Raw genomic sequence first — 51,365 nt, forward strand, 5'->3', positions numbered from 1 at the left:
GCCGTCTTCTCGGCCCCCGGTCCCTTGCGCGGGCATGTGACGGTGCCGGGCGACAAGTCGATCTCGCACCGCTCGCTGATGCTGGGCGCGCTGGCGGTGGGCGAGACGGTGGTGGAAGGCATGCTGGAAGGCGAGGACGTGATCGCCACCGCGCAGGCGATGCGGGCGATGGGCGCCACGGTGGAACGCGACGGCGACGGCCGCTGGCACATCCACGGCGTGGGCGTGGGCGGGCTGCTGCAACCGGCCACCGCGCTGGACATGGGCAATTCCGGCACCTCCACCCGGCTGCTGATGGGGCTGGTCGCCAGCCACCCGATCACCGCCACCTTCATCGGCGACGCCTCGCTGTCCAGGCGGCCGATGGGCCGGGTGATCGAGCCGCTGTCGCGCATGGGCGCCGCCTTCACCGCCTCGCCGGGGGACCGGCTGCCGCTGATGCTGCGCGGCCTCTGCCCGGCGGTGCCGATCGAGTATCGCCTGCCCGTCGCCTCGGCGCAGGTGAAGTCGGCGATCCTGCTCGCCGGCCTCAACACCCCCGGCATCACCCGCGTGATTGAGCCGGTGCCCACGCGCGACCACAGCGAGCGGATGCTGCGCGGCTTCGGCGCGGATCTGACGGTGGAGGTGCAGGCGGACGGCACACGCGTCATTTCCCTGCGCGGCGAGGCGGAGTTGCGGCCGCAGCATATCGTCGTGCCGGGCGATCCTTCGTCCGCCGCCTTCCCGGTGGTGGCGGCGCTGCTGGTGCCCGGATCGGACGTGACGGTCGCCAACGTCGGCCTCAACCCCACCCGCGCCGGCCTGTTCGGCATCCTGCGCGCGATGGGGGCCGACATCGAGTATCTGAACCGGCGCGAGGTGGGCGGCGAGCCGGTGGCCGATCTGCGCGTCCGCCATTCCACCCTCCATGGCATCGAGGTGCCGCCCGATGTGGTGCCGAGCATGGTGGACGAGTTCCCGATCCTGTTCGTCGCCGCCGCGATGGCGCGCGGGCGCACGGTGATGCACGGGCTGGAGGAACTGCGCGTCAAGGAATCGGATCGCATCGCGGTGATGGCGCGCGGCCTCGCCCATTGCGGTGCGCGCGTGACCGAGCATGAGGATGGCATGACGATCGACGGCAGCGACGGCGCGCCCCTTGCAGGCCCCTCTTCCATCGGCGACGAGCGTGTCCCCACCGTCGCCGCCGAACTGGATCACCGCATCGCGATGAGCTTCGCCGTGGCGGGCCTCGCCTCGCAGGGTGGCATCCGCATCGACGACATGGCGCCCGTCGCCACGAGCTTTCCCACCTTCACGTCCATCCTCGCCGACCTCGGAGCCGCACAGGCATGATAATCGCCGTCGATGGCCCGGCCGCCTCGGGCAAGGGCACGATCGCGCGCGCGCTGGCGAAGCACTATGGCCTGCCGCACCTAGACACCGGGCTGCTGTACCGGGCGGTGGGGTTGCACGTGCTGCGCGAGGGGGCCGATCCCTCGATCGCCGCGGATGCGCTGGCCGGCTGCCGGTTCAGCGATGCGATGCTGGCCGATCCGCAACTGCGCAGCGAGGCGGCCGGCGCCGCCGCTTCCGTCGTCTCGGCGCACCCGGCGGTGCGCGCCGCGCTGATCGAGCGGCAGCGCGCGTTTGCCGCCCGGCCCGGTGGCGCGGTGCTGGACGGGCGCGACATCGGCACGGTGATCGCCCCCCACGCCGATGCCAAGCTGTTCGTGAAGGCGGCGCCCGCCGTGCGCGCGCGACGGCGGCACGAGGAACTGCGCGGGCGCGGACTGGAAACGAGCTTCGACCGGGTTCTGCTCGACATCCGCGAGCGCGACCGGCGCGACACCTTGCGCGATCATGCGCCGATGGTGCAGGCGGACGACGCCGACTTGCTCGATACGACGTTCATGGATATAGAGGCAGCTATCGATCGGGCGCTCGCGCTCGTGGAGGCCCGGATCCGGATGGCCGCGAACGACTGAGATCCGCCCGTCGGGTTTCGCGTCGCGATCCTCCTTGGACGAGGCGCGCGGGGTTTTCGGCGAGGCCGACGCCCGGCGCGCCCTTTTCGCATTCCCCGCTTTCGCGAACCTGAACCGCGCGTATCGGTGCCGCGACCGGCATGGTGCCGCCGCGGCGTCAACGGCCAAAAGACCTCCGCATACCACCGGATGGCCGGACCCAGACTCACAGGAACCCCTCACACATGGCAACTGCGCCGAACCCCACCCGCGACGATTTCGCGGCGATGCTCAATGAATCCCTCGGCGAGGGCGATGGCTTTGAAGGCCGCGTCGTCAAGGGCACCGTCACCGCGATCGAGAACGACATGGCCGTCATCGACGTCGGCCTGAAGTCGGAAGGCCGCGTGGCGCTTCGCGAGTTCGCCGCCCCCGGCCAGAAGGCCGATCTGAAGGTGGGTGACGAGGTCGAGGTCTATGTCGATCGCGTCGAGAACGTCCACGGCGAAGCGATGCTGTCGCGCGACCGCGCGCGCCGCGAAGCCGCATGGGACAAGCTGGAGGCCGAGTTCGGCCAGTCCACCCGCGTCGAGGGCGTGATCTTCGGCCGCGTGAAGGGCGGCTTCACCGTCGATCTCTCCGGCGCCGTGGCGTTCCTGCCCGGCTCGCAGGTTGATATCCGCCCGGTCCGCGACGTGACCCCGCTGATGGACATCCCGCAGCCGTTCCAGATCCTCAAGATGGATCGCCGCCGCGGTAACATCGTCGTGTCGCGCCGCGCCGTGCTGGAGGAGACCCGCGCCGAGCAGCGCACCGGCCTGATCCAGTCGCTCGCCGAGGGCCAGGTGATCGAGGGTGTCGTCAAGAACATCACCGATTACGGCGCCTTCGTCGACCTCGGCGGCATCGACGGCCTGCTGCACGTCACCGACCTCAGCTACAAGCGCGTCGGCCACCCGTCCGAGATGATCAACATCGGCGACGTGGTGAAGGTGCAGATCATCCGCATCAACAAGGACACGCAGCGCATCTCGCTCGGCATGAAGCAGCTCGAGAGCGATCCGTGGGAAGGCGCGTCGGCCAAGTATCCGATCGAGGGCAAGTTCACCGGCCGCGTCACGAACATCACCGAATATGGTGCGTTCGTGGAACTGGAGCCGGGCATCGAAGGCCTCGTCCACGTCTCCGAAATGTCCTGGACCAAGAAGAACGTCCATCCGGGCAAGATCGTCTCCACCTCGCAGGAAGTGGACGTGGTCATCCTCGAGGTCGATCAGGACAAGCGCCGCATCTCGCTGGGCCTCAAGCAGGCGCAGAACAACCCGTGGGATTCGTTCCTCGAACAGCATCCGGTCGGCTCGGTCGTCGAGGGCGAAGTCAAGAACGCCACCGAATTCGGCCTGTTCATCGGGCTGGACGGCGACGTAGACGGCATGGTCCACATGTCCGATATCGCCTGGGGCGTGTCGGGTGAGGAGGCGCTCGCGCTTCATCACAAGGGCGAGACGGTCAAGGCCGTGGTGCTCGACATCGACACCGACAAGGAGCGTATCTCGCTCGGCATGAAGCAGCTGGAGCGCGGTGGCGTCTCGGCCGGTTCCTCGGCCCCGGCCGGTGGTGGCGATGCCGGTCCGGCGATCGGTGGCGGCAGCCGCCTGAACAAGAACGCGATCGTCACCGTCACGGTGATGAACGTGGGCGACGGCGGCCTCGACGTGCAGCAGGGCGACGATGGCGTCACCGGCTTCATCCGTCGCGGCGACCTTGGTCGCGATCGCGACGAGCAGCGGCCGGAGCGTTTCCAGGTCGGGCAGAAGCTCGATGCGATGGTGATCGGTTTCGATCGCTCCAAGAAGCCGAACTTCTCGATCAAGGCGATGCAGATGGCCGAAGAGAAGCAGGCCGTGGCGCAGTATGGCTCGTCCGACTCGGGCGCGTCGCTGGGCGACATCCTGGGTGCCGCTCTGAAGGCTCGTCGCGACGACAACTGATCGTTCGACGAATAAGCCGAAATCGGGGGTGCGGACCGCAAGGTTCGCACCCCTTTTTCATTCGTGGCACCCGGAAGCGACCGGAAGGCGGCGCATGGCGACCTAAAATGCCGGTTCGCCGCACTGCGGGGCGAGAATGGTTGCAAAAGCCGGCGGCATATAAGAGTTAACTTAAATGAAGGCGGCCGCGTACAGCGTTCGTCAAGTCGATGTATTACCGCCGCCTGCCACCGCCATCTGTTTGCGGACGAAGGAAGAAACAGACATGATCCGTTCGGAACTGGTCCAGCTGCTCGGCACCGACAATCCCGACCTGTCGCCGCGTGAGGTAGAACGGATCGTGGCGATCTTCTTCGATTCGATCACCGCGCATCTTGCCGCCGGCAAACGTGTGGAGCTTCGCGGCTTCGGCGCCTTTTCCACCCGCGCGCGCGTGGCCCGCGTCGGCCGCAACCCACGCACCGGCGACCCGGTGGACGTGGAGGCCAAGAGCGTCCCCTATTTCAAGCCCGGCAAGGAGATGCGCGCCCGGCTCAACGTTTGACCGGCCGCGACGGCGCCGGGGCTGCACGGGCTTGGCGCGGCGCGCATCGCCGCTTATGACCGCCCACGCAGCGCCGTGCGGGCGTGGCGAAACTGGTAGACGCAACGGACTTGAACGATTGGGTGCTCGCGCGGGAAACCGGCGATGCAGAACTGCTCAAATTCGGGGAACCCTGTGAAATGGCGATCCCGAGCCAAGCCCGGCGGCCTGCCGCCGGGAAGGTGTAGAGACTAGACGGGCAGCACCTGCACCCCGACCCCGCTTCCGGCGGGCGGGGCATGGTGAAGGGATAGTCCAGACCCCGAACGCATCATGCACGATGCGGCGGCGAAAGCCGTGGCGGGTAAGAAAATCCGTCGGCCGCAAGGCCTTGGGGGTTCGATCCCCCCCGCCCGCACCAGCCGCTAGAAGGCGTTTTCCAGCCGCGCGATCAGACCCCGCGCCGGGCTGGCCGGGGCCGGCTGGTCCAGTTCCGCATCGAGCCGGCAGATGCGGCGGTAGAGGTCGTCGCTGGCGAGCACCAGCGCCTGCGCGGCATCTGGCAGGCTCGCCAGATCCCCCGCCCCGGCATCCGCGATCTGCCCGGGCCGGCGTGACGGATCACGCGCCTCGCACTCACTGATCTCGCCTGCGGCAACCGCGCGGCGGGTGAGCAGCCAGGCGATGATGTGCATCAGCCGCGTCGTCACCTTCAGCGATTCGCAGGTGAAGGTGACGCGGGCGATCGGTGCCAGCGCATCGCGTTCGGCCCGGCCCGGTCCATCGAAATAGCTTCGCGTCTCGTCGGCGAGCACCATCGCCTCGATGTAGAGCGCGTCCACCAGCCGCATTGTCATGCCATCGCCGCGCATCGCCAGGCTCCTTCGCCGGCGCCATGCCACGAACCGGTTCGGTCGAGAACGGACAAAGATGGTGAACGACGAAGCCGCAGCGCACGGGCTTGAAAGCCGGTGCGCGCTTTCCCAGTTTCTTCGTGCCGGCACCGTCGCTTCGGGGCGGAACCGGCAGGCCCGGCGGGATGCCCGCGGGCCGTATACTCATCGCCAGATGAAAGGGTTGAGACATGCGTACTGTCGATTTTGCCCCCCTCCTCCGGTCCTCGATCGGCTTCGAGAATTTGAACCGCCTCGTCGATTTCGCCACGCGTGGCGGGGACGAGGCCTATCCCCCCTATAATATCGAGAAGGTCGGCGATGGCGCCTACCGCATCTCGATGGCCGTAGCCGGTTTCGGTCAGGACGAGCTCGACCTGACCGTGCAGGAGAACGTGCTGATCGTCGTCGGCCGCGCGGGCGACCCCGCAGAGCAGAGCGACCGCCAGTTCATCCATCGCGGCATCGCCAAGCGCGCGTTCGAGCGCCGTTTCCAACTCGCCGACACCATCAAGGTGACGGGCGCCGGCTACGAGAACGGCCTGCTCAACATCTTGCTGGTGCGCGAGGTGCCGGAACACAAGAAGCCGCGCCGGATCGAGATCGACGGCGCCCCCGCCCCCGCCACGATCGAGGCGACCCGCGACGACCGGCGCGAAGCCGCCTGATCCCCGCACGGCGGCAAACGGGGGCCGGCCTGCGGAAGGCCGGCTCCTTCGTCGTATTTCAGGCGATGATGTCGGGAATCAGCTGATCCTCGAGGCTGGCGATCTCGTCGCGCAGCCGCAGCTTCCGCTTCTTCACGCGCGCCAGCACCATCTGGTCCGGCAGCGCCGCCTCGCCCATCGCGGCGATCGCCAGGTCGAGGTCGCGATGCTCCTGCCGCAGCTGGGCCACCCGCTTGGCGATCTCGTCATGGTCCAACGGCCGGCTCCTCGCGGCAACGGCAGGGTCGCGCGTCGGACCGGATCGATAGGGCCGATCGACCTGCCACTCAAGGCCGCGATCGGCCGACCGCACCGGACATGGTTACCGTCGCATTGACCATTTTATCCACGAGACAGGAAGGTCCGATAGTGATTTACTCGTTCTCCCAATCGGAGACGAAAGGAACTATCCTATGGAATCTGCTCATCTTTCCGCCCTGTCGGCCAAGCACGCCGGGCTGGATGCGCGAATCGCCGCGGAAAACAGTCGCCCCTCTCCCAACGATACGCTGCTCGCCCAGCTCAAAAAGCAGAAGCTCAAGCTCAAGGAAGCGCTCCAGCGACTCTAGTCGCTCGCGCCCCACGCTCCGGTCTGTCCGGGGCGTGGCAGGAGGCGGCAGTGTGCCCCTCCTTCCCGATCAACCAGCCGCCGAAGCCGCCGCCGTCCGCTCCCGCAGATCCGCCACGCACCGCGCCGCCGTGTGCCCGTCCCACAGGTCCGGCCGCCGCCGCGCCGCCTTCGGCTCCGCCAGCGCCGTCTCCAGCGCCCCCTCCAGCGTCGTCGCATTCACCAGCCGGCTCGTGCCCTCGCTGATCGTGATCGGCCGCTCGGTATTGTCGCGCAGTGTAAGGCACGGGATGCCGAGATACGTCGTCTCTTCCTGGATGCCGCCCGAGTCGGTGATGACCGCCGCCGCGCCCGTGACGAGGCTCATGAACCGCACGTAGGACGCCGGCGCCACCAGCCGCACGCCCGCCGCCTCCAGCCGTGCGGTCAGCCCGGCCGACTCCAGCCGCGCGGCGGTGCGCGGGTGGACCGGGAAGACGAGCGGCAGCCGTGCCTGCACCGCGACCAGCGCCTGCACCAGCCGCGCGAGCTGCGCCGGATCGTCCACATTGGACGGGCGATGCAGCGTCACCACGCCATAGCCGCCCGCCGCCAGCCCCAGCGCGCCGGCATGGTCGGCGGCGAGGATGGCGGGGCGACTCAGCTCGAACGCATCCATCATGATGTTGCCGACGCGCGTCACCCGTTCCGGCGGGATACCCTCGGCGGCGAGATTGGCGTCTGCATCGGGCGAGGGCGTCCACAGCACGTCGACCAGCACGTCGGTCATCAGCCGGTTGAGTTCCTCGGGCATCGCCCGGTCGCGGCTTCGCAGGCCCGCTTCCAGATGCACGGTCGGGATGCCCAGCTTCGTCCCCGTCAGCGCGCAGGCGGCGGTGGAGTTCACGTCCCCCACCACGATCAGCCAGTCCGGCCGATCGGCCAGCGCCACCGCCTCATAGGCGATCATCACGCGCCCGGTCTGCTCGGCATGGCTGCCCGAACCGATGCCGAGATGATGGTCCGGCGCGGGCAGCCGGAGGTCGGCGAAGATCGCGTCGGACATGTTGGCATCGTAATGCTGGCCGGTGTGGATCAGCACGGGCGTGAAATCGGGTGCGGCGGACAGCGCGTGCCACAGCGGCGCCACCTTCATGAAATTGGGCCGGGCGGCGGCGATCAGGTGGACGCGGGCGGTGTCGGTCATGCAGCTTGTCTCGCGAAGGGCGGTCGCGCGGGGGTAGCGGCCAGAGGTTGCGATGGCGTTGCCGTCACCCCGCCTCGCCGCAATCCCCGCAGTCGGCCTCGCCGCCGCGCTCCACCTGGAAGGTGGCGTGGCCGATGGCGAAGCGCTCCTCCAGATCATGCGCGATGCCGCGCAGGAAGGCATCGCCCGGCGGGCCGGCGGGCATCACCAGATGCGCGGTCAGCGCGGTGGCGGTGGTGCTGGTCGCCCAGATATGGACGTGGTGGACGCCGGTGACGCCAGGCACCCGCCCCAGCGCCGCCGTCACCTCGCCCGCGTCGATCCCCGGCGGCACCGCGTGCAGTGCCAGCGCCAGCGATTCACGCAGCAGCCCCCACGTACCGGCGACGATCACCACGACGATGACGACGCTGGTCGCCGGATCGATCCAGCGCAGGCCCGTCAGCAGCGTGAGCAGCCCGTCGCCAACGACGCCGGCAGACACCGCCGCATCCGCCGCCATGTGCATATACGCACCCCGGATGTTGATATCGCCCTGCCGCCCGCGCGCGAACAATAGCGCGGTGCCCAGGTTTACGACGATGCCGGCGGCGGCGATCGCCATCACCGGCAGGCCCGGTACCGGCGGCGGATCGGCGAAGCGGCGCACCGCCTCCAGCAGGATCGCCCCCGAGGCGACGAGCAGCAGCACCGCGTTGGCGAGCGCCGCGAGGATGGTCGAGCTGCCGAGGCCGTAGGTGAAGCGCGCGTTCGGCGGACGGCGGCCGAGGCGATAGGCCCCCCATGCCATCACCAGCCCCAGCACGTCCGACAGGTTGTGGCCGGCATCGGCGAGCAATGCCATCGAGTTGACCAGCAGCCCGGCCGCCGCCTCTATTGCGACGAAGCCGATGTTGAGCGTGATGCCGATGGCGAAGGCGCGACCGAAATCGGCCGGGGCGTGGCTGTGACCGGCGTGGCCGTGACCCGCGTGGGATCCGGACGACGCATGGCCGTGATCGTGGGCGTGATCCTTGCCTTCGCCGTGTCGATGCCCGCCGCTGATCGTCGCCTCCGCGCTTGTCCCGATGGGCTTAGGACGCCACGACGGGACAATGGTCAAGTCCGCGCTTCTCTATCCGCTCGCCGCCGTTGCCGAGATCGCAGGCTGCTACGCCTTCTGGGGCTGGCTGCGGCTCGGTCGTTCGGCGTGGTGGCTGGTGCCGGGGGTGGCGGCGCTGCTGTTCTTCGCCTGGGCGCTGACGTGGAGCCCGGCGGACGACGCCGGCCGCGCCTTTGCCGCCTATGGCGGGGTCTACATCGCCGCGTCGCTCGGCTGGCTGTGGCTGGTGGAAGGCGTGCGGCCCGATCGGTGGGACATGGCCGGCAGCGGCCTGTGCCTGGCGGGCGCCCTCGTCATCCTGTTCGCGCCGCGCGGGTAGCATGGTGGGCCCGGCACCAACCTACCTTAAGCCATTTTTCGGCGGATTTGCGCGGCTCTTTAAGTGAGATGCAATTTCTGCGACCCAAAAGTGCCCCCACATTACTTTGCTAGGGGCATCGCGGTCGCGTCAGACATCAGGGATGGTCGAGCGGGAACCGCACCACCATGTCAGGCACCGAATTCCGGACCCTCGGGATCGACCGCGTCCCAGTCGTCCCGCTCTACTTCTTCCGGCAAGATCGGCGGCAGCGTCGGTGCGCCCTCGCCGATCCTGACCCGGATCGCCGCCCCGCCCCGCGTCTCTTCCTGGAAGATCGCGGTCACCGGGTCGGTCCGCATCTTCGATCCGATCCAAGGCGCGCGGTCGGCGGGCACATAGCCCAGCTGCTCGCCGCGCTGGTCGACGACCGCGATCGCGTGCTCGTCGAGCGGATGCTTCGGCTCGGGCCGCAACTCGATCGGATCGCCCGGCCGGCAGGTCCGGACCGCGAACAGCCGATTGCTGCCGTCCGCGTTCAGGTAGGCCACGCCGACGACGTGGATCGAGAATTCGCGGTCAACCATCACTTGCCCTTTCCCGGTATCGGCGCCAGCTCCCATGCCGGCATCACCTGACTCGGTCGGCGCCGGCATCTCGAGCATCGGAGCATCCGCTCGATGGCGGGGAACTCGGTTTCCGCCGGCCAGCGCGAAAGGCTGACCTGCCCCTCGTGCCCGCACCCGCACCAGATGTTCGCGAACGCCACGCCCTGGTCGATCAGCCAGCGGAGGGTGGGCGGCGGGAGAGACATAGGGAGAACATAGCGCCGGAGATGGCGGCGCGCGACTGCTGACAATCAACCGGCCCCATGCAAAGCTCGCAACATCTCCTGCCCAGCCAATGAGGGTCCAATGAGCCAGCCTGTCGACCCCGTAGCCGTGATGGGCGCCGCGATCATGAACGCTATTCTCGACGCCAACCGCGACGAGGCCGGTGGCGCCGTCGTCGACTCGAAGAAAGCCGTTCAGGCGCTCGTCGTCTCAATGGCGATGATCCTTGAGGCGGAGCCTGGCCTGCGCACGCCGAAGGAGGTTCGCGAGGCATCGGAGGCGATCGCGCGGGATCTTCGCGTGCAGTACCGCGGACTGCGCGCCGCCTATGAGGCGACCGGGCGCCGCGCCTGGGACGCGACGCCGATCGGGCTCAATTGAAGACGATCAGCTCCGTCACGCGCTTGCCGGCGCCCGCGGCCGCAGTGCCCACCGTCCAGGTCGTCTCCGCCTCATCGATGGCGAAGCGGCCGAACACCTCGCGCGCGCCGGGCGTGTCGTTGATCGAGAGGATGAACCTGCCGCTGATCGCCGCCAGCTGGTCGGCCAGCCGCTCGAAGTCGTCACGCGCGAAGCCGTCGCCGTAGTCAGCCTCGCAGCCCCAGTAGGGCGGATCGAGATAGAACAGCGTTTCCGGCCCGTCGTAGCGCCGGATCACCTCGGCATAGGGCAGCTGCTCGATCACGACGCCGGCGAGGCGCTCGTGGATATCCGCCAGCATCGGCTCGAGCTTCGTCACGTCGAACCGCCCGGGGTTGGCACGGCTGACGCCGAAGTGCTGCCCCTTCACCTTGCCGCCGAACGCGAGGCGCTGGAGGTAGAGGAAGCGCGCTGCGCGCTGGAGGTCGGTCAGACGATCGCCGGGCAGTGCACGCAGGCGGTCGAACTCGGCCCGGCTGGTGAGCCGCCAGCGCAGCATGTCGATGAAGTAGGGATAATGCTCCTGCAACACGCGGAAGAGCGTGGCGACGTCGCCCGACAGGTCGTTGATGACCTCGGCGCGCGGCCGCGCCGTGCGGCGCAGGAACACCCCGCCCATGCCGACGAACGGCTCGACATAGGTCGTGTGCGGGATCGTGCCGATGCGATCGACGAGACGGCGGGCAAGGTTGCGCTTGCCGCCGAGGTAGGGCGCAGCCGGGCTCACGGCCGCGACGGTCGTTAGGGTCTCCATAATCTTTCATGTCCATTGAGGCCCCGCCCGCTTCGGCGGGTGCGGGGCGATAGCGGCATAGCCAGCCGCCCGTGACGAGTGCGACCTCGTCGGTTCGCCGTGGTGACACACGGCAACCCCCGCTGGTTTCAGCCAGCGGACGTGTTCTGTAGGAAGCAAGGCTCTCAGCGACGTGCGGTTAAGCGCTGCTCCCCGCTGGAGTGGACGTCGAGCTAACCGGGCCCCACGATGGGCGGCACGAATCGATGGAGCGTGCCATGCCCGAATTTCACCTACCGGACGGCAACCCGATCACCATCCACCCTCACCCTGGCCTGCGGTATCAACCCGCCGATGAGGACGGGCACGACTATGCTGTCGCCTCGCTCTGTCTACGTGCCATGCCAATTCTGGCAGCGCAGGCGACGGCACAGTCGACATCCTCGCCGCTACTCTTGCCTGCGTAGATCTGCGACCAATAGGCGGCGATGGAATTGGCATCGCCGAGGCTGGCATGAGTGCGTGAGGCGGGGTTATCTTCGTTGCCACCTTGCAACCCTATCGTTCCGTCGGCATGCCCTCTCAAAAGGGGTTTACGATGCGTCTCAGCTTATTGGATGGGTTCCGAGGGTTCTTCCTGATCATGATGATGATCGTGCATGCGGACGAAACCTTGGATACCCTCGTCGGCAAGCTCAATCACCATGCGTTTGGATGGGTTGAAGACGCTCAAGGTTTTATATTTATCTCGGGGCTGGTTGTCGGGCTCGTTTATAGCGGAATTCTGGAACGACGTGGCTATCCAGCAACCCGGCAGGCTATGAACAAGCGGTGCTGGACGATATATAAGTACCATGCCGGCCTTACGATTTTGATAGCGATTTCAGCGGTTCTGATTGGTGGTAATCACGACATCATACAGCGCTATATAGACGCGCCTGTGTTGACCACTATTGGGTCTCTCGCCCTTTTTTCGGTGACTAGCACTATGGGAATACTTCCCATGTATCTCATTTATATGCTCTGCACGCCTTGGGTTCTGCGGGCCCTCCGGGCAGGAGAATTAGCGGCCGTCGTAGGAGCCTCCGTACTGCTTTGGCTTTTAGCTCAAAGCTTGCTGCCCTCCCTGCTCGCAGGATTTGCCTCAGATCTCTTAATTAAACGAGGGCTGAGCCTCCCTATTGGTTCAGATTTTAATCTCTTCGGCTGGCAGGTAGTTTTTCTGATGGGGCTTATCCCTGGCTATCTTCTCTCACAAAAAGGACTAGATCTTTCCTTCCTACGTCGCCCCAGCTTCGAAACTGCATTTTACGTATCGCTGATAGCGATCGTGTTTCTCGGAATATTCGATCGTCTCGTGTGGTGGAAGCTTATTTCACCAAGCTTCACTGAGACTTTCGTATTGGCCAATAAGAGAAGCGACTTTGGAGGACTTTATACTCTAGCTTTTGTTATAGATTTGTACGTATTGACTTGGTTGTTATCAGCCGGGTCTAGCTCTAATGTCATGGCAACGAGAAAGTTGGCTGAATTTCTCAGACGTTTCTTCTCGGCTCGCCCACTGATCTTTCTTGGTCAGCACTCTCTCCAGGTTTTCGCTTTCCATATCGCCATTGTCTACGCTTTGGGCATTTTCGCCCCGCGTGGTGGCTTTGGCGAACCCTACGACAGTGCGATCATCGCTATCGCGGCGTTATCGCTTTTCTTGCCGGCCAAACTACACGAGTTTATGGTCCAGCGCGATAAAAGGAAGAAATCTGCACAGCAGAACCCGTTGAGCACCTGAAAAGATCCAGCATTAAAAAGGGAAGTACGTCGCTATGGACATCTTTGAGACCATTGAGGCCGCCATCGGCGCGGATCTGGAAACTATTCTCTTATGCCTTTCTGCCCCGGTTGTTCTCGCATGCGGAATGCTCATGAAGCGCAGCGGAGAGATTCTTCCGCCTCCCTGGTAACTGTGAGCGATTTGCGGTCGCCACGGATGCCTCAAGGCGGCGCGGGAGATCAGCGGTGGAAAGGGCTTTCTCTACCCCCCGCTCCAATTCCACGGGCGCGGCCTATTCCCGCCCGCCAGGTCATAGATTTTCCTCGCGCCCGACAGACGCTTCTGCCCGACCATCGCCCCGCCGCAGTCCGCGCGGTTTGCGGCAGCAGCGAGGGCGGAGCGCTCATCGCGCAAGCTGAAAGTGCGGGCTATCGCTCTCCCCCCTCTCATGCGGCTTGCCGTCGCTGTCCCAGTCGGCACCCCAGGTGATCCGCACGCCCTCGGCCGCCGCCGCCCGCATCATCAGCGCTGCCTGTCGATCGAAGCGCGGAATGTCGTTCCAGTCGATCGGGTACGGCGCGAGGTCGACGGCATGGCCGAACCCGTCCTTCTGCTTGCGGTGCACCGAGTTGAGCGGGTTCTTTAGCCAGGTCACCTTCGCCAGTTTGGGCTGAGCGAACTTCGCCGCGCAGCCGGCGGCGGTGCATTCCGCAGGCGTTCGCCCCTTGCCGAAGTTGACGTAGGCCTGCTCGTCGGAGCGGACGCCCTCAAGGACGGTGAAGTCCTCCTCAGCAACCGCCATCTGCGCAGCGCGGTGGACGACACGGACGAGGTCGGGATGCACGCCGGCGAGGCGCGCGACGGATCGCGCGCCGAGAGTGATGCTCATGGCTTGGTCCTTTCAGGGGGTGCGCGCTTGCCCGGCGCGCGTCGGGTCAGACGTCGTGGGGCTGAAGGTGCATCGGCATCGGCCGATCCCATTCCGGGACGCCATGGCATGCGCGCAGTTCGGCCGCGAAGGCGGCGTCGATCCCGGCGGCCGCCTCATCAATCACGCACGCGACGCCCAGCACGCCGGCGGCCAACGCGTCGATCGGCGCGCGATCGGCGGGCATCACAGGCTGACCTGCCGGCTGTCGATCAGCCCGAGCATGGTCACCATGTCAGCGGGCATCGGGTCGCCCAGGTGGCGATCGTAGGCGTGATGGAGTGAGACCGAGATGGCCTCGATCCGGCAGTGGCAGGCGCGCGTCAGTGCGTTTGCCGCCGCCGTCAGCTGCTGGAGCGCGTCGGACTGCTGGCACATGATCAGCGCCCCAGCTGTTGGATGACGGCGGTCAGGGCGGCAAGGCTCGATGCCATCGACTTGTCCGCCTCGAGGCGGGCCTTGTCGTGATCCAGTCGGTCGCCGACCTCGGTTCGCCGGTCGGCGCGGTCGACCTGCTTTGCCCAGATCATGAAGCCCACCAGCAACCCGGGGGCGCCGAACGACGCGGCCAACTGGCCGACGATGCTCATCTCATTCATGGTATCCTCCCCCGAGGGCTAGCGGCGTGGCCGCGCCGCTCGTCACAATTTCTCAACACATTCGTGCGAGGCGGCCGGCGAGGCGGGGCGCGTTGCGTCCTGCTCCGCCTCAACTCGTCACAGCGCGCAGCCCGGACCGCCGCTGAACGTCGACCCTTTGGCCTTGCCGGCCGCGACGATCAGCGGCGTACCCTTCGGCACCCCGATGAACAGGCAGCGGGTGGCGTACACATCGGCCTGACCGTTCTCGACCTGCACGACCGGGTAGGTTGCGCCCTGCGTCCGCTCGACCACCAGCGTGTCGAACGTCACGCGGTTGCGCTTGCCCGCATCACCCTGGACCTGAAGGTCCGCCGCGGCCCCGCTGCCGGGCTGGCCGTTGTCCTTGAACCAGACGAGGCCGTGCGACTGGCTGGACCATGCCTTCATGCCCCGGCGGTTGCCTTCCAGGATCACGCGGTCGACGCGCACCGTGGCGGGCTTCAGATCCACGCCCGCATCGCTGTTCCAGCCGAAATAGCTGTCGGTCACGTCGGCGGAGAAGTGGTTCGCCACCAGCAGGCCGTCCCCGTTCCTGAAGCCCCCGCCCTTCGGCTCGTGCCGGATGCCCTGGACCCACACGCGGCGGAGCACGGCGTGCCCGGTGTCCGCGTCGCCCCGGCAGCACAGGCTGATGCCCTCCGGCACATCGCCGGGGCTGGTATTCGGCTTCGTCGGGTCCGCCTCGATGCGCACGTCCTCGATCAGCGCCTCACCGATGTTCTTGCGCAGCAGGATGCCGCCTGCGCCGCCGCCGATCGAGCGGATGCGGCGGAACACCGGGTTCGTGATGCCGTCCTGATACGTGAAGGCCCGGTAGATGAAGGTGGAGCCGGTGAGGTTCAGATCCTCGAACGTGTAGCCGTCGATCACGCGGGCCTTGGTGCGCGACAGGACGGACATGCCCGCCACGCTGGCGTTGCTGATCCGGCCGCCGCTGCCGATGTTCGCCGCCGTCTTCGTGATCGTGCCGGTCACGTCGCGGGGCGGGGCCGGATTGACGACGGGGCGGAGGCTGACGGGTGCAGCGGTCGCCAGTGCCGCCGCCGGGCACTCGTCGGTCAGCAGCACGTAGGCCCACAACGCGCCTGCCTTGCCGCAGGACTTGACCGATTTGCCCTTCGCCACCGGCGGCACCAGCACAGCCTTGCTGATGACGATGCCGGGGGTGGCGGGGGTGCTGTCCACCAGTTCGACTGGCGAGGTGTGGATCTGCTCGAAAGCAAGGCCAGGGGTGGGCAAGATGACTGCCATCAAAGCAGATAATCCAAGAATGTTGCGCAACAGCATTTCCTCTTGCAAAGGTGGAGCTCCGGTCCCGCAAAACGGACACCGCAGGGGGAGCGTCGGATGAAGTTATGGTTTGGATGCGGCGCAGCGTTTGCTCTTGCCTCATCGCTTTATGTCACCGCCGTGGCCGGGCACCGTTTGGATGAATTGCAGGCTCGGTGTGCAGGTAGGCTCCCACAGGGCACAGTCGTGACCAGTTTCTTATCAACTCCCAGACAACTCGTGTGGTCAGATCCGGAATTGACTGGATTTGCCGAAGACGCAGGGACAAGGTCCGGTGACGGGTCCGCGTATTTCGAAGTGCGGACTGATGGCCTTGCTGGTCCGGGGGCATCGCTGTGCATCTTCCCGATCGGGGCTGCCGACTGCGTCTGCCGCGCGTCAAACAACAGCCTTTTCAATAGGAAGCCCGGTAATGGATCATCTGACACAACTGCATGAGGAAGAGCTCGACCTTCTGGACGAGATCGATGCGTGCCCGGACAAGGAGTATGCTGGCCACTTAAGCGATAAGCTTTTTGGGGTTCAGCAAGAGCTGTTTTTCGCCGAGTGGATGCACGGGCGTGCGGAAAAGTTGGAGCAGAGACGTGCCGCCCGGCGTCGCGAAAAACAGCAGTCCAGCCTGGCTGGGTAGGCATCGTGGCTTCCTAGGCAACCTGGTTGCCGACGGCGGTCATGTATGTGCTGACCGCGTCGTAGAGCGCCTGATGCTCGCTCGCAGTAAGTCCGGCAGCCATCCACGCCATGCCGAAGCCCTGCGCCTGGTAGACGAGCGGACTGTTGCCGGCACCGGAGAGGAAGTTGGACGCGACGGGCGCGGTGGAGGCTGCCGTGCCCGGCGACCCACTCACCGCGCCGTTCGTGTACATCTGCGCCGCGTTGGCTGCGGTACGGCTGACCGAACAGCTTCCCCGGCTGTCGGGCCGGCCAGTTGCACCGCCCGAAGCGGCGGACTGGTTGATCCGGTAGGCAGAGTTGCCCGTCGAGCCGCGTGGGTTCAGGGCGATCGGCTGTCCGGAGACGGCCACCGACAGGCAGGCCGTGCCGTTCGACATGGCGGCATTGTTGTTGATCCACAGCCCCATACCCGCGCTGTTCTGCTGGAAGTTGGTGCCGCCGGCAGGCGTCCATCCGTAATCGATGTAGTTGGCAGCACCGTCCGTCGTGAAACCCTTGTCGGTCGTGAACGCCGGCGGCGTAGCTCCGATAAGGGTCGCGTCCGCCTTGGCGCCCGTCCAGTTGAGCAACGCCGCCTGCTGGGCGTGCGCGGCCATGACGTACAGGCCATCGAGCTTCGACCAGATACCGCCGTTCTTCAGGGCGACGATCAGGTCATCGATCTTGCCCTTGCGCGTGGTGTCCGGCGCAGTTGCCATCCGTGCGAAGAGGGCATTGGACTCGGCCTGGTAGCTGCCCGCAGGAGCGTCGTTGTCGTTGATCGTGCCGGTGCCGGTCGCCACCACGGCGCTGCTGTAGCTCACCGACATGCCGTAGGTTTCGTTCGACTCCTGCGTGGTGTCGTCGAACGATGTTACGGAGATCGTGGTGGTGTTCGACCCGTTCGGGATCGTCCACGTGCCGCTGGGCACCGTCCCGCCGGGGAAGTCGGCAGCGACGGCCGTGCCGTTCATCACGGCCGTCCACGTGCCCGTCAGGTCTCCGCCGGTGCCGTTCCGGTTGGTGGTGAGGACGAAGCCAGCGGCACCCCCCTCCGCGGCGCTGGCGTTGGCCAGCGTGAAGCTGGGCACGCCGGGCAGGAAGGCATTGGCGTAGACGTCGACCTGATTGAAGTTGAAGCCGTTGCTGCCGGGGTGGGTCTTCTGATCCGAGAGCGCGATCAGGTCGTCGCCCCGACGGACGATGCCCTCTATCGCCAGGCACTGGTCGAGCGTGATCGTGCCGAGCAGGGTCTGGGTGGAGCTGGCGACGTTGTAGACATCGACGGTGCCATTGACGTTGTTCGCTCCGCCCGTGACCAGCAGCTCCTTGCGGGTCGGATCATAAAACAGCTGATCGTTGTCGCTGCCGGCGGCTGCGAAGGCCGGTACGCCGGTGAGGACGCCGTGCGGCGCGGACTTGTCCTGCCACCGGATATTGCCGCTGTCGTAGAGCACGATCAGACAGTCGCGCTGGTTGTCGTAGGCGATGCCGTTCATCGACGTGCCGATCTGCGTGCTGCTGATCAGCACACCGGCGGCCGTGCAATGGACGATGTAGGTCACCGGCCCGGTGAAGTTCACGAGAATGAAATATAGCGAGCCGTCGCTATCGTCGATCGTCACGCCCTGAACCGAGCCGGCCGGAAGCCCCAGCTGAGCCGTCGTGATCTGGGCGGTGACCGCCGTCAGGGCCGAATTGAGCTTCACGACTCCGGTATTGGCGTCCGGGGCGGCGCTGCCGTGGCCCGCCCAGAACGTGCCGTCAGAGGCCATATCAAGCCCGGTGCACGGAAAGCCGAAGCCGGCGTTGGCCGGCGCGGCACCGTCCGGCAGCTGCGCACGGCTCGTCAAGCTGGCCGTGCGGTCCCCCGAAGGCGAGCCGGGGTTGATCGGAATCGAGGCGTCGTCGTTCCCGATCGTGATCGTCTTGAATGCGACCACCGCCGGATAGGCCGCCAGCGTCGCGGTGATGATGATCGCCTCGTCCGGCTCGACCACGGTGTCGCCGTTGATCGTGGTGGTGAAGTCGACGTAATCCTGCCCCGCCGGGATCGTCGCGGATGCGGGCGAGGCGATATAGTCGCTGCCGGCGGTCGCGGTGCCGGTGTAGACGAGGTTCGCCACCAACGGCCCCGTCACGCCGTTGCGCACGACGTTCAGCCGGTGGGTGACGGTCTTCGTGCCGCTATCGCCCTCGGCGATCGGGACGGCAGAAACGGTGAAGGCGATCGCCGGCAGGTCGGGCGCTGCGCCGGTATCCCCACCGATGCGGGCGATGCCGAGCACCACCTCGGGGAGCACCGCGCCGGTGCCGTCGATGGCGATCGCGGTGGCGATGGCGTTGCTGACGACAATGGCCAGCGGGGTGCGATCCGGGAACCGAGGGTCCCAGAGCAGGATCTTCTTCATGTACGTCCTCCGGTGGGGTGGGATGCGCTCAGGCGCTCCAGTTGACCTTGGCGGCCGCCTTCTTGGCGACGATGCTGGTGGCGGCCTTCACCGCGATCTTGGCGCTGCGGCGCTTGCGCTTGATCAGCGCGCGCGACTCCCGGCTGATCTGGCGGGCGGCCTCGATGCGGGTCGCGGCTTCTGAAAGACTGATCCCCGACGCATCTGCCTCGGCGAACAGAAACGGGAAGCGGGCACGCTGCGCGGTGGCCGACATCTGTGCCAGCGCCAGCAGTATCTGCGCGAGGGTCGCGCCGAGGGAGCGGAAGTCCTGCACCTCCGCCCACGTCTCGCGATACTCGTCGGCCTGCCCGGGCGCGACGGTGAGCCAGCGCCGCCGCTCCTCGGCCGCTGCCGCATCGATCGACGCGAGCAGCAGCGCCTCGACCGCCGCCGGATCCTCGGCCACCGCGGCAACCTTCAGGGTCGTCCCGTCGATCGAGATCATGGCGGGCGCGCAGCTATCCGCCGGGATCGCAGTTTCGCCGTCCCGCACCTGGTAGCGCATGTCCGCGACGCCGGCGTCGACGAACTGCCGCACGCGCTGGCCGGGTTTTCCGAGACCGTACAGCATGGCTACCTCATGGCTCCGTCGATGATCAGGGTGGCGGTGGTCAGCTGGATGCCCGAGGATCCGCCCTCCCAGCCCATGCTGATCGTGTGGCTGCCGCCGGGCAGCCACACCTTGCCTGCCAGCGGAAAACCGGTCGCGTAGACGCTCGCGCCCGCGCTGGTCCCGTCCAGCTCGACGCCGTTGACGGCCAGGGTCGCTGCGAACGACGGCACGCTGCCCGAATAGCTGTTCGACCCCTTGCCGGTCAGGATCACCTCGGCGCCGTAGGGCAGCACGAGGGTATAGATCAGCGCGGTCTGAGGCCCGGTGCCGCCCGTTATCGGCGCCCCCAGCTGCACCGCCGCCCGCCGGGTGACGGCGTTGCCGGCGATCTTGAGGGTGCCGACCGACAGATCGTCGATGTACGCGGTGGTGATGATGGCCAGCGAGGCGACATCGCCCAGTAGCTGCTCCCACGCGCCGCCGGTGAAGCGCCAAAACTTCTTCGGGGTGGGCTGATACCAGGTGTCGCCCTCGATCATGGTGGTGGGCACGGCATCCTGTCGAAACACGACGGCATCGCGGCCAGGGCCACCCGGAGCGCCCGGCGCCCCCGGCGACCCCGGTGCGCCGGGCGTGCCAGGTGCACCGGGCGCACCGGGGTCGCCCGGCGTGCCTGCCGTCCCCTGCCTCGCCAGCACCCTCCAGAACCCGTCCCCTTCGGAGGGTGGCGCCGGCGGCGCGTTGCCCGCCGTCGGGGTCGGGCTGATGTATGCCCACGTCGAGCCATGCGCCTGGACGAGATTGCCCTCACGGTAGGTCGTGCCGGCGACATAGGCGCCGAGATCCACCAGCGGGGCATAGAAGGCGACATCGCCCAGCGCGTGGACCGTCTCGGTCCGTTCCGCGCCGATCGCCAGCCGCCACCACGGCGCACCCATCGCGACCTGCTCGACCGAGGCGACCGGCGGCAGCGCGGCACCGTCGGCCGCCAGTGTCAGCACCGGCGTTCCGATCGCGACCGGCGCGACGAACAGCTTGCCCAGCCAGGAGACGCCGGCGACGCAGTTGAGGCTGGCGGCGATCTGCTGGACCAGGTCGCGCGCCGTCGCCTGCTGCATCAGGTTGACCGAGATCGGATAGGTCCGGGCGGCGTTCAGCGCGACCAGCGAGGCGATGTCGAGCTTGTTGCCGGCATTCGCCATCGTCGCGATTCGCGTGATGATACTGCCGGGCGCGCGCACCCAGCCATAGACGTTGTCGCCGCGCACGAGGAACGACACCTGCCCGGCCGGCGGCGCGCCGAAGCGGACCATCCCGACATCGAGCGCCGTCGCCCACCGGCCACGCGGGATCGCGGCGGCGATCAGGTCGGCGTAGCTGGCGTAATTGGCGACCGGCGGGCCGAACCGCGCCAGCCGTTCCAGCGCCATCTCGACGGCCTCGATCCGGCCGTAGCCGGAAATCTGGAACACGCTGTTGATCGGGTCGATCAACACGCCGGCCGCATAGCGGGGCTGCCCCAGCGCCAGTGGCTTCACCTGCCCCTTCAGCGAGGCGATGCCCTCGGCGCCGCCGGTGCCGGCATAGGGCTGCAGCAGCGGCGCATCGAGCCAGCGATCATCGACCGCGAAGCCGAGATCAGCCACGCCGTTCGCGATGCCGGGCTGAGCTGACGCGCGCGCGTCAGCCCGCAATGTCCATTCGCCAAAGGCCGTACCGATCTCGCCGGTCCACAGCCGCAGGCGCGCGTCGGCGAGCATGTAGCGGGCGAGGTTCGACCACGGCTCGATCGCGAACGACAGGCTGGACGACGGCGCCGCGATCTGGCCGGCGAAGCTGCCGTCGAACAGGTCATAGGCCAGCGCGGGCAGCTTGGTCAGCACGGGCCACCAGGTCTGCCCGTCGAGTTCGCAGAGCCGCTGATCGTCGTCACTCGCCATGCGCAGCGTCACGGGGGCGGAGGCGACAGGATCGTATCCGTCGATCTGGACTACGACGCCGAGCATCACATGAGGCTCACGAGATTGATGGCCGCCTGCCAGGCGCCGGCGCGGCGCTGGATGCTGCCGACCTCGCCGACGAGCTGCCCGTAGAAGGTCCGGCGCGACCGTTGCGCGTGCGGATCCGGATCGGTGATCAGCGCCAGCATCTCGGTGTTGCCCAGATACTCCAGCAACGGCTGCAGCTTTTCTTCCAGCTCATCCTTGTAGAGGCTGGAGAAGGTGAGCCCGACCGTGCGCAGCTTCGCGCCCCGGGTCCGCAACAGCACCCCGCGCCGCGAGAAGTCTGCGGTCCCGAGATCCCGGACCCCGAAGGCCGCGCCGTTGGAGAAGTTGCGCGCCGGCGAGAACCGGCGGCCGATCAGCACACGCCGCATCTGGAAGTAGAATCGCGTGGTCGAGTAGATCAGGATCCGCCAGTAGCGCGCGATCGGCGGCGTGCCGTTCAGCGGCGCGCTCCACTGCAAGGTCAGCTCGCCGCTCGGCAACTGCGCGGATCCGGCATAGGGCTGAAAGCTCGGGCCGATCCAGGCGTCGCCGCTGAATGGCCCCTGCGCCGAGGTCGCGGCCCACACCTGTGCGATCGAGTCGACAGGCAGGCTGGTCATGCCGAGCGCGATGATCGTGTCGACGAGGGTGTCCTTGCCAAGATCGAAGTCGATCAGGTGATAGGAAGTCCCGCTGCCAGTATCGACCATGCTGGTGCCCGCGTTGCCCCAGACGACGCCGAGGTAGTCGTTCGCCAGATAGGAGGGACTGCCCACCGTCGCGCCGAGCGGCGACAGCACCACCATCGGCAGGGGGCGCATGAGCCATGCGTGCGCCATCAGATCACCCGAACAGTTCGAGGGTGGTGGTGCCCGCCTCGAGATTGACCTCGATACGGGTGACGATGAAGGTGCCGCCGGCGCCCTGCTCCGCATCGGTCAGCGTGACACTCGGCAGGCCGAGCGACGGATCGAGCCAGATGACGTCCTGCGCCAGGACGACGAAGCGCCGCCGCTCGACCCCGAGCAGCACGGCGCGCGCGTCCACCATCACCTGCGCGTGGACGATCGTGTCGAAGAAGCCGGCCGCCGGATCGGCCTGCGCGTCGCGCGCTGAGGGGTAGCGCAGCGAGATCGACGGGTTGGACCAGGTCGCGACGGTCTGCTCACGCAGGCCGGGCGCATCGAGCGCGGGATCGAACGGCATCAGGCATACCCCCGTGCATCGGCAAAGAAGGCGCTCACCCCCGCGCCGCTGCCGCCGCTCTCCAGCGCCTCGACGATGCGGCGGAGAAGGTCGGTCTGGGTGTCCGCGATCTCGTTGCCGGTCTGCGCGGCCGCCGCCGTCTTCTCGGCCGCCGCGGCCGTCGCCTTCACGAACGGGTCGGCCGAGCTGCCGCTGATCGGCGTGGCGTTCTCGATCGTGCTGATCGCCTTGCCCGTCGCCGCCTGGATCGCCGCCTGCGCGTCGAAGAAGGCCTGCGTGGATCCGTGCAGCTCGCGCTCGACCCCGAGAAAAGTCTGCGCAGCGGCGAGATAGGCCTGCTGATCGATCGAGACGCCGGCGTCGATCTTGGCGAGGTACGGGTCGAGCGCCGCCTTCGCCGACGCCTCCTGGTCGCGCAGCGATAGCGTGGAGCCGCTGCCCGCATTCAACCCGGACAGGAACTCCTCGAGGCTGGCGGCCGCGCTCTTCGCGCTCGCCTTGGCTTCGTCCAGCTCGAGCCGGTAGAGCTTCTCTGCATCGGCGCGCTGCTCGGCCGAGGCGCCCGCCTCGTCGAGCACCTTCACCATCGCGGCGAACTTGTCGTTCACGGTGTCGACCGCGGCGCCGACCGGATCGAGGCGCGCCTTCAGCAGCTTCGGGATGCTTTCGAGCTGCACCGCCTTGGCCAGCTGCTCGTCGATGTCGCCATCGCCCGCCAGCAACCGCTTGGTGGCAGCGCTGACGCCGGTAAGGACGCCATCCTTCAGCGCGTCGGCGATGGCGTATTTCACCGCCGCTTCCTGATCGTCGTTGAAGTCGATCGCGCCGGATTTGATCTTGGTCTTGCCCGACCCGCTGGTGTCGACGCGGTAGTCGCCATGGCGCACGCCGATCGAGACTGACGGGCTGCCCGAGAGAGTGCCGCCCAACTGATCGGCGATGTTCTGCAGCCCGGCGATGACGCTGCCGGCGGCGGTATCGGCGGCCGCCTTGAACCTGGCGCTGCTCCCGGTCGTCGAGGTGACGCCCAGATCCCCGCCGGTGAACCCGATCGTCGCCGAACCCTTTTTCGTGCTCTTCAGCAGGCCGGAGATAACCGGAAGCGCGACTGCCGCGACCGCGAGATAGGGCGCTGCCGCCGACAATGCCGAGCCGGCGCCACCGAGACCGCCGAGCAAGCCACTGCCGGCGGCCGCAGTGCCGCCGCTGCTGGCGATGCCGAGGGTCTGGGCGACATTGTTGATGCCGCCAGCCGCCGAGCTGCCACCTTTCAGCAATCCGCCGATCGACCCGAGGCCGCCGATCAGGCTGCCCAGTGGCGATCCTGTTCCCGAGGCCGACGAGACGATCGATCCAAGATCAGTGCTCTTTCCGCTCAGCAGCGCCAGCGTGTACCGCGCCGCGATCTCGCTGATCGCGTCGAGGCCCATCTGTTTGAAGGTCTTCCAGATCGACCCGGAGCCGCCCTCGAACGCATCGCGGTAGAAGTCGGCGAGGCCGCGCACGGTCTCCTCCTGGCGGCGACGCTGCTCATCCTGAAGGCGCTCGGTTTCCCGCGCCGCGTCCTCCTCGACCTTCGCCCGCTCCTGCGCGGAAGCAGCCAGTGCCTTCGCGTCCGTCGCTTGCTTGGAGGTGAGCTCGGCCTGATCTTCAAGCGCCCGCACGGTATCGAGAGCGGCGCGCGCCTGCTGTTCGGTCCAGCCATAGGCGGCCTGCAACTGCGGCACGGTCCGTTCGACGATATCGCGGTTCTGATCCCGCACACGCGCGACCGCCTCCTGCGCGTCGGCCTCGCGATCACCGTACTGGAGGCGGGTCTGCTCGATACGGGCGAGATCGTCCGCCTTGGCGATCTGCTCGTCGAGCGCCTTGGAAGCCCGCTCGCCGTCCTTGGCGCGCTGCTCGGCTTCGCGCTGCGCGTCGGACTTGCCGGCCGACTTCGGCTTGGGCGACGCTCCGGCCAAGAAGGAGTCGATGCCGTCACCAGCAGGTGTGGGCTTGGGTGCGGCGGCGGCTCGATCCTGCGCGTCGGCGATGGCGACGGCCGCGATCGCGTCGGCCCGTAGCTTCCTCGCTCGCGCCAGACGCGCGTCGACCGCAGGCTGTGATCCGCCGCCGGCCTTCGCTCGATTATAGTCGTCGGCGGCATCGCGATAATCGGAGATCTTCGCCTGGGCGTAACCCCGCGGCGTCGATGCCTGATCGAGACGAGCCTTGTCCGACCGCAGATAACCAACGATCCCCTCGTTCTGCAGCACCCGGGCAAGCCCGGTCGCCTGACGGATCGCCTCGGGCATGCTAGTGGCAACGCGGGTGGCGGCGTCGGCGAGGAGGACAAGCGCGCCGGCGTTCTGGGCGATCGCGTTCGCGAACTGTGCATCGAGCACCTGCCGCATCTCGCTGATCTTGTCGGCCGCCTCATCGGCCTGTGCGATCACGCTGTCGGAGAGCACCAAGCCAAGGCGGGCTGCATTCGCCGCAAGTTCGCTGATCTGCGCGCTGCCCCCGGCGAGAAGCGTGTCGAGCTTCTGGCCGGTCTTGCCGAACAGCTCCACTTCCAGTGCGGCACGACGGGCCGGATCCTCGATTTTAGAGATCGCGTCGGCCAGTTCGGGGATGGCCTGGCCGGCCGTCTTCACGTGGCCGCTGGCATCGCGAACCTCGACACCCAGAGCGGCGAAGGCCTTCGACGGCTTCTCGGCCCCGAGCGATGCCTTGCCGAGCTGGACCGTCAGCTTGGCAAGCGACTTGTCCATCTCCTCCTGCCCTAGCCCCACCTGCGTGGCGGCATAGCGATAGACCTGGAGGTCGCGCGTCGTGACACCGAGCTGCTGGGAGGTTTCACCGAGGCTCGACGCATAGTCGAGTGCGCGTTGCGCTGCTGCCGCAAAGGCCGCGACGCCGAGGCCGGCAACTGTGATGCCGCCCAGCCCCTTCAATTTCTCGAACGCGCCACTCACTCGCGCCGAGGCGGTCGTCGCCTCTTTCTCGATCCGGTCCATCCGCTGGGTGAACTCGGAGGAGAACTGCTCACCGGCCAGTTTAAGGCGGGCGACGATGTCGACTGATGGCATCGGGCTCTCCTTCGGTCGATCAGGCGATGCGGCTGGCGCGTTGAGCGAAATCGTTCGCAACCCGGGCGCCATACGGGCGCAGAGTGCCCTCTACCGAGAACCGCGACCGCAGGCTGATGCTGGGCACGAGCACGAAGATCACGGCCGAGGCGAAGCGACCACGCTGGATGGCCGTTGCGCTGGCGCCGCGCACCCGGCCAGCCTTGGTCAGGCGAATCCCCGCGGCGACGAGCAGCGTGGGCTTGCCTGGCCGTTCGACCGGAACGAGCTTGATCCCTGTCGCCGCTTCCCATTCGGCAGGCGTCGGCCGCCGCTTGCGCAGGCTCAGCGCCGCCGCCTTGGTCGGCACCGCGATCGTCTGGCCGCTGCGGGCGCCGATCCGGCCGCCCTCGACCTGTCCACGGATCGCACCCTTGGTCCGGTCGCCGCCCTTGGGATAGAGCAGCACGGCCGGCCCCTGGGCGAGGCCCGTCTTCGGGTAGATCTGGCTGTTCCACGCCTTGGCGAGCTTGCCGAGGCCACCGGCCGCCGTCGCCGCCTCGAGCGCGCGCTCCGCATCCTTGCCGACACCGGCGACGGCTGCGCGCTCTGCCTCGAGGACGGCCTTCTCGACGCGCTTGCGGTCCGCACCCAGCTTGGCGAAATCGATCGTCAGTGCGTCGAGGATGTTCGGCATCAGGCTTCTTCCTCCCGGGCGAACGAGTCGAGCAGCATGAAGGCGTCCATCAGCGCCGCCGGCTGGTCGGCGATCGCGCCGGCACAGGGGAGGATCCGCCCGCCCATCTGCCCGCCGTGCGCGCGCGTGGCGAACCACAGGTCGACGACGCTGAACACGCCACGTGGGATCTGGGTCAGGGGGTTCCGCTTCCAGACGGTGCCGGCGATCCACCAGCCTCCCGAAGCCTCGGCGTCATACTCGAAGTCGCGCGGGCGCCGCCGGCACGCCAGCGCCGCTCTCAGTTTCCCGACTGCGCGCCCGCGTAGAGCATGTTGTAGGCGGCACGGCCGGCGACGCGCAGCTCGAACGGGTCGATCGCCGCCATCGCCGCCGGCGTTACCCCGGACCAGTCGCGCGCGTAGGGGGCCGAGACGTTCTCCCAGCCGACACACAACCGCTGGAAGGCAACGACCGGCGCCAGCGCCTCGCGACGCTGCGCCTGCGCGATGAGCGCGCGATAGGCCGGATAATGCTCCGTCATCACCTGCTCGGCTGCCGCGATCAGCGCCAGTTCGTCGTCGGACAGCGCCTCGCCGCCCTCGGCCGCATCACGCTGAGCGATCAGCTGGACGAGCCGCTCGGCATCCTCGGGCGCCGTCTCACCGATCAGCGCATGCACGCCGGCGGTGAAGGCGGCGCGCAGCTGGAACGGATAGACCGCGCCGGCGCGATGCTCGCCAGCGAGCTCGGCCTCGATCAGCTCACGCTCCACCACACCGGCGGCGCGCAACAGGTAGACCGGCACCGGCGTCGCAGCAGCGCGCCACGGGGGCGTCCAGCGAGCCGGCTCGGTAGTCGAGATCGGGATCATGGTCGTTCCCTCAGTAGAAGCAGAGCACGGACTCGGTGTCGCGCGTGTACGCGTCGAAACCGGCGCCGATCGCCTGGATGCCCACCTGCTCGGCGCGCAGGTTGCCGCGCTTGGTCGGATCCGCGCTCACCGGCTGGCCCTTGGGCAGCGTCAGCGACCAGCTGTTGCCCGGGATCGTGCCGGCGCGCAGCACGGCGGGCAGGCGGTTGCCGGCGCCGATGTCGGTATCGAGGTTGCGCGCCGCCACGGTGGTCGCGAGCGGATCAAGCGCCAGCGTCGGCACGCGGCCACCGATCACACCCGGGCCATAGCCCTGCGGCGTGTTCGGATCATCCGGGGACTCGATCGCGTCGCCACCGTTGGACAGGGTCCACTGCGAGATCGGCAGCGGCTTGCGGCCGAGAGATACCGCGAAGGATCCACTCGTGCCCTGCACGAGCGTCGGACCGGAATGGCTGGCGATGACGATCGTGCTCGGGATCGCGATGTCCGCCTTGCCGACGTAGATGCCGGTGAAGCTGAACTCGGCGAAGCCCGGTCGCGCGCTCTGCCCGGTAAGGTTCACGACGCCCCGGCACGCCACAAACTTCCGCAGCACGCCATCCTCGTTGATGTAGATCGTGCCCGAGGGATGATCGGTCAGACGGGAGGCGACGTCACGCGGCGAGGTGCCGGCATAGGTCCAGTTCGCCGGCAGCGTCACCACGCTGGTCGTGTCGATCGGCGGCGCGAAGATATCGTTGATCTCGGCACGTCGGGCGGCGTTGTAGTCGAGGATGATGGTCGTCGTGCCAGCCCCGGCGCCGCTCACAACGCGCAGCGGCATGCCGAGGTAGGCGGCCTGCGCGGCGAGGAACGCCGACGACAGGGTCGCGGTCACCGACGTGCCGGCGCTCACCGTCTCGTTCAGGATTGCCGCGGTGAACTGGCCGCGCCGCCCGCACGCCTGGAGCGCCTGGTGCAACGGCGGCTTCACGCTGGCGGTGTAGGCGACGTTGTTGCCGGCGCCCTTCAGCTTGGAGCGGAAGCTGATCGTTGCGGCCTGCCCGATCACCAGCGGCGCACCGGCCACCAGCGAGCCGGTCGCCTCGTTCGACTGCTCGATCGCGAACGGCGCGTTGTACTCGACCGAGTCCGCCTCGACCGGGATGGCGTCGAGCAGGGCGGACGGGGTCGCGTCAGTGCCCTCCGTCGCTTCCAGCTTCAACATCACCAGGACGTTTTTCGGGCGAATGATGGGATCGGCCATGTCGGGTTCCTCGAATCAGGCGAAGCGCGACGGATCGCCGCGGGGGGTGGAAAATTGGATCTCGAACGAGGTGGCGAAGCCGAGCCGGCGCTCGGAGGCGAGCTCGGCGATCTCGACATCGGTATCGACCTCGTCGACATTCTCGACGGCGCCGGGCAGCTCCTCGAACGGCGTCTCGGTAACGAGGGCGGTGACGACGTCGGCATAGAGCGCGCTCAGCGTTGCGCCGTCGACGCCCTCGCCCTGGACGAACCCGTCGACCATCAGCGTCAGCACGTACCGCGTCGCACCGGCCTCGCCCTCGATCACGCGATGCCCGCGATCGTGGAGGCCGAGCGCGGGGTATGCATCGGGGTCACCGCTCGGGTTGATCTCGATGCACGCGATGCCGGCGATCGCGGCCAGCCGCGCCTCGGCCGCCGCAATGATCTGCCACCGGGCGGCGGTCATTTAACGACCACCACGACCCAGCGGCCGATATCGTCGCGGTCGGTGATGTCGTTCGCCTTCCAGCGCACGCCGGCGCGCTCGATGACGTCGTTCTTGCGCGGCCGCTGCGGCAGCGCGCTCTGCTCGATTTCGAAGCTCACCTGCCGGACGGTGTTGCCCGGGCCGTTGAAGGGCGCCCCGCTCGTGTCGGAATAGATCGCCGTGATCGGCGCGGAGACGAGCCCGCCGCCGGTGTAGAGCACCGGCTTGCGCATCACTGCGTCGATCGCGGCCAGGCCGACAGCGAACGGGTCCGCCATCACTCGGCCTCGGCAGGCTCGACGGCGCGCAGGTCGGCGACGAGCTCGGCTGCGGCTTCCTCGGTGACGTCGTCATCGCCGGCGGAGCCGACCAGCAGATCGGTGCCGGCGTCGCGATAGTGTCCGCGCTTGTCGAGCGCGGGGCCGTGAAGGTGGATCAGGGTCATGGGCGTGCCTCGATGCGATCGCGGCCGGGAGGATGCCCGGCCGCGACGATGGTCGGGATCAGGCGGCCACGCCGTTGAGGCGGACCGCGCAGGTTGCATCGGCGACGGTGGCATCGCCGAGCGCGGCGCCGATCAGCAGGTTCGAGCCCGCCGTCTTGGTCACCAGCTTGGCGGTGTTGTCCCAGTAGAGCTTGGTGCCGGCGGTGAAGTCGGTGCTAGCGGCGGTGCTCTTGGGCAGCGTCCAGACACCGACGACGTCACCCTCGACCGGCGTGCCCTGGGCGGCATCCGACTGGGCAACGGCGAACAGCGAGCCAACCTGGAAGCCGCCACCGGAGGCGACGGCATAGGGGGCAGTGAAGGTGCAGGTGTCGCCCTTGTGGCGATAGTTCTTGGCCATGTCTCGGTTCCCGAAGCAGGGCGCAGGCGGCGCGGCTTACCGGCCGCCTGCGCGTCGTCAGATTATGGTGGCGGCGGCAGAGCCGGCGATCAGCCGGCGCTCTTCCAGAGGCCGCGGTGGTCGATGACGGCAGCCGCGAAATCGAGGCTTGCCTTCATTTCGACGCCGTCGACGGTGAAGCCCATCCGGCTCGACATCTGCACGCCCTCGGAGCCTTCGAGGTACGCATATTCGACCGTGTCGACCTGCGCGTTCGAGGCGGCACCGTACCAGGCGCTGGTGGAGTTGCCGTCGAGCACCGCCTCGACCACCGGATCGAGCGCGGTGCGGCCGCCGGCGCGGAACTCGTTCACGTCGGTCGCCTTGGCCGGCACGAACTGCGAGCTCGTGTACTGGTAGGCCAGCTGCTCCTGCGTGGCCGGCACCAGCAGGTGCTCGGGCATCAGGTTCAGCTCCTCCTTCTGCAGCCCCTTCTGCAGGCGCATGTCCTTGCGCATCGCGGCCAGCGACGTCGGCGAGATCGCGCCGGTGCCAAGGTTGCCGTGATCGGCGTGGAACAGCGGGATCCCGTCCGGCATCACCGGGTTGGACGTGATCTGCGCATAGACCGTCCGGTTCTCGAGCCGGGCGCCGGCGGCCGCAAAGCCGGTGGCGACACGCTCGAGCGCGCGCAGGTCGTCGTTGATGAGCAGCTGCCGGCTGAAGGCGATGATGCGGCCATAGGTTGCGATGCCGTAGCTGACCTTGCCGTCGGTCGCGGTGCCGTACCGGAACTCGCCTGCCTCATTGGTCTTCACGAGGTCCGGCATCGCCGACATCTGAACGATGTCGATGCTGCGGAAGTCAGGCGCGTTCGGCGCGCGCCGTGCCCACAGGCGATAGCTCGGCTGGTTCTCGTCGTAGGCGGCGCGCAGGCGGCGGTGCAGGCCATTGCCGACGAGGTTGGCGAAGTCGCTGCTGGTGTGCAGCGCGCGCTCGGCGATCTCGTTGGCCGACATGCCGCGCACGTTGACGCCGGCGGCGGCGAGATGCTCCTCGGCCATGCGCAGCAGCGACATGCCGCGATAGGCGCGGCCGACCTCGGCGAGCTGGCCACGCGGGGTCATGCGGTGGAGGATCGCTTCCTCCATGCCCCGGCGCTGGGTGTCGCCGGCATCGCGCGTCACCGAAATCCGGCTGTTGGTCGGTGCCGAACTGTCGCGCTCGGCGAAGCGGCGGCCGATATCGGCCATCAGCGCGTCGTTGGTCAGCGGCGTCGCCTCGTGCCGCTCGATCAGCTCGAACGTCGCATCGTCGGTCAGGCCGGCGTTGCGCGAGGCGGTGCGGATCGCCGCGACGGTGACCGTGGCGGGCGCCTGCCGCTGCTGGGTCGTTACGTTCGTCGGCGTGACATCGATCACCGCGTCGGGGGCGCGAGTGCTGGGATCGGCCGGGTTATCGCCGGTCGGCTGCGTAGGCGCAGTCGTCATAGTGGTCTCCTGGGCTGCCGGCGAAGTGCGGCGGATGATGCAGGGGTGTCCGCCCTGCGCGGGCTCTGCGCTTCGCACCTGCGCGCCCACATCGAAGGGCATCGGCACGAAGCTGATCTCGTAGGGCTCCCAGTCGACGGCGCGATAAAGCGCGCGCTGGCCCTCGTTCTCGGTGATCTCGAAGGTGTGGACGAGGTAGCCGACCGACACGTTGCGGATGATGCCGGCAGCGATGTCGGCCGCGATCGGCTTGACGTCATCGCGACTGGAGAGCTGCAGCGTCGCGATACCCTCGCCGCCTTCCATGCGGGCCGAGCCCGGCACGACGACGCCGATCTGGTTGGCAAGCTCGTAGCTGCGATGCGTGTTGAGGACTGGCGCGCCCCGGTTCAGGCGATCGAGGCGGACCGCGCTGGCATCCGTCGACAGCTCTTCGTCGATCTGTTCGTAGCGTGCCCAGGAGAAGCGCGTGCCGCGCGCGCCGGTGGTGAAGACGACATCGACGGTGTTCGCCTCGGGATTGAACGTCTCGCTGCGGATCAGCAGCTGGCGGGTGACCATTTGTGCGTCGACACGCGTTTCGGTGGCCGGTGGCGCGGCGTTCGGCTGGGTCATTGCGATCTCCGGGGTCAGGCCGCGTCGGCGGCGTCGGTGCTGTCGTTGGAGGCCTCGTCGGCCTTTTTCCCGCCGCCTGTGTTGTCGCCCTTGGCGGGGTTCATCACCTTGCGCGGATCGCCGTCGAACATGACGCCGGCACCCAGCGCGGTCTCGGCAGCGGCAATGTCCTCGGCATACTGCGCGAGGAACTCGAGATAGTCGTACCCGCGCTCCTCGACGAGCTGGCTCAGCGTCACCTTGCCCATCCGCAGGTTGGCGAGATCGGCCTGCGCATCCTTGTACGGATCCACCGAGATGAAGCCCGGCGGCGTCCAGCGCCAGCCGAAGTTCGCCGCCGGCAGCAGCTGCGCGGCGAGTGCCGCCTCACGATAGCGCTGCGCGATGACGCGGCAGAGCTTGTGCACGACGACAAGCCACTGGATCCGCTCCATGCGGCGGCGAAACCCGTGATGGCCGGCGCGCCAGCTGGAGTAGTTCACACCCGAAAAGTCGCCGGTGGCATGCTCGTACATCACGCCTGCGGCGGCCGCCGCCTCGCGGAGGTAATATTGCGCCGTCTCGGCAATCCCCGGCGCGTTCGGCGGGGTCGCCATCGTGATATCCTCGCCCGGGAACAGGCGGGTCATCATGCCCGGCTCGAACTTCTCGACGAGGCGGCCGAACTTCTTTGCCAGCGCCTGACCCGTCTTCGGGTCGGTCAGGGCAACACCGTTGTCGCCCTCCTTCTCGGTGATGAAACCGGCCATGCACGAGGCGATGCGCTTGCGGACCAGCTCGGCATCGAGATAGCCGCGCAGATCGCGCAGGGTCATCACCGCCGGCGCTAGCAGCGGCATGCCGCGGTCCTGCCCGGGGCGCAGCTTGTTGTAGAGGTAAACGATCTCGTTCGCCGGTACGCGCTCGCTCTGCATCGAGCGGCTGCGGAACTGGGCGACGTCGCCCGGGTGAGCCGGCAGCAGCCAGTAGGCGACCTTGCGCCCCTTTCCGTCGTACTCGATGCCGCGATCGATATAGCCGCCACCGTTCAGCGAACCGCTCTTCAGTGGGTCGAGGAAGTCGGGCTCCATCACCTGCAGCTGCAGCGGCGCGACCGTCACGCTGGCGTCGAACTGCAGGCGCCGGAAGCGGATGATCGCCGCTCCCGATTCCGCCATGCCCTTCGTCGACAGCCAGAGCAGGCCGTTCAAGTCATGGTCGCCGTCGTGGTCGCAGGCCTCGCTCCATCCGCGCCAGTTGGCCGCGACCTTCTTGGCGTTGCGCCCCTTCAGCCCGGTCGGCGCACCGACGATGCCGGTGCCGACGACATGGTCGGCGAAGGTGTCGACGATCTGAAGCGCCCAGCCGTTGTTGCGCAGCAGATCCCGACAGCGGTTTCGGACGATCTCCTCGCTGGCGCCCACCTCGGCGTTCGCATCGGTGCCGCCGGCCTGCCAGCTGGCGGTGCGATGATCCCGCTTGGCTGCGTCGTAGGCACGGCCGTGCATATCGATGCGCCGGCGCGCCGCAATGCGACGTTCACCGGCACCGGGCGACAGCCAGCCGATGGCCTGGTCGAGCCACGTCACGTCAGAACGACGCCACGGAGGTGCGGCACCGTGCGCCGGCGTCGCTCTGCACGTCGGCCTGGATCATGCGGAGGATCTCGCGCATCTCGGCCAGCGACCGATAGGTTACCTCGCGGCCGTCGGCATAGCGGACCTTCATCGCGCCGGTGGCGATCGCCGTGCGCAGCGCTTCGGCGTCAGCCGTCGTGAACGCCATGTGCGCCTCCATCATAACCAGCTTTCGCCGCTGCCGGCGGCGTCGGACTGCACCCACGCGTCCGGCGGGGCAGCTGCATCGGGTTCAGGCGCCGCCTGGGCGATCCAGCGGCTCGCCACCTGCTCGACCCGCTCGTTCAACCGCAGGCCGAAATGGATCAGGCCCTGCAGGGCAGCATAGGCATAGACCCGGCAGTCGAGCGCCTCGTTCGCCTTGCCCTTGGGGCATTCCCATACGGTGAAGCGCGATCCGGAAACGACCTTCAGCACGCGCCGCTCAACGATGAGCTGCTCGTACCAGGCGAGCTCCCGACGAGCATCGAAGTGCATGAAACCCGGTCCGGGCTCGTGGACCTCTTCCAGTCGCGCCCGGATCGTATCCTTCGCGGCATTCACCCCGATAACGGTGGGCTTGTACTGCGACCGCTTGCGGTTCGACGGTTTGACCGTCGGCCAGACCGGCGCGCGCTGCCCGTTCTTCTCCGACGCGCCCTTGATCGCCCAGATCCGGCGCGCGAGGCGCGCCTTGGCGAATGCATAGACCTCATTGGTGCGGTGGCCGCCCGAATCGATGCACGCCGCCTCGACACCGAATTCCCGGCCGTCCGCCCGGCGGAAGGTGCGCAACAGCTGCTCGTCGACGCGCTCCCATAGCGCGAGGCTCGCGGTGTCGCCGTCGATCACCACGAAGGCGATCGTCCAGCTTTCTTCGTTCGCGCCCCACGCGACAAACTCGAGTTCGACGCGATCGTCCTGCGTATCGCCGCCGACGGTCACGAGGCCGGCACCGTCCGGGATCTCACCCGGCCAGCTCTCGGCCCGCGCCGCCAGCTTCTCGGCGCTTAGATCCTTGCCGGTCGATCGACGGTGCGGCCGGCCGCGCTGCGTGTTGTCGAAGACCACCCGCTGGTCCGGGTCGTCCTTCATGTCGAGCCACTTCGTCGCCTGCTTCGGCGGTGCGTCCTTCGGCCAAGGCGAGAACAGCTTGCCCGCCGTGAAGCTGGCATGCTCGTTATCGACCGGCCATTTACCGCAGTCAGGGCATCGGACCCGGTAGACCGCGTGGCGCGGCCCCGCCCACCAGTCCCAGATCGCCGCGACCGGATCATCGACGCCGCCGCGCCACGCCTCTTCATAGTCAGCCAGCGGGTCGTGATGCTGGCCGCAGCACGCATAAGGCTTCGTCTGGTGCCAGCGGATGGTCGATGCCGTGCCGGAGATCGCGCTGAGCCGCGCGCCCTCGTCCCAGCCGACGCCGCACGCCTCGCAATAGATCCGGGCGGTGCGCGGATGGTGCGCGACGACGTTGCCCGCCTCGTCGAGCGTCTTGTCCCATTCGACGTGGCGGAAGAAATCGAGAAACTGGCGATGCCGGCAGGCGGGACACTCGACCGACGCCTGCCGCTGGTCGCCGGAAATGTAGCTGGCCTCGATCCGGCTCTCACCCTCGATCGTCGGCGAACACACGCGGACCGAAAGATATTCCGAGAACGTGGCCTGCCGCTCGTCGCCCAGCCCGATCGCGTCGCCCTCACGGGTGAGGACGTATTTGTCGACCTCGTCGTACATCGTGATGCACACGGGCCGGCGGGCGAGGTTGTCCGGCGAACCGGCGCCGGCGAGTGCCAGAAAGCCGCCGGGGAAACCCTTGTAGAGCAGCGTCTCCTCGGCCGTGCGCGTCTTGCGCGAACCCATGAGCTCGCGCAGCACCGGCGTCGCCCGGATCATGGGCGAGATCCGCTCTTTCGAGAACTGCTCGGCCGCCGCTTCCTTCGGCTGCACCAGCAGCATCGGCACGGGTTTGACGTGGGCGTGATAGCCGACGATCGTCTCGAGCAACGCGGTCTTGAGCAGCTGCGTGCAAACCATTGCGGTCAGGACGTGAACGCCGGGTTCGGTGACCGCTAGCATCGCCCCGCGCGCCACCTCGACGGTCGACGTCCGCCACTTGCCCGACGTGCTGCCCGCCTCCTTCGCGAGCCGCCGATAACGATCCGCCCAGTCGGGCAGGCTGATGTAGGGCGGAGGGGTCAGGCCGCGGCGCCAAGCGCGCCGCAGCCGGTCATCCTTCGCCGGCTTCTGCGAACTCCGCTTCTGGCTCGCCGAGATCCTGGAGCTGCTGCTGGACATACTTGTTCAGCGCCTCCACCACCGCGTCGGGCGACACGCCCAGCTCGGCGGCGATCATCGGCCCCACCCGCGCCGGCCAGTTCATCCAGGCATCGCGAAACTGGCGGGACTGTTCGAACAGGATGGCCTCGGCGACTTCGATATCGACGAGGTCGCCCGCCTCTTTCCGCGCAGCGAGCAGGTTTTTCGCGGCGAGCGCGTTTTCCTTCACCCGCTCGGCATCGCCCGTCAGCACGAAGCGGCCGGCCAGCACCTCGGCGATGAAGTCGATCGTGTCCTCGACGACGGTGTCGCCATCCTCGAGCGCGTCGGAGAAGGCGATGACCGGGGCTCGCTTGGGCGCAGCGGCTGCCGGCGTCTTCGCTTTGCCGGGGGTGGCAACAGGCGTGGCAACTTTCGCGGTGTTGCCACTGGGGTTGCCACCCCGGTTCTGCTTGCGCCAGCCGCTGCCGGCGAGCGCGGGATCGAGCCGCCCGTCGGCGCTAAGCGGCAGTTTTCCTTCGCGAATTGCCTTCCCGACGAGGGTGTGGCTGCATCCGTCCAGCTTCGCGAACTGCCGCACCGAGACGAGATCGCTCACAGGTGGCAACCCCTTTCAGAACTCATAGCTGGGAAAGCTACGCGCCTTTGCGCCCCGTATACGATTTGGCCCCGGAAGGACCCAAAAGGGGGGGGGCTACCTCAGCCGCACTGGGTTCCACCTGCGAGCGGATCGCTCGAGCAAGGCTTGCCCTTCATCCCCTCACGCGCGCGAACCAAGTTCGACCTGAGCTCGTGCGTCAGCGCCGGCAGCGCGACGACCAGAACGAGCGCCAACAAGGCGGCGAGCAAGCCGTACTCGATTGCTGTCGCACCCTTCACGCAGTTCAGAAGCCTGCGGGGCATTCGACGCTCCTGATCCGCCAAGGCTGGGAACTGATGCACGTAGCCGGCGACGTCTAAGGATCTGGTTAATCCAGCCGTCTGACGATCCGCCGCACCGCCTGTTCGATCGGCAGGCGCACCAGCGGCTCATCCTTGGCAAGCATCAGCATGACCAGCACGCCAACGCACCGGACGAACAGGCGCAGCCCCTCGTCCATCAGCCGCGCCCAAGACGCCGGCATGCGCGGCCGACTTCATCGAGGCCGTCGAGCAGCTGCTCGGTGCGTTGGTGAGGCCGGCGCTCGTCGGCCGCGACCACTGCCAGCGAGCACAGGCGGTCAACCTGCTCGCTGATCTGTTCGGACAGGCTGAGGCGACGCTCGGGGAGTGGCTGGGCCATCATCGCCTCCGGGCAAAGAAAAGCCCGGCGGCCTCTCGACCCCGGGCGCATATTCGGATGGTGGCGATTTGCCCTAAGTTTTGCCGGTCGTCAACCTGAACGATCAGGCGGCCATCGCCACCCGGCCACTGGCGATGGGAACATAGCCCCAGCGCCAGTCATCACGAACCACGACGAGCAACCCCTCGACCTCGACTATCTGGGACAGGCGAAGCTCACGGCAGAGCGCGGCATGGCAGGTCGCTGCCATCCACAGTTCGTCGGGCGCAACCCCATCCCGGTGCGCCGCCGCGACCGCGTCGACCACATCCTGGTGCAGCTGCCGCTCGACCGGCGCCGGGGCTGGCGTGGGCGCGCGCGCCACCGCCGGACGGGGGGCTACCCGCTCCGCCGCTTCCAGCCAGCCCATGAGCTTGCCGAAACGCTGGTGGAGCACATTGGCGCAGAACTTCACGGTCGAGCGCAGGCGCTCCCCCGCCTGGCTGCGCTTCAGCTCGGGAAAGGCGGTGGCGGCGGCCGGACCGAGGGCCTCGTTCCTGCATACGATCGCCTCGAACGCGTCACCCATCGTTTCCCCGAGCATCTTGCGGGCCTCGGCGTAATCGGCCCGGGCGTCGGCGATGGTCTGGAACCGGGCCATCAGACTGTCAGGGGCATGCGCCGCGCCGCCGCCCCCTCGCCCGCCCTCGTAATTGGCGGTGCAGCCGGTCGTGTCCCAGGCGAGCGCCGCGATCTCGGCGTACCAGTCACAGGCCTGCGCCTCGTGGCGCTCGAGCACGCCGGCGCGCTCGAGCAGCTCGACCCGCGTCAGACGGCGCACCGTTTCCGATGCGGTGCGGGTGTGGCCATCAACGATGTTCGTCTCGGCAAGGTGCAGGCGTGCGCTGTCGCGCTGAGCGTGCGGCAGATCGGATGCCGCCGCGGTGTCGGCCAGCACGTCGCGCTTCGCCGTCGTCCGAACCTTCGTGCCCTTGCCCATGTTACCCCCGGTCGGCCGACCCGGGACGGGCAGCGTTCACGGTATGTCGTCGAGTTTATCGAGCAGCGGCAGCCCCCAATCTGCCACCCCCTCGACGATCGGCGCCGGATCGAGGCTGACGATAGAGAGCCCTCGCGCGGCGCAGGCCCGTCGCACGTCGTCGGTCGAATAGTTCGCGAGGCGATCGGTCAGCTGGATCGAGCGCCCAACGCGGCGCGTGTAGGTCAGATACCCGCCGGCCGCGAGCTTCTCGACGTAGCCCTGCACCCGCTTGGACGCGATACCGGCGCGCTCGGCGATGTCCTGATGGCTTGGCGGGATCTCGTGGTCGGCGAAGTACGCGCGGATCGCGCTCAGCACGCGCTGGCTGGTGGAGCGGCTGGACTGCTTCATTCGGCCGCGATCGCCCCCTCGTAGCCATCGAGTGCCTCGTCAATCTCGCCCTGCGTCAGCGCACCACACTTCAAACCCAGCCGTCTCACCTCGGACGACATGCGCCTGATGTCCTCCCCCGTCAGCGGCACCGACGGTGCCCGTTCAATCGGCACCGCCGGTTGTGACAGCAGCAGCGTCCGAAGCCGGCAGGCATCGATCATGCGGTCTGGTGCGGGCACCTTGCGTGCGCACTCCCGGATCTCGGCAACCGACGGGAAAAAACGGCAGGTCTTGGATGCCGCGTCGAAAGCGCGCGCCAGCACGTCCGCGTCGATGTCAGCCAGTGCGATCTGGTACGCTTCGAGCCGCAACTCCACTTCCGGATCTGTGAGCTTTGCAGCCGGATAGAGGATCGCAAGCGTAGCCATGAACTTGGAAATGCGCCCCGGAGTCGAGCCGCGCGGAGCGGCATCGTAGGTCGCCAGCGCGCGCTCGGCGCAGGCCTTGTCCTCGGCATTCAGCACCGGGAGCGCGTCGTTATCCTTCCAGATCGCGTTCACCGCGAGCATGGCGGCGAGCGATGTCGTCAGCTGCGGCGCGGACCATCGGGTTGACGGGGCCGTCTCGCCGGCCACTGTCCTGGTGATGTCGTTGGGCATTCGGGGATCTTTCGTTCCGGGGTTCGTAGACGGTGGTCCAGTTTCGCTCGACGGCGAGATCGATCAGATCCCCCGGCGGCCAACCCGCCTCGGTCAGGTCCACAAGCTTGCGGCAGAGCAGCTCGTAGGCTCGTGGTGTCAGCGTCTGCCGCTTGGCCCGGCGCATCGCCAAGAACCCGGCCCATTGCTCATCGGAGACGGCTGCCGGCGGTGGCATGCCCTTCCAGCGTTTGGCGGATACAGGGCTACCGGGTGCCGGACCCATGGTGCCGCTCGCTTCCGGCTGAGGCTGATCGGATGAAACCGCCATGCCCCCGCCCTCGCGCTCCGAAGAAGGCGTAGCCTTCGAAGGAGAGATGGTGGTTCTTGACGGTTTGTCCGAAGCGGCTTCGGGGGTTGGCGTCGCTGGCTTCGGGGGTGTCGTGCTTTCGGGGCGCAGCGGTTTCGCCCCCGAAGCCGTTTCCGGGGTGCGGTCAGGGTGAACAGTGTAAAGCACCCCCTTGCCCGGCCGCTCCGTGCGCGACAGGTGACCAGCGACGACAAGCGATTTAACGGCCGCCTGAACGGTCCGGTCCGTCTTGCTGCACTTCGCCGCCAGCGATGCCATTGAGGGCCAGCAGACACCCTCGTCGTTCGCGCAGTCCGCCAGCGCGAGGAGAACGATCTTCTCGCTGTCGGGCAGTGCGAGCGACCACACTGCACTCATGATGCGGATGCTCATATGCGGAAAGGCCGCGCCAGATCGGCCGCCGCTGGACGCCAAGGCCGGGGCCGCATGCCCTCCGGCTCGTGGCATCGCCAGCAGGTGACGTTGTCGAGCGCCGGCGCCGGCCGATCCTCTCGCGCGCCGCACATGCATACGAAAGCAATCAGGCCGGCAGGCGTAGTGGCAGGGTGGATGTACGCCCACGTCGACGACGCCAGCGCCGGCGCCACCGGTTTACAGGCCGGCTCATTCGGCGGGCAGACAGGCGCCGCGGGTTGATGCTTCGCCGGCGCCGGTTGACGCCGGGGCGCCACCGCCGGCGCCAGGTCCGCGTCGCCGAACAGGTCGAACATCCCGCTCATGGTCGAGCCGCCTTCCACGCCTCGAAGGCGACCGCGTGCGTGGGGCACAGATCCTTGCCCGCCGCCGGCGACGTGCTGCAGCCCGCACACAAGGGAGCGTCGCAGGTGCCGCTCTTGCGGGTGGTGACCTTCCAGTCGCAGGCCAAGGTCGCCGGCCGGCCGCATTTGCAGCGCTGGCGCCGCCGCGACGAGCAGACGATCGCGGAGCCGCCGCCCGGGAGGGTGATATGGTCGCACGTCATGCGAAGAGGTCCAGTTGCGGGCCGGCCGTGAACGGCAGGGCGATGGGTGGTGGCCGCATGTCTATCGGGGCCGGGGCCGGCGCATTGACGCGTCCGGGGGCGCGACAAGCATCATCGGCCCGATCGGCGCGCACCTCGTACCGCGCGGCCGTTTCGTGATCGCCGAAGCGTCGGCAGACCATCGCGCTGTAGATCATGCCCGCACGCTTGCTGCGCATGAACCAGATCGGGTCCGCACGGGCGCCGGCCTCCGCCTCGGCCTGATAGCGGCCGAAGTCGCCCATGCCGGTTGCGGGCAAGGCCTCGTCGGCGGCGATCGGGGCGGCCGGTGCCGGCGCGGGCTCCTCCGCCGGCGCGGCGGGCGCAGCGGCCAGCCGCGCGCGCAGGCCGTCCACGACCGACTCGAGGCCGCCGGCGCGATTGATGATCGACTGGCGCGTGCAGGCAATGCGCTGCATCTGCGCCGCCTGCTCGCCCCATGCGGCGATCGATCGCTCGAGCCATGATCGCTCGCCGGGCGTCACGCACGCACCTGCTCGAACTTGACCTGCTTCTCGGGTCCGACATGGGATGTTGCGCTGTAGGCATAGCCAAGCGAGTAGATGCCCGCACGGTCGACGTGCACCGTGTAGCCGGCGCAGTCGGGCCGCCACCAGGCGCGATGCTCCCCTGACCAGATCCTCACGGGCTGGGCCGCGAAGAACGCGACCAGCGGCGCCGTCAGCGCCTCGAGCGCGATGCGCGGCGCTGGGTCATAGTCCAGCGCCGTAGGGTGTGAGTTGGCGGCGTGGCGCCTGCCGGCGAACCGGACGCGGACATAGTGCTGCTGCGAACGGCCCGGCCGGGCGATCACGCAATCCTCGCCGGTTTCGAGATGGCGAGCCGCGCGACCGACGATCGGGTCCACCCCGTAGCGGCGTCGGACGTAGTCGTAGGCGGCGACCATTAGTGCGTCACCCGCGAGGCGCTGACGTTCTCGATGTCGATCTCACCGCCGGACCCAGGGCAGTCGTCATCGAAGCGACCGCGCGCAATCTTCTGGGCCTGCTCCTCGGTGTCGGCGCGGATGTCGTAGGTCTCGGTTTCATAAGTCGTCTCGGACCATTCGACCTCCACGCGCCAAACGATGGCGCTCTCAGGATCCTCGACCTCGAACAGCTTCCACTGCGGATCATAGTGCTGGCGCACGCCGGCGGCCGCAGTGCCGAACCCGGGGAGGTTCGCCAGATCCTGAAGCGATGGCTTGCCGGCGCCCATCACTGCAGCCCCAGCGCGTTGCGGTAGGTTTCGAGCAGCGCGTCCATCTCATCGCGCGCATCCTTCTCCATCTTCCGGAGCCGGATGACGCTGCGCATGGTCTTGCTGTCGAACCCCTGCGACTTGGCCTCGAGGTAGACGTCGCGGATGTCGTCGCTCATCCCCTTCTTCTCTTCCTCGAGCCGCTCGATGCGTTCGATGAAGAGGCGCAGTTGCTCGGCTGCCACGTTGTCGGACATCAACCGTCCTCCCGCTCGTCAGCGGGGGTTTCGTCAACGCCGTCGCAGCCGTTCTCGACGGCCCGCTCTGCCGCCTTGTCGAGCATCCGGTGGACCGGCGTCGTGCCGTCCTCCTCTTCATGCTCAAGCTCGGCCGCGATCGCGGCGGCAAAGGCCTCGGGATCGGTGACGACGAGCTCAACCTCGTCCCAGAAATCGGACCCATTGGTGACGGCATGAACCAGAAGGCCCGTGCCGATGGAGATGAGCAGGCGGCCGTCAACGATTTCGACGGAAAGCTGCTGGTCTTGGAAATCACTCATGCTGATGCTCCGATGCGGCCACGCGCGCGGCGTGGCGGGGTCATGGGTTGCGGCGCTACGGTGGCGCGGCCGGTGGCGACGATCGTCACCACCTTGCGGCCGCGCGAGCCCGCGATCGTAATGAGGCCCGTCGATTGGAGACGGTCGAGCATCTCCGTTCCACGACACGGCGAGAGCCCGAAGCGCTCGGCTATTGCCGTGCCGGACGGGCAAGCATCGCCATGCGCAGCGCACGCCTCGAGCCACCTGAGCAGCGCCGCGTTCCTGCGGTCGGCCACGGCGCTCATGCCGCTGCCCTCCCCAGCCCGCGGAACTCAAGATAGCTCTCGAGGCCGAGGTCGATCAGCGCGGTGACGAATTCGTCGAAGGGGCGCGGATCCTCACGAGCCGCGCGGAGCACGGCGGCGCGCAGCTTGGGCTTCCCGGCGGGCTCGGGGGCGATGGTCGCCCCGGCCGGCGGCCCTGCCAGCGCCACGTCCAGCAATTCGGCGGCGAACCTCCCGGTGGCGACGTTGCGCTGGGCGGCCATCTCCTTGACCTGCTCGAAGACGGCTGGCGTCACCATCGCGCCGAGCGTCTTCCGTTTTTCGGCGCGTTCCGGCGCGGTCGTGACGGGAAGCGATGCAGGTTCGGGTGGGGGCGGTGCCGGGGCCGGGGCCGGTGCCGGTGCCGGTGATGGCGTGACCGGCCGGCCAACGATGCCCGCGATCTTCGCGACGATCGCGTCCACCTCAGGATCATCGGCGGCGATCGCTCGCTTCCCCGGGGTGGGAAGCGGGCGGGCCGCCTGGATCGCGCCGGGCGCCCGACGTCCCAGCGTGATCTCACGTACCCCGCCGGTTGTGCGAACGGTCAGCTTGCCCTCATCGGCAAGGTCCGCCAGCAGCGTCCGCGCCAGCTCGGTCGACCGGAAGCCGTATTCGTCGGCTACCTGGGCGTCGGTGGGAAGAGGCTCGCCATGCTCGATCGCGTGGGTGATCCACGCCAGCAGCTTCTGCTTGTTCGCGCGGGAGTGCGTCATGCCGCCGCCCTCCCCTCGCCCGCATCTTCGTCGGCCATCCGCTCGTAAAGCGTCGGACCGGCCTCCGTCTCGATGAAGCGCAGGTAGGCGGGCACCCAGCGGCGGGCGTGCGTTACCGTGCCGGGCATCATGCCGAACTCGCGCTGCGCGTCGTCGTCGGCGCGGAAGAAACGCTCACACGCGCGGCTGATCTCGCCGGTCGGCAGCTTCTCGATGGCCTTGGCGATCACCGGGTTCACCTCGGCGACGGCCGCGATGCGCCACTTTTTCGCCAGCCGGTCGAAGAACGTCGCGTCGGGCGACCACAGCGCGCGGATCTCCTCGTCACCCAGCCCGAGCATGAAGCCGAGCTGGTCGTGCAGCACGTTGCCGAAGCCCGGCGCCGCCAGCGTGCGCGATAGGATCAGGCCGGTGGCGAGCGCCGCCGCGAAGCCGCGCGTGTGCGCCGGCGCCTCGCTGAACATGGCGAAGGCCGCCTGCAGGTCAGGCTCGGTGATCCAGGCGGCATCCTTTGCCGACAGGAGGCACGCGGCCACCGACCTGAGGCAGGCATGGTCCTTCAGCTGCTCGCGTACCGCCGCGTCGTCGTGGATCATCTGCGGCAGCGCGTGGACACCCAGCGCGGCCGACGTCTCGCGGGCGAGCAGGTTGCGCAGCGTCGTGAAGACGAGGAAGTCGTTGGCGATCTGGAACGCGCCCGGCTTGGCCACCGCCTCGGTGCCGTCGAGCAGCGCCGCCTGCAGGATCATGCGGCGCGTGATGCGCACCGCGTCGATCGCGGCCGAGGTCAGGCCGTGATCAGCCTTCGCCGCCGCCTCGATCGAGCGATGCTGCTCGACCACCGCGCCGGTTCCATCGGCACCGGCATCCTCGCGCCAGCCCTCGGGGCGGTAATAGCCGCGCAGCTGGAGGCCGCCCTCGCCTTCCACCGCCACCGCGACGATCGGGCCGGCCGGCAGCTGCTTCTCGGCGCCGTCGACGATCGCCTCGCTTTCCGCCTCGATCCTGTCGCGCTCGGCGAGCAGCCGCTCGACCTCTGGCTGGTCGCCCTCGACGTTGGCGACGATCCCCTCGTCGGCCGGCTCGGCGATCTGCTCGAGGCGATCGTGGATCACGTCGCAACGCTCGTCGATCTCACGCCGCCGCGCGCGCTGCTCGTCGGTCAACACCGGCTCGAACTCGACCCTCGCACGGCTCCAGCTTGGCGCGATCGTCTCGACCTCGCTGACGCACGCCGGGACCGCGTCGAGGATCTTCGCCTTTTCCTCCTCGATGCGGGCGAAATAGAGATCGCCGAGCGTGCCGGGGTGGACGATGCGAACCTGCCCGTCGGCGAACAGATCCTCCTCGATCGCACCGCCAGCGCCGACGTAGGCATCGCGGCCGACGAGGCGCAGCATCTTCGCGAGATCGTAGGCGGAGCCGCTCGTTTGGATCGCGCGTCGAATCGAGTGTGCATGGTGGTACCCGCCCGCCCGCTGCGCCTCGAACACCCTGTGCTGCAACGCCTGATCGGCGGTGCTGCCGTAGGCCTCCACCGCGTCACGCGACATGCCGGCTGCGGCATAGACCTCGAGAATGGCGGGATGCACCTGCCCGAGCCTCATCTGCCGGCGCACGTGCTTTTCGGTCGTGCCAAAGCGGTGCGCGATGGCCGCCGTGTCCATCGCCGGATCCGCGGCCAGCTTGGCGAAGGCGCGGAACTCCTCGATCGGCGGCAGCGCCACCCGCGCGGTGTTCTCGATCACCGAGATCTCGGTCGACCGCCCGGCCTCCTCGTCGCGGACGACCACCTCGACGGGATGGTCGGCCGGGATCGCGTCGCGATCGCGCAGGGCCTGCAACGCGCGCAGCCGCCGCCCGCCCGCCAGCACGCCGTAGCGCCCGGTCGCCTTGCCCTTCGCGGTCGTGACGGTGTGGACGATCAGCGGCGACAGCATGCCGTGCGCGAGGATCGAGGCCTCGAGGTCGGCAGTGCCGCTGCCGTCGTCGTGCTGGCGGACGTTCATCGGCGAAAGCTCGAGCTTGCCGAGGGGGACGGGGATGCTCATGGGTGGGTCGCTCCGATCGTGTTCGGGGTGAACGGAGGCGCCGGCGCGGGATCGCCGGCGCCTCCAGTGCTTGGGGTGGTGCGGGAATGGCTGGCGCAGGGTGGCGCGATGCTACGCATCAGCCCTGCCCCTCACGCCGTGGCCGGGGGGGGGCAGGCTGGCGCATAGACGGGCGTCAGCGCCGCCGGCACGGCCGGGCCGCCGAGCAGATCCAGCTGCATCGCGTCGGCGTCGGCCAGACGCGCGTTTTCACCCGCTGGCGCGCGAGGCGCAGCGCTCTTTCTTCCGTCCATCGGTGTTCTCCTGCCGGCGCCGCGCCGGCGATCAGGTTCCTTGCGGGGTCAGGCGGCCTTGCCGGCGCTCGAGAGCGGCAGCACCGTCGCGATGATCATGTCGGCCGCCTCCTGGCAGGACGGCTGCTCGGTATGGTCGATGCGCCCGTCAGATGCTGCCGAGGCGATGGTGCTGAAGTGGCGCAGGCTGTCCGCCACGATCTGCATGGGGTGCAGCTGCTCGGCCTCGTCCAGCGGGCGCGCGACATAGCCGATCGTCGCCAGCAGCGGGTTGAGCGCACGCGCCCCCAGCACGACGGCGAGGCTCAGCGCGGCCGACAACGGCATTTCCTTGCCCTCGACGCGGTAGGCCTTGATCGCCCGCGCCTTGATGCCGGATGCCGCTTCGAGCGCCTCGTCGGTCCAGTCGCGGTTCGCGGCGCGCAGGACGCCCTGCATCACATGCCGGACGCGATCACGGCCGACGATCGAGGCCTCGTCCGCTGACGGTTCGCTCGCGATCATGCATCACCTCGACATGAGACAGGGGAAATCGAAAGACATGCGCGGCGGCCCCGATCGGAGACAGCTGCCGCCGCGCAACCGAAGGGCCGAGCGCCCCGCGATAGAAAGGCACGGCGGCGCGTGGAGCGACCCGAAGGGCGCCGCCGTGCAGGGAGCGCGGGCAACGGCGGTGCCGCGCGCTGGGGAAGAGGGTGCGTCATGCCGCGTCCTTTCGGACCATCGGGCAATCGGATCGGGTGCAGCACTGCGCCTGCGGCTGGCCGACACGCCAGTCGGACCCCGGCTGGCCGCAGATGAGGCGGTGATAGGTGAGCCGCGCGTCGACGAAATCCGCGAGGAACTCGCCGAGGTCGCGGCCCTCGCGCTCGACCTGGACGAGATCGGCGAACGAGGCGATCGGCGCGGTCACGCCGCGATCTCCGCCGAATTGGTAGCAGCGGCGTTCTGTCGCTCCCGACGTGACGGGGGAGGATTATCCCAGTCGATGCATATCTCGGCAGCCTTCGCGGCTAGCTTCACGTGATCCAAGCGCGACTTCGAGATGCCGATGCGCCGCCAGCTATGGACGGTCGAAAGCGGCGCGTTGATGAGCGTAGCAACTTTCGTGCTTCCGCCGAGAGCATCGATGAGCCGATTTGCGTAGGTGTCCATAACCGCGCTTCTGCGACATTCGCAGATTTGGCGCAAGACCTTTCTGCGATATGAGCAGTTGCGATAATCGCAGACGTGCGGTTCACAAAGGCATGACGCCGGAACAGTTACGTGACGCCTTGAAGGCTAAGTTCGGCTCCGTGCGGGCCGCTGCGATCGCGCTCGGGATCGATGAAAACCATCTGACGAAACACTGGGGCAAAGCCCGCCGCCAGTTGAGCGTGAAGGAGATGGATGCGGTCCGGTCCGCAATCATTGATGAGAGCATAGACGAGGCCCGGCCGGTCCGGTCTATACCGTGGTTGGGATCCGTGCCGGCCAGCGACTTTCGGGCTGCAGAAGAATTCGGCGGCCGCCGCTTTCTCGTGTCTGATCCTGAAACTCCGGCAGGTGCATACGCGCTGACCGTGAGAGGCGACTCGATGGATTTGATCGTGCCGGATGGTGCATCGATCGTAATAGACCCTGACGATACTGCCCTTTGGCCCGGAAAGCGCTATGTCATCATGACGGCGGACGGCGATAAAACCTTCAAGGAGTTTCAAGCCGACCCTGCCCGCTTGATCCCGTGCTCAAGTAATTCGGCGCACCGCGAGATCGCCTTGGGTAGCGAGCCAATCAAGATACTCGGGCGGGTATTCTCGTACACCACACGGGATGCGCCGCGTCGGAAGCCGTAGGACCACTCTCTCGCGATGCTCGATGTCGCCAGGCACGGTGACGTAGAACTGTCCCTTTTCATCGTATGAGCCGAGGTCGAGCTCGATCGCGTCGCGATGGGCCTGAGTGCGCGTCGGTCGCCAAGGCCCGCGAGGTTGGCCGAACACGACAACCCTGTACTCATCGACGCCTGTCGCCACTGGCTCGCTCCCTTTGCCACGTCGAATTAGAACAAAGACAGAACATGGATCAACGGCAAACCTGACACCTGCGATCATCGCAGATTGTGCCTTGCGCCTTATATGCGATTATCGCATAGGTGTCGGCGACACGCTCCGACCGACGCCTCCTGCGTCCGGCCCGGTAGCGGGAGGCTCGACATGCTTCACACTCACAATGTCTGGGATCCGTTCGGCAGCGATCATGCCGCCAATCAGGCGGCGCTCGACGCGCTGCAACCCGCTGCCGATCTCGCCGCCGCGCGTCGCGTCTACGACATGGTCCCGCCCCGCCGCCTCGATGCCGAGGCGCGCCAGCGCGAACAGGTGGAGCGCCTGGGCGCCGACCTCGACGCCTTCGCCGATCGCATCGGCTACGATCGCACGCTGTTTCGGGAAACGCTCGAGCGCAAGTTGCGCCGCGATCACGGCGGCGCGCCCGACCTGAGCCCGCTGCCGCCGCGCGACCCGACCGTCGACGAGGCGCGCCGCGCGCTCGAGGGGGCGCTGCTCGATAGCCGGCACGCCATGGAGGCCGCCGGCACCCGCCTCGGATCGGCGAAGCGGATCCACGGCGAGCGGCAGGCCGCGTTCCACGCCGCCGAGCGCGCGCTGCGCGACTATGACCAGGCCCGGAGCGCGGCGGCATGAGTGCGCGCGCCCTGCCCCGCTATCGCGACGCCACGACCGGCGCCGCTTTGCCCTGCCCCGTCGCCACGGCCGAAACAGGAATCGCCGGGATCGACAGGGCGGCCCTACGCGGCATTCGCATTGCAGCGTTTCGCGTGATGGTGTTGCTGCTGGTCGGCTATGCCGTCCTCGTGGCGACGCCGGCATGACCGCGCGTCCCGCACCCCGTATCGCCGCGCCGCGCGCGATCGGCGCCATGCTGATCGGCGCCAGCGCCGGCGCCGTGATGATCGGCCTCTGCTGGCTGGCGCCGGCGATCGCCGCATGGTGGCGCGCTCTGTGATCCCTTCCCCGAAAACCGGCCGGCGAGTTTGCCCTCCCCCCGGCCGGGCCTCGGCTGCGCTTCCGCAGCAGTTTCCCCCATCGCAGCGGTCGTCGAGGCCGGCCGCTGCCAACCACCGAGGTCGATGTGCAGATCGTCACCGTTCCCGATCGGACACCGCTTTGATGCGGCCCGCACCGGTCGAGCTCCGCCGCGTCCGCTATCGCGGCCTCATCACGCCTTCGGCGATCAACTCGTGGCGCGGCTCCCGCGAGGAGGGTGCCAAGTTCACTGCCCGGCAGCTGCACATCATGCGGCTCGACGGCATCGACCCCGACTCCGTCGCGGTGATCGAGGTGCGCAGCGTCGCGACGGCCCGGGAGTGGGAGCACCGCCCGGGCGAGCCGATGCCGGTCTACGTGCTCGAGTGCCCCGTTCTCGGCGCCGAGCGGCGGGATGGCCGCGTCGAGGTGCTGTCGCCGGCGGGGCATCGCAAGCTCGTCTATCGCGACGGCTCGATTTCGCGGCCGCGCACGAAGCGTTCCAGCCCCGGCCGGGGCTTATGAGCGTCCAGCCCTGCGGCATCGCCGGCTGCGCGAACCCGGCGCCAGCCGGCCTGCCGATGTGCCGCGCGTGCTGGGGCCACACCCCGCCCCGGCTGCGGAATGCGCTCAACCGCTCGTGGCGGAACGAGGCCGAGGGCGGCCGCGTCCACCGCGCCGCGCTCGATGCGGCCGCGCGCTGGCACGCCGCCAATCCAACGCCGGCTCGCAAGCCGCGCCGATCGCCGCGCACGGCACGCGCCGTCGCACAGCTGGCGGCACAGATGGGGGGAGTTGGCTGATGGCCTATGCGGAAACCACGACCGTCGCGGTCGAAAAGTCGATCGCGGAGATCATCGGCCTATTGAAGAAGGCGGGCGCAGTGCGCATCGGCCAGGTCGAGGAACCAGGCAGCTTCACTATCGAGTTTTTCCTCTCCGATCGCAGGATCCGCTTTTGCGTGATCCTTCCGGCAATCGACGAGATGCCTAGCGTCGACGGTAGGGGCAGTACGCTGACGGCGCAGCGGCGGCGGGACATCCTCGCCCAACGCCACCGCCAGCGCGCCCGGGCGCTGTTGCTCGTCATCAAAGCGAAGCTGGAGAGTGTCGAGAGCCGGGTGGAGACCTTCGAGCAGGCATTCCTCGCCAACGTCGTCTTGCCCGGAGGGGCGACCGTTTACGACAGCATCAGCGCCCCGATCGCCGACCAGTATGCTGGCGGCACCCCTGGCCAGCTACGCCTCGAAAGCGGCGGGCGCTGATGGCCGAGGCGATCAGTCTGGGCGACGTCGTCACCTATGACGGCGTCATGCGACAGCGCGCGATGCAGCGCTGCCGGGTGCGCGCCGTGTTCCGATGCGGGGATCTCGGGCTGCGCTTTCCCGATGGCGCCGTCGTCCGCTGCACGCGCGAAGGCGTCACGAAGGTGATCGCGCCCCAGCACGAGCCGATGTGGTGACGATGGCCGCCGGCCACGTGCGCCTGCCGCGCGATCGCGGCGCCGACCCCGTAATCATGGAGACCTGACTGTGAACGACACGCTTCAGACCGCCCTGACTATCCTGATCTATGCCGTCCTTTTGCTCGGCCTGATTGGGCTCGTGGCCGGCACAGTTTTATGGGTACGCTTCGGCCGTGAGCTCGGCCGTGAGCGCGCGCAGCACGTCGAGGAGTTTCGAGCTCGCCGCGACGCTGTCGAGGAACCTTCCAAGCGACATCGTGGCGCAGGGAGGTTCAAGCTGTGACGCCGACCGACCCGAGCACCGCGCTCGCCATCTTCGCCGAGCAGACCGACCTCGTCGAGCGTCTATGCGATGCCGTCGACCGTGAAGCCGAAGACATCGGCGGCGAATCCTCGATGACAGTGCTTCGCCTGCTCGGCCCGCACCATGCAAGGGCCAAGGCATCGCTTGCCGACATTCACGCCAAACCGACGGCTGAACCGTTTCAGCAGCGGGTACAGCCGTGGCTGATGGCATGCTTCGGGGAGATGATCGCCGGCGATCGCGAGGAGCGGAACCACCGCTTCCTCGAAGAGGCGCTCGAACTCGTCCAGGCGTGCGGCTGCACCGCCAGCGAGGCGCACCAGCTGGTCGACTATGTCTTCGGACGGCCGATCGGCCAGCCCGGGCAGGAGGTTGGCGGCGTGATGGTGACGCTCGCGGCGCTGTGTCTCGCGCACAATCTGGACATGCACGGCGAGGCCGAGACGGAACTCGCGCGTATCTGGACCAAGGTCGCGCAGATCCGCGCGAAGCAAGCGGCCAAGCCGAAGTATTCGCCGCTGCCCGAGGCAACCCTGCCCGCGCCGTCCGCATCGATCAGCGAAGCCGCGACCGTTCTCGTCCAGCCTGCGGGTGTGGCGGCGAGCGATCTAGACGCGGGTAAGATCGGGCCGGGTCACGTCTGCAAGCACAACGTCCGGTGGCCGCATCCCTGCGACGATTGCGATGCTGCCGCCCCGCCCGCACCATCGCCCACCCTCGACGAAGCCGCGATCGTGGAGCGGTGTGCGATGATCGCCTATCGCTGGTGGGACGGCGAGCCGGAGGATGCCGAAGACTTGCGCGCCGCGATCCGCCGCGAGGGCGTGACGGCGGTTGGGGAGGACGCCGAGGAGCAGAGGGAGACGGCTGACGACAAGCTCGCGATGGTGCGGGCCTGCTTAGGCGGCATCCTTAGCGCACCGCAGAATGCGACGGCGTATGCCAAGGCCGCGATCGACCTGATCGACCTCACGCCCGAGGAGCGCGCTGTT

Annotated in this window: 71 protein-coding genes (1 of these 71 running past the window's edge); 20 read left to right on the forward strand and 51 right to left on the reverse strand. The window is 68.0% G+C overall.

Going from position 1 to position 51,365, the window contains the following annotated elements; translation table 11 throughout:
* The 4 genes from aroA to FOY91_RS06585 form a co-directional block, all read left to right on the forward strand.
* Positions 1–1,338: 3-phosphoshikimate 1-carboxyvinyltransferase (gene aroA, locus FOY91_RS06570; protein WP_275265940.1), on the forward strand; the 1,338-nt coding region annotated here is incomplete at its 5' end.
* A complete protein-coding gene (locus FOY91_RS06575; RefSeq protein WP_145149339.1) occupies positions 1,335–1,970 on the forward strand; it encodes a (d)CMP kinase in 636 nt (211 codons plus the stop codon). The genes aroA and FOY91_RS06575, both read left to right, overlap by 4 nt.
* Before the next feature lie 224 nt (positions 1,971–2,194).
* Positions 2,195–3,940 carry a 30S ribosomal protein S1 gene (rpsA, locus tag FOY91_RS06580; protein WP_145149341.1) on the forward strand — a complete coding sequence of 582 codons (1,746 nt, stop codon included), beginning with the start codon at positions 2,195–2,197 and terminating at the stop codon, positions 3,938–3,940.
* Between the two features lie 265 nt (positions 3,941–4,205).
* A complete protein-coding gene (locus FOY91_RS06585) occupies positions 4,206–4,484 on the forward strand; it encodes an integration host factor subunit beta (RefSeq protein ID WP_145149343.1) in 279 nt (92 codons plus the stop codon).
* A 404-nt stretch (positions 4,485–4,888) separates the two neighbouring features.
* On the opposite strand, the gene FOY91_RS06595 is transcribed toward FOY91_RS06585, so the two are convergent.
* Complete coding sequence (locus tag FOY91_RS06595; protein WP_238995281.1) at positions 4,889–5,335, reverse strand: DUF1465 family protein; 447 nt, start codon at positions 5,333–5,335, stop codon at positions 4,889–4,891.
* Between the two features lie 212 nt (positions 5,336–5,547).
* On the opposite strand from FOY91_RS06595, the gene FOY91_RS06600 reads away from it, so the two are divergent.
* Complete coding sequence (locus FOY91_RS06600) at positions 5,548–6,024, forward strand: Hsp20 family protein (protein ID WP_145149346.1); 477 nt, start codon at positions 5,548–5,550, stop codon at positions 6,022–6,024.
* A gap of 58 nt (positions 6,025–6,082) precedes the next feature.
* On the opposite strand, the gene FOY91_RS06605 is transcribed toward FOY91_RS06600, so the two are convergent.
* Complete coding sequence (locus FOY91_RS06605; RefSeq protein ID WP_145149348.1) at positions 6,083–6,280, reverse strand: YdcH family protein; 198 nt, start codon at positions 6,278–6,280, stop codon at positions 6,083–6,085.
* A 196-nt stretch (positions 6,281–6,476) separates the two neighbouring features.
* On the opposite strand from FOY91_RS06605, the gene FOY91_RS06610 reads away from it, so the two are divergent.
* On the forward strand, positions 6,477–6,632 hold the full coding sequence (locus FOY91_RS06610; protein WP_145149350.1) for a DUF465 domain-containing protein: 156 nt from the start codon (positions 6,477–6,479) through the stop codon (positions 6,630–6,632).
* A 69-nt stretch (positions 6,633–6,701) separates the two neighbouring features.
* Here the strand turns inward: FOY91_RS06610 and wecB are convergent, their stop codons facing one another.
* On the reverse strand, positions 6,702–7,817 hold the full coding sequence (wecB, locus tag FOY91_RS06615; protein ID WP_145149352.1) for a non-hydrolyzing UDP-N-acetylglucosamine 2-epimerase: 1,116 nt from the start codon (positions 7,815–7,817) through the stop codon (positions 6,702–6,704).
* Positions 7,818–7,881: 64 nt separating this feature from the next.
* A complete protein-coding gene (locus tag FOY91_RS06620; protein ID WP_145149459.1) occupies positions 7,882–8,862 on the reverse strand; it encodes a cation diffusion facilitator family transporter in 981 nt (326 codons plus the stop codon).
* A 49-nt stretch (positions 8,863–8,911) separates the two neighbouring features.
* On the opposite strand from FOY91_RS06620, the gene FOY91_RS06625 reads away from it, so the two are divergent.
* Positions 8,912–9,238 (forward strand): YnfA family protein, encoded by a 327-nt coding sequence (locus FOY91_RS06625; RefSeq protein WP_145149354.1) that lies wholly within the window; start codon positions 8,912–8,914, stop codon positions 9,236–9,238.
* 170 nt (positions 9,239–9,408) lie between these two features.
* Here the strand turns inward: FOY91_RS06625 and FOY91_RS06630 are convergent, their stop codons facing one another.
* The gene (locus FOY91_RS06630; RefSeq protein ID WP_238995282.1) at positions 9,409–9,873 is read right to left on the reverse strand and encodes an HIRAN domain-containing protein; all 465 of its coding nucleotides are present in this window, start codon (positions 9,871–9,873) and stop codon (positions 9,409–9,411) included.
* Between the two features lie 258 nt (positions 9,874–10,131).
* Here FOY91_RS06630 and FOY91_RS06635 point away from each other — a divergent pair, with 258 nt between their 5' ends.
* Complete coding sequence (locus tag FOY91_RS06635) at positions 10,132–10,431, forward strand: hypothetical protein (protein ID WP_145149356.1); 300 nt, start codon at positions 10,132–10,134, stop codon at positions 10,429–10,431.
* Here FOY91_RS06635 and FOY91_RS06640 read toward each other — a convergent pair.
* Positions 10,424–11,224: a DNA adenine methylase gene (locus FOY91_RS06640; protein ID WP_145149359.1), complete on the reverse strand. Its 801-nt coding sequence runs from the start codon at positions 11,222–11,224 to the stop codon at positions 10,424–10,426. The genes FOY91_RS06635 and FOY91_RS06640 overlap by 8 nt on opposite strands.
* Before the next feature lie 577 nt (positions 11,225–11,801).
* Here FOY91_RS06640 and opgC point away from each other — a divergent pair.
* Positions 11,802–12,989 (forward strand): OpgC domain-containing protein, encoded by a 1,188-nt coding sequence (opgC, locus tag FOY91_RS06645; protein ID WP_162527160.1) that lies wholly within the window; start codon positions 11,802–11,804, stop codon positions 12,987–12,989.
* A gap of 385 nt (positions 12,990–13,374) precedes the next feature.
* Here the strand turns inward: opgC and FOY91_RS06650 are convergent, their stop codons facing one another.
* The 5 genes from FOY91_RS06650 to FOY91_RS06670 all read right to left on the reverse strand — a co-directional run bounded on the left by FOY91_RS06650 (position 13,375) and on the right by FOY91_RS06670 (position 15,791).
* Positions 13,375–13,860: a M15 family metallopeptidase gene (locus FOY91_RS06650; protein WP_145149362.1), complete on the reverse strand. Its 486-nt coding sequence runs from the start codon at positions 13,858–13,860 to the stop codon at positions 13,375–13,377.
* 46 nt (positions 13,861–13,906) lie between these two features.
* Positions 13,907–14,086, reverse strand: coding sequence for a hypothetical protein (locus tag FOY91_RS06655; RefSeq protein WP_145149364.1), 180 nt, complete (start codon positions 14,084–14,086; stop codon positions 13,907–13,909).
* A complete protein-coding gene (locus FOY91_RS06660; protein ID WP_145149366.1) occupies positions 14,086–14,277 on the reverse strand; it encodes a hypothetical protein in 192 nt (63 codons plus the stop codon). The genes FOY91_RS06655 and FOY91_RS06660 overlap by 1 nt, the downstream gene beginning before the upstream one ends.
* Positions 14,278–14,279: 2 nt before the next feature.
* Positions 14,280–14,489 (reverse strand): hypothetical protein, encoded by a 210-nt coding sequence (locus FOY91_RS06665; protein ID WP_145149368.1) that lies wholly within the window; start codon positions 14,487–14,489, stop codon positions 14,280–14,282.
* Between the two features lie 126 nt (positions 14,490–14,615).
* Positions 14,616–15,791, reverse strand: a complete 1,176-nt coding sequence (locus tag FOY91_RS06670; protein ID WP_145149370.1) for a hypothetical protein — start codon at positions 15,789–15,791, stop codon at positions 14,616–14,618.
* Positions 15,792–16,242: 451 nt separating this feature from the next.
* Between FOY91_RS06670 and FOY91_RS06675 the strand changes: the two genes are divergently transcribed.
* On the forward strand, positions 16,243–16,461 hold the full coding sequence (locus FOY91_RS06675) for a hypothetical protein (RefSeq protein ID WP_145149372.1): 219 nt from the start codon (positions 16,243–16,245) through the stop codon (positions 16,459–16,461).
* A 13-nt stretch (positions 16,462–16,474) separates the two neighbouring features.
* On the opposite strand, the gene FOY91_RS06680 is transcribed toward FOY91_RS06675, so the two are convergent.
* The 40 genes from FOY91_RS06680 to FOY91_RS06845 form a co-directional block, all read right to left on the reverse strand.
* Positions 16,475–18,895: a Calx-beta domain-containing protein gene (locus tag FOY91_RS06680; RefSeq protein ID WP_145149374.1), complete on the reverse strand. Its 2,421-nt coding sequence runs from the start codon at positions 18,893–18,895 to the stop codon at positions 16,475–16,477.
* Between the two features lie 28 nt (positions 18,896–18,923).
* A complete protein-coding gene (locus FOY91_RS06685; protein ID WP_145149376.1) occupies positions 18,924–19,508 on the reverse strand; it encodes a hypothetical protein in 585 nt (194 codons plus the stop codon).
* A 2-nt stretch (positions 19,509–19,510) separates the two neighbouring features.
* Positions 19,511–21,496: a hypothetical protein gene (locus FOY91_RS22305; protein WP_238995283.1), complete on the reverse strand. Its 1,986-nt coding sequence runs from the start codon at positions 21,494–21,496 to the stop codon at positions 19,511–19,513.
* Positions 21,496–22,317 carry a hypothetical protein gene (locus tag FOY91_RS06695; RefSeq protein ID WP_238995284.1) on the reverse strand — a complete coding sequence of 274 codons (822 nt, stop codon included), beginning with the start codon at positions 22,315–22,317 and terminating at the stop codon, positions 21,496–21,498. The genes FOY91_RS22305 and FOY91_RS06695 overlap by 1 nt, the downstream gene beginning before the upstream one ends.
* Positions 22,318–22,321: 4 nt before the next feature.
* Entirely contained in the window at positions 22,322–22,684 is a 363-nt protein-coding gene (locus FOY91_RS06700; RefSeq protein ID WP_145149378.1) for a hypothetical protein, read from the reverse strand.
* Positions 22,684–25,758, reverse strand: coding sequence for a coiled-coil domain-containing protein (locus tag FOY91_RS06705; RefSeq protein WP_145149380.1), 3,075 nt, complete (start codon positions 25,756–25,758; stop codon positions 22,684–22,686). The genes FOY91_RS06700 and FOY91_RS06705 overlap by 1 nt, the downstream gene beginning before the upstream one ends.
* Before the next feature lie 19 nt (positions 25,759–25,777).
* On the reverse strand, positions 25,778–26,434 hold the full coding sequence (locus FOY91_RS06710; protein ID WP_145149381.1) for a DUF6441 family protein: 657 nt from the start codon (positions 26,432–26,434) through the stop codon (positions 25,778–25,780).
* Positions 26,434–26,592, reverse strand: coding sequence for a hypothetical protein (locus FOY91_RS21580; RefSeq protein ID WP_162527161.1), 159 nt, complete (start codon positions 26,590–26,592; stop codon positions 26,434–26,436). Before FOY91_RS21580 ends, FOY91_RS06710 begins: the two co-directional genes overlap by 1 nt.
* 122 nt (positions 26,593–26,714) lie before the next feature.
* Positions 26,715–27,287 (reverse strand): hypothetical protein, encoded by a 573-nt coding sequence (locus FOY91_RS06715; RefSeq protein ID WP_145149383.1) that lies wholly within the window; start codon positions 27,285–27,287, stop codon positions 26,715–26,717.
* A gap of 10 nt (positions 27,288–27,297) precedes the next feature.
* Positions 27,298–28,536, reverse strand: a complete 1,239-nt coding sequence (locus tag FOY91_RS06720; RefSeq protein ID WP_145149385.1) for a hypothetical protein — start codon at positions 28,534–28,536, stop codon at positions 27,298–27,300.
* Positions 28,537–28,551: 15 nt separating this feature from the next.
* Positions 28,552–28,986, reverse strand: coding sequence for a hypothetical protein (locus FOY91_RS06725; RefSeq protein ID WP_145149387.1), 435 nt, complete (start codon positions 28,984–28,986; stop codon positions 28,552–28,554).
* Positions 28,983–29,285 carry a head-tail joining protein gene (locus FOY91_RS06730; protein ID WP_145149389.1) on the reverse strand — a complete coding sequence of 101 codons (303 nt, stop codon included), beginning with the start codon at positions 29,283–29,285 and terminating at the stop codon, positions 28,983–28,985. Before FOY91_RS06730 ends, FOY91_RS06725 begins: the two co-directional genes overlap by 4 nt.
* Entirely contained in the window at positions 29,285–29,452 is a 168-nt protein-coding gene (locus tag FOY91_RS21585; RefSeq protein ID WP_162527162.1) for a hypothetical protein, read from the reverse strand. The genes FOY91_RS06730 and FOY91_RS21585 overlap by 1 nt, the downstream gene beginning before the upstream one ends.
* 58 nt (positions 29,453–29,510) lie before the next feature.
* Entirely contained in the window at positions 29,511–29,852 is a 342-nt protein-coding gene (locus tag FOY91_RS06735) for a DUF2190 family protein (protein ID WP_145149391.1), read from the reverse strand.
* An 89-nt stretch (positions 29,853–29,941) separates the two neighbouring features.
* Entirely contained in the window at positions 29,942–31,936 is a 1,995-nt protein-coding gene (locus FOY91_RS06740; RefSeq protein WP_145149393.1) for a prohead protease/major capsid protein fusion protein, read from the reverse strand.
* Positions 31,937–31,950: 14 nt separating this feature from the next.
* Entirely contained in the window at positions 31,951–33,504 is a 1,554-nt protein-coding gene (locus FOY91_RS06745) for a phage portal protein (protein ID WP_145149395.1), read from the reverse strand.
* 1 nt (position 33,505) lies between these two features.
* Positions 33,506–33,700, reverse strand: a complete 195-nt coding sequence (locus tag FOY91_RS06750) for a phage head-tail joining protein (protein ID WP_145149397.1) — start codon at positions 33,698–33,700, stop codon at positions 33,506–33,508.
* 11 nt (positions 33,701–33,711) lie between these two features.
* Positions 33,712–35,829 carry a phage terminase large subunit family protein gene (locus FOY91_RS06755; protein ID WP_238995285.1) on the reverse strand — a complete coding sequence of 706 codons (2,118 nt, stop codon included), beginning with the start codon at positions 35,827–35,829 and terminating at the stop codon, positions 33,712–33,714.
* A complete protein-coding gene (locus tag FOY91_RS06760; protein WP_145149399.1) occupies positions 35,762–36,409 on the reverse strand; it encodes a hypothetical protein in 648 nt (215 codons plus the stop codon). Before FOY91_RS06760 ends, FOY91_RS06755 begins: the two co-directional genes overlap by 68 nt.
* Positions 36,410–36,510: 101 nt before the next feature.
* Positions 36,511–36,714: a Flp family type IVb pilin gene (locus FOY91_RS06765; RefSeq protein ID WP_145149400.1), complete on the reverse strand. Its 204-nt coding sequence runs from the start codon at positions 36,712–36,714 to the stop codon at positions 36,511–36,513.
* A 65-nt stretch (positions 36,715–36,779) separates the two neighbouring features.
* The gene (locus FOY91_RS22585; RefSeq protein WP_275265941.1) at positions 36,780–36,911 is read right to left on the reverse strand and encodes a hypothetical protein; all 132 of its coding nucleotides are present in this window, start codon (positions 36,909–36,911) and stop codon (positions 36,780–36,782) included.
* Positions 36,911–37,093: a hypothetical protein gene (locus FOY91_RS06770; protein WP_145149402.1), complete on the reverse strand. Its 183-nt coding sequence runs from the start codon at positions 37,091–37,093 to the stop codon at positions 36,911–36,913. Before FOY91_RS06770 ends, FOY91_RS22585 begins: the two co-directional genes overlap by 1 nt.
* Positions 37,094–37,196: 103 nt before the next feature.
* Positions 37,197–38,072: a hypothetical protein gene (locus tag FOY91_RS06775; RefSeq protein ID WP_145149404.1), complete on the reverse strand. Its 876-nt coding sequence runs from the start codon at positions 38,070–38,072 to the stop codon at positions 37,197–37,199.
* A gap of 36 nt (positions 38,073–38,108) precedes the next feature.
* Entirely contained in the window at positions 38,109–38,465 is a 357-nt protein-coding gene (locus FOY91_RS06780; protein WP_145149407.1) for a LexA family protein, read from the reverse strand.
* Positions 38,462–39,016, reverse strand: coding sequence for a hypothetical protein (locus FOY91_RS21590; RefSeq protein ID WP_162527163.1), 555 nt, complete (start codon positions 39,014–39,016; stop codon positions 38,462–38,464). The genes FOY91_RS06780 and FOY91_RS21590 overlap by 4 nt, the downstream gene beginning before the upstream one ends.
* Positions 38,985–39,827: a helix-turn-helix domain-containing protein gene (locus FOY91_RS06785; RefSeq protein WP_162527164.1), complete on the reverse strand. Its 843-nt coding sequence runs from the start codon at positions 39,825–39,827 to the stop codon at positions 38,985–38,987. Before FOY91_RS06785 ends, FOY91_RS21590 begins: the two co-directional genes overlap by 32 nt.
* Positions 39,824–40,174 carry a hypothetical protein gene (locus FOY91_RS21595; RefSeq protein WP_162527165.1) on the reverse strand — a complete coding sequence of 117 codons (351 nt, stop codon included), beginning with the start codon at positions 40,172–40,174 and terminating at the stop codon, positions 39,824–39,826. The genes FOY91_RS06785 and FOY91_RS21595 overlap by 4 nt, the downstream gene beginning before the upstream one ends.
* Entirely contained in the window at positions 40,171–40,416 is a 246-nt protein-coding gene (locus FOY91_RS06790; protein WP_145149410.1) for a hypothetical protein, read from the reverse strand. The genes FOY91_RS21595 and FOY91_RS06790 overlap by 4 nt, the downstream gene beginning before the upstream one ends.
* Positions 40,413–40,940, reverse strand: coding sequence for a hypothetical protein (locus FOY91_RS06795; RefSeq protein ID WP_145149412.1), 528 nt, complete (start codon positions 40,938–40,940; stop codon positions 40,413–40,415). Before FOY91_RS06795 ends, FOY91_RS06790 begins: the two co-directional genes overlap by 4 nt.
* The gene (locus FOY91_RS06800; protein WP_145149414.1) at positions 40,937–41,362 is read right to left on the reverse strand and encodes a hypothetical protein; all 426 of its coding nucleotides are present in this window, start codon (positions 41,360–41,362) and stop codon (positions 40,937–40,939) included. Before FOY91_RS06800 ends, FOY91_RS06795 begins: the two co-directional genes overlap by 4 nt.
* Positions 41,362–41,673: a hypothetical protein gene (locus FOY91_RS06805; RefSeq protein ID WP_145149416.1), complete on the reverse strand. Its 312-nt coding sequence runs from the start codon at positions 41,671–41,673 to the stop codon at positions 41,362–41,364. The genes FOY91_RS06800 and FOY91_RS06805 overlap by 1 nt, the downstream gene beginning before the upstream one ends.
* Positions 41,673–41,912: a DUF2312 domain-containing protein gene (locus FOY91_RS06810; RefSeq protein ID WP_145149418.1), complete on the reverse strand. Its 240-nt coding sequence runs from the start codon at positions 41,910–41,912 to the stop codon at positions 41,673–41,675. The genes FOY91_RS06805 and FOY91_RS06810 overlap by 1 nt, the downstream gene beginning before the upstream one ends.
* Positions 41,912–42,214: a hypothetical protein gene (locus tag FOY91_RS06815; protein ID WP_145149420.1), complete on the reverse strand. Its 303-nt coding sequence runs from the start codon at positions 42,212–42,214 to the stop codon at positions 41,912–41,914. Before FOY91_RS06815 ends, FOY91_RS06810 begins: the two co-directional genes overlap by 1 nt.
* A complete protein-coding gene (locus FOY91_RS06820) occupies positions 42,211–42,501 on the reverse strand; it encodes a helix-turn-helix domain-containing protein (RefSeq protein ID WP_145149422.1) in 291 nt (96 codons plus the stop codon). The genes FOY91_RS06815 and FOY91_RS06820 overlap by 4 nt, the downstream gene beginning before the upstream one ends.
* The gene (locus FOY91_RS06825; protein ID WP_145149424.1) at positions 42,498–43,235 is read right to left on the reverse strand and encodes a hypothetical protein; all 738 of its coding nucleotides are present in this window, start codon (positions 43,233–43,235) and stop codon (positions 42,498–42,500) included. Before FOY91_RS06825 ends, FOY91_RS06820 begins: the two co-directional genes overlap by 4 nt.
* Positions 43,232–45,286, reverse strand: coding sequence for a ParB/RepB/Spo0J family partition protein (locus tag FOY91_RS06830; RefSeq protein WP_145149426.1), 2,055 nt, complete (start codon positions 45,284–45,286; stop codon positions 43,232–43,234). The genes FOY91_RS06825 and FOY91_RS06830 overlap by 4 nt, the downstream gene beginning before the upstream one ends.
* A gap of 131 nt (positions 45,287–45,417) precedes the next feature.
* Positions 45,418–45,579, reverse strand: a complete 162-nt coding sequence (locus tag FOY91_RS21600; RefSeq protein ID WP_162527166.1) for a hypothetical protein — start codon at positions 45,577–45,579, stop codon at positions 45,418–45,420.
* A 48-nt stretch (positions 45,580–45,627) separates the two neighbouring features.
* Positions 45,628–46,083: a hypothetical protein gene (locus tag FOY91_RS06835; RefSeq protein ID WP_145149428.1), complete on the reverse strand. Its 456-nt coding sequence runs from the start codon at positions 46,081–46,083 to the stop codon at positions 45,628–45,630.
* A 196-nt stretch (positions 46,084–46,279) separates the two neighbouring features.
* On the reverse strand, positions 46,280–46,492 hold the full coding sequence (locus FOY91_RS06840; protein WP_145149430.1) for a hypothetical protein: 213 nt from the start codon (positions 46,490–46,492) through the stop codon (positions 46,280–46,282).
* The gene (locus FOY91_RS06845) at positions 46,489–46,734 is read right to left on the reverse strand and encodes a hypothetical protein (protein ID WP_145149432.1); all 246 of its coding nucleotides are present in this window, start codon (positions 46,732–46,734) and stop codon (positions 46,489–46,491) included. Before FOY91_RS06845 ends, FOY91_RS06840 begins: the two co-directional genes overlap by 4 nt.
* A 92-nt stretch (positions 46,735–46,826) precedes the next feature.
* On the opposite strand from FOY91_RS06845, the gene FOY91_RS06850 reads away from it, so the two are divergent.
* The 10 genes from FOY91_RS06850 to FOY91_RS21965 all read left to right on the forward strand — a co-directional run.
* Positions 46,827–47,414 carry a LexA family protein gene (locus FOY91_RS06850; RefSeq protein WP_238995286.1) on the forward strand — a complete coding sequence of 196 codons (588 nt, stop codon included), beginning with the start codon at positions 46,827–46,829 and terminating at the stop codon, positions 47,412–47,414.
* Positions 47,415–47,774: 360 nt separating this feature from the next.
* The gene (locus tag FOY91_RS06860) at positions 47,775–48,263 is read left to right on the forward strand and encodes a hypothetical protein (protein ID WP_145149438.1); all 489 of its coding nucleotides are present in this window, start codon (positions 47,775–47,777) and stop codon (positions 48,261–48,263) included.
* A complete protein-coding gene (locus FOY91_RS06865; protein ID WP_145149440.1) occupies positions 48,260–48,451 on the forward strand; it encodes a hypothetical protein in 192 nt (63 codons plus the stop codon). Before FOY91_RS06860 ends, FOY91_RS06865 begins: the two co-directional genes overlap by 4 nt.
* Positions 48,448–48,585 (forward strand): hypothetical protein, encoded by a 138-nt coding sequence (locus FOY91_RS21605; RefSeq protein ID WP_162527167.1) that lies wholly within the window; start codon positions 48,448–48,450, stop codon positions 48,583–48,585. Before FOY91_RS06865 ends, FOY91_RS21605 begins: the two co-directional genes overlap by 4 nt.
* Positions 48,586–48,749: 164 nt before the next feature.
* Positions 48,750–49,130 (forward strand): hypothetical protein, encoded by a 381-nt coding sequence (locus FOY91_RS06870; protein WP_145149442.1) that lies wholly within the window; start codon positions 48,750–48,752, stop codon positions 49,128–49,130.
* A complete protein-coding gene (locus FOY91_RS06875; RefSeq protein ID WP_145149444.1) occupies positions 49,127–49,408 on the forward strand; it encodes a hypothetical protein in 282 nt (93 codons plus the stop codon). The genes FOY91_RS06870 and FOY91_RS06875 overlap by 4 nt, the downstream gene beginning before the upstream one ends.
* On the forward strand, positions 49,408–49,869 hold the full coding sequence (locus FOY91_RS06880) for a hypothetical protein (protein WP_145149445.1): 462 nt from the start codon (positions 49,408–49,410) through the stop codon (positions 49,867–49,869). Before FOY91_RS06875 ends, FOY91_RS06880 begins: the two co-directional genes overlap by 1 nt.
* Positions 49,869–50,066, forward strand: coding sequence for a hypothetical protein (locus FOY91_RS06885; protein ID WP_145149447.1), 198 nt, complete (start codon positions 49,869–49,871; stop codon positions 50,064–50,066). The genes FOY91_RS06880 and FOY91_RS06885 overlap by 1 nt, the downstream gene beginning before the upstream one ends.
* Positions 50,067–50,136: 70 nt before the next feature.
* Positions 50,137–50,352 (forward strand): hypothetical protein, encoded by a 216-nt coding sequence (locus FOY91_RS06890; RefSeq protein WP_145149449.1) that lies wholly within the window; start codon positions 50,137–50,139, stop codon positions 50,350–50,352.
* A protein-coding gene (locus FOY91_RS21965; protein ID WP_203234511.1) for a hypothetical protein crosses the window boundary here: on the forward strand, positions 50,349–51,365 show its 5' portion. It continues 21 nt past the right edge of the window; the window shows 1,017 of its 1,038 coding nt (coding positions 1–1,017); the start codon lies at positions 50,349–50,351; its stop codon lies off the right edge, out of view. Before FOY91_RS06890 ends, FOY91_RS21965 begins: the two co-directional genes overlap by 4 nt.

This window comes from Alterirhizorhabdus solaris, from assembly GCF_007785815.1.
GTDB lineage: Bacteria > Pseudomonadota > Alphaproteobacteria > Sphingomonadales > Sphingomonadaceae > Alterirhizorhabdus > Alterirhizorhabdus solaris.

Bases quoted from the DNA above. Each gene is read 5' to 3' on its own strand.
- FOY91_RS06575 (WP_145149339.1), top strand. From the start codon at position 1,335: ATGATAATCGCCGTCGATGGCCCGGCCGCCTCGGGCAAGGGCACGATC.
- rpsA (WP_145149341.1), top strand. From the start codon at position 2,195: ATGGCAACTGCGCCGAACCCCACCCGCGACGATTTCGCGGCGATGCTC.
- FOY91_RS06585 (WP_145149343.1), top strand. From the start codon at position 4,206: ATGATCCGTTCGGAACTGGTCCAGCTGCTCGGCACCGACAATCCCGAC.
- FOY91_RS06595 (WP_238995281.1), bottom strand. From the start codon at position 5,335: ATGCGCGGCGATGGCATGACAATGCGGCTGGTGGACGCGCTCTACATC.
- FOY91_RS06600 (WP_145149346.1), top strand. From the start codon at position 5,548: ATGCGTACTGTCGATTTTGCCCCCCTCCTCCGGTCCTCGATCGGCTTC.
- FOY91_RS06610 (WP_145149350.1), top strand. From the start codon at position 6,477: ATGGAATCTGCTCATCTTTCCGCCCTGTCGGCCAAGCACGCCGGGCTG.
- wecB (WP_145149352.1), bottom strand. From the start codon at position 7,817: ATGACCGACACCGCCCGCGTCCACCTGATCGCCGCCGCCCGGCCCAAT.
- FOY91_RS06625 (WP_145149354.1), top strand. From the start codon at position 8,912: ATGGTCAAGTCCGCGCTTCTCTATCCGCTCGCCGCCGTTGCCGAGATC.
- FOY91_RS06630 (WP_238995282.1), bottom strand. From the start codon at position 9,873: ATGCCGGCGCCGACCGAGTCAGGTGATGCCGGCATGGGAGCTGGCGCC.
- FOY91_RS06635 (WP_145149356.1), top strand. From the start codon at position 10,132: ATGAGCCAGCCTGTCGACCCCGTAGCCGTGATGGGCGCCGCGATCATG.
- FOY91_RS06640 (WP_145149359.1), bottom strand. From the start codon at position 11,224: ATGGAGACCCTAACGACCGTCGCGGCCGTGAGCCCGGCTGCGCCCTAC.
- opgC (WP_162527160.1), top strand. From the start codon at position 11,802: ATGCGTCTCAGCTTATTGGATGGGTTCCGAGGGTTCTTCCTGATCATG.
- FOY91_RS06650 (WP_145149362.1), bottom strand. From the start codon at position 13,860: ATGAGCATCACTCTCGGCGCGCGATCCGTCGCGCGCCTCGCCGGCGTG.
- FOY91_RS06655 (WP_145149364.1), bottom strand. From the start codon at position 14,086: ATGCCCGCCGATCGCGCGCCGATCGACGCGTTGGCCGCCGGCGTGCTG.
- FOY91_RS06660 (WP_145149366.1), bottom strand. From the start codon at position 14,277: ATGTGCCAGCAGTCCGACGCGCTCCAGCAGCTGACGGCGGCGGCAAAC.
- FOY91_RS06665 (WP_145149368.1), bottom strand. From the start codon at position 14,489: ATGAGCATCGTCGGCCAGTTGGCCGCGTCGTTCGGCGCCCCCGGGTTG.
- FOY91_RS06670 (WP_145149370.1), bottom strand. From the start codon at position 15,791: ATGGCAGTCATCTTGCCCACCCCTGGCCTTGCTTTCGAGCAGATCCAC.
- FOY91_RS06675 (WP_145149372.1), top strand. From the start codon at position 16,243: ATGGATCATCTGACACAACTGCATGAGGAAGAGCTCGACCTTCTGGAC.
- FOY91_RS06680 (WP_145149374.1), bottom strand. From the start codon at position 18,895: ATGAAGAAGATCCTGCTCTGGGACCCTCGGTTCCCGGATCGCACCCCG.
- FOY91_RS06685 (WP_145149376.1), bottom strand. From the start codon at position 19,508: ATGCTGTACGGTCTCGGAAAACCCGGCCAGCGCGTGCGGCAGTTCGTC.
- FOY91_RS22305 (WP_238995283.1), bottom strand. From the start codon at position 21,496: ATGCTCGGCGTCGTAGTCCAGATCGACGGATACGATCCTGTCGCCTCC.
- FOY91_RS06695 (WP_238995284.1), bottom strand. From the start codon at position 22,317: ATGGCGCACGCATGGCTCATGCGCCCCCTGCCGATGGTGGTGCTGTCG.
- FOY91_RS06700 (WP_145149378.1), bottom strand. From the start codon at position 22,684: ATGCCGTTCGATCCCGCGCTCGATGCGCCCGGCCTGCGTGAGCAGACC.
- FOY91_RS06705 (WP_145149380.1), bottom strand. From the start codon at position 25,758: ATGCCATCAGTCGACATCGTCGCCCGCCTTAAACTGGCCGGTGAGCAG.
- FOY91_RS06710 (WP_145149381.1), bottom strand. From the start codon at position 26,434: ATGCCGAACATCCTCGACGCACTGACGATCGATTTCGCCAAGCTGGGT.
- FOY91_RS06715 (WP_145149383.1), bottom strand. From the start codon at position 27,287: ATGATCCCGATCTCGACTACCGAGCCGGCTCGCTGGACGCCCCCGTGG.
- FOY91_RS06720 (WP_145149385.1), bottom strand. From the start codon at position 28,536: ATGGCCGATCCCATCATTCGCCCGAAAAACGTCCTGGTGATGTTGAAG.
- FOY91_RS06725 (WP_145149387.1), bottom strand. From the start codon at position 28,986: ATGACCGCCGCCCGGTGGCAGATCATTGCGGCGGCCGAGGCGCGGCTG.
- FOY91_RS06730 (WP_145149389.1), bottom strand. From the start codon at position 29,285: ATGGCGGACCCGTTCGCTGTCGGCCTGGCCGCGATCGACGCAGTGATG.
- FOY91_RS21585 (WP_162527162.1), bottom strand. From the start codon at position 29,452: ATGACCCTGATCCACCTTCACGGCCCCGCGCTCGACAAGCGCGGACAC.
- FOY91_RS06735 (WP_145149391.1), bottom strand. From the start codon at position 29,852: ATGGCCAAGAACTATCGCCACAAGGGCGACACCTGCACCTTCACTGCC.
- FOY91_RS06740 (WP_145149393.1), bottom strand. From the start codon at position 31,936: ATGACCCAGCCGAACGCCGCGCCACCGGCCACCGAAACGCGTGTCGAC.
- FOY91_RS06750 (WP_145149397.1), bottom strand. From the start codon at position 33,700: ATGGCGTTCACGACGGCTGACGCCGAAGCGCTGCGCACGGCGATCGCC.
- FOY91_RS06755 (WP_238995285.1), bottom strand. From the start codon at position 35,829: ATGTCCAGCAGCAGCTCCAGGATCTCGGCGAGCCAGAAGCGGAGTTCG.
- FOY91_RS06765 (WP_145149400.1), bottom strand. From the start codon at position 36,714: ATGCCCCGCAGGCTTCTGAACTGCGTGAAGGGTGCGACAGCAATCGAG.
- FOY91_RS22585 (WP_275265941.1), bottom strand. From the start codon at position 36,911: ATGGACGAGGGGCTGCGCCTGTTCGTCCGGTGCGTTGGCGTGCTGGTC.
- FOY91_RS06770 (WP_145149402.1), bottom strand. From the start codon at position 37,093: ATGGCCCAGCCACTCCCCGAGCGTCGCCTCAGCCTGTCCGAACAGATC.
- FOY91_RS06775 (WP_145149404.1), bottom strand. From the start codon at position 38,072: ATGGGCAAGGGCACGAAGGTTCGGACGACGGCGAAGCGCGACGTGCTG.
- FOY91_RS06780 (WP_145149407.1), bottom strand. From the start codon at position 38,465: ATGAAGCAGTCCAGCCGCTCCACCAGCCAGCGCGTGCTGAGCGCGATC.
- FOY91_RS21590 (WP_162527163.1), bottom strand. From the start codon at position 39,016: ATGCTCGCGGTGAACGCGATCTGGAAGGATAACGACGCGCTCCCGGTG.
- FOY91_RS06785 (WP_162527164.1), bottom strand. From the start codon at position 39,827: ATGAGCATCCGCATCATGAGTGCAGTGTGGTCGCTCGCACTGCCCGAC.
- FOY91_RS21595 (WP_162527165.1), bottom strand. From the start codon at position 40,174: ATGAGCGGGATGTTCGACCTGTTCGGCGACGCGGACCTGGCGCCGGCG.
- FOY91_RS06790 (WP_145149410.1), bottom strand. From the start codon at position 40,416: ATGACGTGCGACCATATCACCCTCCCGGGCGGCGGCTCCGCGATCGTC.
- FOY91_RS06800 (WP_145149414.1), bottom strand. From the start codon at position 41,362: ATGGTCGCCGCCTACGACTACGTCCGACGCCGCTACGGGGTGGACCCG.
- FOY91_RS06805 (WP_145149416.1), bottom strand. From the start codon at position 41,673: ATGGGCGCCGGCAAGCCATCGCTTCAGGATCTGGCGAACCTCCCCGGG.
- FOY91_RS06810 (WP_145149418.1), bottom strand. From the start codon at position 41,912: ATGTCCGACAACGTGGCAGCCGAGCAACTGCGCCTCTTCATCGAACGC.
- FOY91_RS06815 (WP_145149420.1), bottom strand. From the start codon at position 42,214: ATGAGTGATTTCCAAGACCAGCAGCTTTCCGTCGAAATCGTTGACGGC.
- FOY91_RS06820 (WP_145149422.1), bottom strand. From the start codon at position 42,501: ATGAGCGCCGTGGCCGACCGCAGGAACGCGGCGCTGCTCAGGTGGCTC.
- FOY91_RS06825 (WP_145149424.1), bottom strand. From the start codon at position 43,235: ATGACGCACTCCCGCGCGAACAAGCAGAAGCTGCTGGCGTGGATCACC.
- FOY91_RS06830 (WP_145149426.1), bottom strand. From the start codon at position 45,286: ATGAGCATCCCCGTCCCCCTCGGCAAGCTCGAGCTTTCGCCGATGAAC.
- FOY91_RS21600 (WP_162527166.1), bottom strand. From the start codon at position 45,579: ATGGACGGAAGAAAGAGCGCTGCGCCTCGCGCGCCAGCGGGTGAAAAC.
- FOY91_RS06835 (WP_145149428.1), bottom strand. From the start codon at position 46,083: ATGATCGCGAGCGAACCGTCAGCGGACGAGGCCTCGATCGTCGGCCGT.
- FOY91_RS06845 (WP_145149432.1), bottom strand. From the start codon at position 46,734: ATGGACACCTACGCAAATCGGCTCATCGATGCTCTCGGCGGAAGCACG.
- FOY91_RS06850 (WP_238995286.1), top strand. From the start codon at position 46,827: ATGACGCCGGAACAGTTACGTGACGCCTTGAAGGCTAAGTTCGGCTCC.
- FOY91_RS06860 (WP_145149438.1), top strand. From the start codon at position 47,775: ATGCTTCACACTCACAATGTCTGGGATCCGTTCGGCAGCGATCATGCC.
- FOY91_RS06865 (WP_145149440.1), top strand. From the start codon at position 48,260: ATGAGTGCGCGCGCCCTGCCCCGCTATCGCGACGCCACGACCGGCGCC.
- FOY91_RS21605 (WP_162527167.1), top strand. From the start codon at position 48,448: ATGACCGCGCGTCCCGCACCCCGTATCGCCGCGCCGCGCGCGATCGGC.
- FOY91_RS06870 (WP_145149442.1), top strand. From the start codon at position 48,750: ATGCGGCCCGCACCGGTCGAGCTCCGCCGCGTCCGCTATCGCGGCCTC.
- FOY91_RS06875 (WP_145149444.1), top strand. From the start codon at position 49,127: ATGAGCGTCCAGCCCTGCGGCATCGCCGGCTGCGCGAACCCGGCGCCA.
- FOY91_RS06880 (WP_145149445.1), top strand. From the start codon at position 49,408: ATGGCCTATGCGGAAACCACGACCGTCGCGGTCGAAAAGTCGATCGCG.
- FOY91_RS06885 (WP_145149447.1), top strand. From the start codon at position 49,869: ATGGCCGAGGCGATCAGTCTGGGCGACGTCGTCACCTATGACGGCGTC.